The sequence below is a fragment of the Chryseobacterium sp. DZ-32 genome (assembly GCF_059587025.1).
The window spans coordinates 115,344-173,014 of record NZ_JCAIOM010000001.1 but is presented as its reverse complement, the minus strand read 5'-3'; the positions used below and the strand labels follow the sequence as shown (position 1 = coordinate 173,014).

Sequence of the window (57,671 nt, the reverse complement as noted above, 5' to 3'; positions counted from 1 at the left end):
ATGGACTGAATCATTTTAAAGCTGTACTTAATATCATCCAGATCGTACCCGGAATTCAGGTCAATATCATGAATAACCTCAGCAAAATCTTCTAATCTTTCACTTACATTGAATACCTCAATCTCAGCATTGAATTCATTAATAAAGTGGTAAATATCATTCATGGCAGACCAGGTCATGCTTTTGTGCGTATCATAAGCAAAAAGGATTTTTCTGATTCCTGTATATTCTATATGAGCGGGAATAATGAGTATCGGTTTTTTAATTCTGTGGATAGCTCTTGTTACCCTGTTTCCTAAAAGCTTTTGTTCCAGAGTTTTTTCAGCCATTCCCATTACAATAAAATCACAATCGTGAATCTGCATACAGTTTTCAAGCTCTTCAATAAAATTGCCGGAAGCCAGATGATGCTGGGTTTCAACAGTATATAATCTTTTAAGTTCCGCTGCCTTATCCTCCATTTTTTTCTGATTTTTAAGCGTTTGAGTGTAGAAAAAATCAGCTGAAACCTGGGCATTCAGGGCATGGATGGAAACGGATTGAAGATTGAAAAGCACAATCCTGTATTTGTTTTCTTTAGCCATAGATGCTGCATAATGAGTGGCATTTTCAGCTTCGTGGGAAAAATCTGTGCAGACAATTATTGTTTTCATTGTACCGGATTTAATACCACAAAACTATGATAGACAGTTATTCCCTGATTATAAAAATACTGTGATGTTGCATAAAATGATGATGAAATGTCTTTTTCAGGTGATGAACCGTCACATTCATTTTAACTCTGCTATTTTACGTTTCAGGTATTGTTTTGGCGGTCTCGTCCAAAATAGAAGATATTCATATAAAATCTATTTCTATATTTACATTCATAAAGTCCCGGATATGAACAGGATTTCTGCCATCAGGAAAAAAATAGTACGGAATAAGAAGATTCTTTCCACCATGAAAAGAAGGCTGGTGATCTGGGCGTTAGCAGTGGTCACTTTCTGCGTTTTTTCCTACCTTATTGATCCTTTTGATCCCGTTTGGAAAGGCTACCTTGATGCTCCTTTAAAAATGATTCTCGAAGATGCCACATGGATTATCTTTTTTTCAATCATTATTTCTGAGGTAAGTATTTTTATAGACAGGACGCTCAATAAGTGGCTGCCCTGGAGAAACAGGACCGTAAAGCGATTATTCATTCAGTGTTTGCTTCAGATCGTGGGAAGTGTTTTGATTGTGATTATTATCAATGCAATTGTAGATGGTACTTCAGTAACATTACCTGAAATGGATTCCCGCAAAGAATATACACTTCTTGGACAATGGATCGCTACTAATATTGTCATATCGTTGATTATCAGCGCTTTTAATACTGTTGATTATTTATTGGAAAACTGGAAAAAAACAGCAGTAGAAGCTGCCCAACACAAACTGAGGGCATCAAAACACAAGCAGGCTGCAATGGCGGCAGAACTTCAGGCACTTAAGCTTCAGATTGACCCGCATTTTATTTTCAATAACTTAAGTGTGTTGTCAGAACTCATCCTCGAAGATCAGCAGTTGGGGTATGAGTATTCCGAGAAATTTGCGAGAGTATACAGATACTTATTGGTCAATTCCAAAAAAGACATTATCGCCGTAGAAGAGGAACTCAAATTTTTAGAGTCCTATATCTTTCTGATTGAAAAAAGAATAGGGGAAGGCGTTATATTCAAAATAGATATTCAGGAAGAGTACAGATCGAGATTTACCCTTCCGCTGTCTTTACAGTTGCTGGTTGAAAATGCTATTAAGCATAATCAGACATCCAAAGTAAACCCTCTGGAAATTTACGTTTATACAAACCCTGAAGGAGAGCTGGTAGTCTCTAATACATTTCTGCCTTTAATCAATAAGCCGGATTCCTCAGGAGTAGGGCTTACCAATATCATTGCACGATACGAAATCTTAGGATATCCTAAACCTGTGATTGAAAAAACAGAAGATAAATTTATAGTAAAACTCCCATTGATATGAAGATTAATAAAGTTTTAATTGTTGAAGACGAAAGACCCAATGCAGACAGGTTAAAAAGACTGTTGTTGAAGTTAAGACCCCATATCGAAATTCTGTCTGTGGAAGACTCGATTACCTCAACAGTACACTGGCTGGAAAATAATGTGGTTCCCGATGTTATCATGATGGATGTAAGACTTGCAGATGGCCTCAGCTTTGAAATATTTAACAAGCATGAAGTTAAAAGTGCCGTCATATTTACAACAGCATACGATGAATATGCTGTACAGGCATTCAAATACAATAGTGTAGATTACCTCCTGAAACCTATTGAAGAAGAAGAGCTGGATGCTGCTTTAAAACGCTATGAAACCTTTATGGAAGCCGTCCCGGTAGTAGGAACAGCCATTGAAGGATTATTAAATTATATCCAGCCGAAAAACTACAGAAAACGTTTTCTGATCGCCCACAGAGACGGATATAAAACCGTGCTGGCAGAAGATATCCTTTACTTTTATACCGAATTGGGAATCAGCAAAGCCATGCTGAATACGGGAGTGGTAGAAAATGTTCCCCAAACCCTGGAAGAACTTGAAAAACAATTGGATCCTAAATTCTTTTTCCGTGCCAACAGACAATTTATCATTCATATCAATTCCGTAAAACAGATTTTTAATCATTTTAATGGAAAACTAAAGCTGGAGTTGAGGAAACAGCCTGATATGGAAGTGATTGTAAGCCGGGAGAAAGCTTCCGTTTTCAAATCCTGGATGGATTATTAATTCTGGAAAATACAGACAAGGCTGTCTCAAAGTCAAATAATTTGACCTATGTAATTCTGACGAAGGAAGAATCTCATCAATATCCCAATACATGAGATTCTTCACTACATTTATGAACTTCGTTTGCAGACTTTCAGTCCGTGTTCAGAATGACATTTTTGAGACATCCTCTTTTTCGTTTTACTTGTGAAATCCATATGTTTATCCTTAATGGTTTCACTCTTATTTCCCCATAAAAATCTCTTTTTTGTCATAATTACAAAGGAAAATAGCGGTTTTCTTTTCATTTTTCCTATCATACGTTTCATCTGCGATTAATGACACTTCACCCAACTTCTGAATGAATATCACTGTAAGATGAAGTTATTTTGCTCCTGTAAAATTTAAAAACCAATGTTATGAATTACAGAAAAGGATATCTGGTACTTTCACTTACAGCTGCAGCCATATTGTACTCGTGTGGTTCTGGGAGTGGCCAGGAAAATACTCAGCAGATGCAGCAGGCATTGCCTACAGATTTTATTCAGGTAAAGTCCGGAGATGCTGACGTGTCTACAGGATATCCGGGAAGCATAGAAGGACAGGACAATGTGGATATCAAAGCACAGGTAACGGGATATCTGGAGGCAGTATATATCAAAGAAGGGCAGTATGTAAATAAAGGGCAGACCCTTTTCAGAATAAATCCATCTGTGTACAACGAGCAGGTCAATACCAATGAAGCAGCCTTGAAATCAGCGTTGGCGGCACAGGAAACAGCAAGACTTGAAGTGGAAAAACTGAAACCTCTTGTAGAAGGAAAAGTAGTTTCCGATATGCAGCTGAAAACCGCTCAGGCGAGTTATAAAGCGGCATCAGCACAAGTTGCACAGGCACAGTCATCATTGGGATCCTCAAAGATTAACGCCAATTTTACGTATATCAAAGCGCCAGTGAGCGGATACATAGGCAGAATTCCGAACAGAGTAGGAAATCTTATCAGCCCGTCTGATCCATCACCACTAACCACGCTTTCAAGCATCAACAGTGTGAATGTATACTTTTCAATGAACGAAGCTGATTTTATTGCACACAGCAAGGCTGCGGCATCAGGAAATACAGCAGAAAATGTAGAACTTATCCTGGCAGACGGTTCCACTTATTCTCTTAAAGGAAAACTGGAAAATGCCAGCGGAAACTTCGACAGAAATACCGGAAGTATTCAGATGAAAGCTGTTTTCCAGAATCCGGATAAATTATTAAGAGCCGGAGGAACAGCCAGAGTGATGATTCATAATGCCCTTAATGGTGTGATTAAACTTCCGAAAACCTCTGTAAAAGATATTCAGGACAGATTCTTTGTTTATAAACTGAATGGTAAGGATAAAGTGAAAATGACACAGATTACCGTTTCAGGAAGTACATCCCAGGATTACTTTATCAAAGAAGGCGTGAATGCAGGAGATAAGATTGCCATTAACAGAATTGATGCCCTTACAGACGGAGCACAGGTGGTGGCACACACTGTTCCTTTGAAATAGTTGTATAACCTTTCTTAGAAAATTCAAAAATGTTAAAAAAGATAATAGACCGTCCTGTACTGGCGACGGTAATATCCCTTATCATTGTTATTTTAGGGATTATAGGATTAAACCAGCTGGCGGTGACCAGATTCCCGGACATCTCTCCGCCCACGATTACCGTTTCAGGATCATATCCCGGAGGAAACAGTGAAACCGTGATCCGTTCTGTGGTAACACCGCTGGAAGAGCAGATCAATGGAGTGGAAGATATGGAATACATGAAATCCACAGCAAGTAATGATGGTACATTCTCGATATCCATTATATTCAAACAGGGAGTGAATGCTGATCAGGCAGCCGTAAACGTGCAAAACAGAGTACAGCAGGCCACCCCGATACTACCGCAGGAGGTAGTGAGAATGGGATTGACCACCTCCAAGCAGCAGAACAGTATGGTATTGATTTTCAATATTTATACGGAAGATAATAAACAATATGATGAAACTTTCCTTCAAAATTATGCGAATATCAACCTTATTCCCCAGGTTAAAAGAGTAAAAGGAGTAGGGCAGGCCATGGTTTTCGGGCTTAAGGATTATTCCATGAGAATATGGCTTAATCCTCAGAAAATGTCCTCTTACGGACTCGAGCCGGCAGATGTTTCCAGAGCGATCGCAGACCACAGTTTGGAATCAGCTCCGGGAAAACTTGGGGAGGAATCTGATGCAGCCTTAGAATATGTAATCCGCTATAAAGGAAAAAAGAACAAGCCGGAACAATATGAAAATATTATTGTTAAAAATATAGGAAGTCAGATCATCAGGCTTAAAGATGTTGCCCGTGTGGAATTCGGAGCGATTTCAAATACCGGAGATAACCTTTCCAATGGAAAAAATGCGGTTACTGTAGCGATCATGCAGACTACAGGATCCAACGCCAACCAGATTGAAATTGGGGTGAACAAAGCCCTTGACCAATTATCAAAATCATTCCCTCCTGGTATCAAATATACGAAGGTAATGAGTACCAAAGAAAGATTGGATGAAGCTACAGGACAGGTAAAATCAACACTTATAGAAGCTTTTATCCTTGTATTTATCGTGGTATTTATATTCCTGCAGGATTTCAGATCTACCATTATTCCGGCAGTGGCGGTTCCGGTGGCGATTATCGGTACCTTCTTCTTCCTTCTGGTCCTGGGATTTACGATCAACGTACTGACCCTTTTTGCCCTTGTACTGGCCATCGGTATTGTGGTGGATGATGCCATTGTAGTGGTAGAAGCGGTTCACAGCAATATGGAAGGAACAGACCTTTCAGGAAGAGAGGCAACTCATAAGGCGATGAGTGAGATTACAGGAGCGGTTATTTCCATTACTTTGGTGATGTCTGCTGTTTTTATCCCGATCGGATTTATGTCCGGCTCAGCAGGGTTATTCTATAAACAATTTGCGTATACACTGGCCATAGCCATTATTATTTCCGCAGTTAACGCATTGACTTTAACTCCTGCTTTATGTGCCGTGTTTTTGAAAAACAATCACTCGGGAGAAGGTAAAAAACCAAAAGGATTCGGGCAAAGATTTGCTGTGGCATTTAATGCAGGATTTAATAATATGACCAATCGTTATGCGAAAGGCGTTAGATTTTTAATAGGAAGAAAATGGATTGCAGGAGGATTAATCATAGCCGTTATCGGGGTTGCAGGCTGGCTGATGTCAAGTACGCCAAAAAGTTTTGTACCAATGGAAGACGACGGATTCTTTATGTACACTTTAAGTATGCCTCCGGGAACAGCATTGACCAAAACGACAGAGGTTTCCAACAAAATCAATGACATCTTAAAAGGTGTAGAAGCCGTTCAGGAAAATACTTCTATTACAGGTTACAACCTGCTTAGTAACAGCGCAGGGCCTGCTTATGCTATGGGATTTGTTAAGCTGAAACCTAAAAAAGAAAGAGGAGAGGTTCAGGATATTCAGGAAGTGGTAGATATGGCGAATGCAAAACTGGGAGTGATCAAAGAAGGAAGTGTAATGACCTTCAGAATGCCTCCGGTAGAAGGTTACGGAATGACGAATGATGCCGAAATTGTATTTCAGGACCGTATGGGAAGAGATCCTCAGGTTCTTAAGGCCAAAGCAGATGAACTGATCGGTCAGCTGATGCAGGTTCCGGAAGTAGCATTTGCCTACACGATGTTCAGGGCAGATTATCCTCAGATGGAGCTGGAAGTGAATGAAGACAAAGCAAAACAGCTGGGAGTAAGTATTTCCAATCTGTTGGGAACCGTTCAGACCTATTTCTCGGGAGATCAGTCTCAGAATTTTTCAAGATTCGGGAAGTTCTATAGAGTGAATATTAAAGCTGACGGTGTTTTCAGAATGGATGAACAGGCCTTCAATGATATTTTTGTAAAAAATGAAAAAGGGGATATGGTACCGGTGAATACGCTGATTACTTTGAAAAAAGTCTACGGCCCGGAATCCGTACAGCGATACAACCTTTACAATTCATTAAATATCAACGTATCTCCAAAACCAGGCGTAAGTAATGGAGAATTGATGGGTAAACTGGAACAGACTTTAAGCAAACTGCCATCTGACTACAGCTACGAATGGACAGGGTTGAGTTTGGAAGAAAAATCAGCAGGTAACCAGACGATTGCCATCTTCGGACTGTGTTTACTTTTTGTATATCTGCTACTGGCAGCTCAATATGAAAGTTATATTCTTCCTCTGGCGGTAATGCTTTCCATCCCAACAGGAATTGTAGGTGCATTTTTAGGAATAAAAGCCATCGGATTGGATAACAACATCTATGTACAGGTAGGATTGATCATGCTTATCGGGCTTCTCGCCAAAAATGCCATCCTTATTGTAGAATTTGCCATACAAAGGCGAAAAGCAGGTCTTTCCATTCTGGATTCAGCACTGGAAGGGGCAAAAGCGAGGTTACGTCCGATTATCATGACATCATTAGCCTTTATTGTAGGAATGGTTCCGCTGATGGTTTCTTCAGGAGGAATGGCTTCCGGAAACAAATCCATCAGTACAAGTGCTGCCATGGGAATGTTGAGCGGAGTGGTTTTAGGAGTTTTCGTCATTCCTGTACTCTACATGTTCTTTCAGTATCTGGATGAGAAGTTCTCTGCCAAAAAGAAGTACAATACGATAGAAAATCAATTGACAAATGAGACTATTTAATATAAAGAATTTCCTTATTTCAGGCGCAATGGCATCATTGCTGATGTCTTGTGCCGTAGGGAAGAAATATACAAGAACAGACCTTCAGATTCCTGAAACCTACAAAGAATCTGTGCAGGTGACAGGCGATACTGTAGTGTTGCCATGGAAGACTTTTTTCAAAGATCCAAAATTGATTGGTTTAATAGATAAAGCCCTTTCAAGAAACAATGAAGTAAATGTAGCCCTGAAAAATATAGAACAGTTGGATCTGATCTACAAGCAAGCTAAGCTTAGTTTGATGCCAACACTGGATTTCACTGCAGGAGCAAACAGAAGCTGGGCTTCCAAAAATACCCTTAACGGCTCTCTGAACGAACAGTTTGTCGGTACAAAATACATGGATGATTTCAGTGCTGCACTGAGGCTTTCCTGGGAAGTAGACATTTGGGGAAAAGCTAAAATGCAGAAAGAATCTGCAGCAGCAGAATATTTTGGACAAAAGGAAAATTTAAATGCCATCAAAAGCAGGATTGTCGTTCAGGTTGCGCAGGCATATTACAACCTTATCAGTCTTGATGAACAGCTGAAAATTGCTGAACAGAATATTGAGCTGAGCGACAACACGCTCAAGATGATGAATCTTCAGTTTACAGCGGGACAGATCAATTCATTGGCGGTTCAGCAATCGGAAGCTCAGAAGAAAACCGCTGAGCTGCTGATTCCTTTGGCAAAACAGAATATTTCGATTCAGGAAAATGCTTTGAGCATCCTTTGCGGAGAATATCCGGCGAAGATAGAAAGAGAAGGAACCCTTAAAACAATGATTCCCGAAAACAAACTGTCTGAAGGATTACCGGCACAACTGCTGAGCCGTAGACCGGATCTGAAGATGGCAGAGTTCAACGTAATTAACCTCAACTCAAAAACCGGACTGGCAAAAGCAGCCATGTATCCGAGTATCAGTTTAAGCCCGCAAATAGGAGTCAATTCCAATAAATTCAGTTCATGGTTTGATATTCCCGGATCTATTACCAAAGCGATTGCTGCTAATCTTGCTGCGCCTGTTTTTCAGAAAAAAGAATTGAAAACAGCGTATGAAACAGCTTTGATTGAACAGGAAAAAGCAGCCATCAATTTTAAACAATCTGTAATGACTGCTGTGGCAGAGGTTTCCGACGCTATGGCAAAGTCTAAAGGTTCTTCAGAAAGACTACAGCTTTTAGAACAGAGAACAGCAATTCTGGACAAGGGAATCAATGATGCGTTGAAGCTGTATAAAAGTGGTATGGCAACCTATCTGGAAGTCATCACTGCCCAGAACAATAAACTTCAGAATGATCTGGAAACCATCAATGTTACCCTTGAAAAACTAAATGCTGAGGTTGATCTTTACAGAGCACTTGGCGGAGGTGTACAGTAGAATATTTCTTAAAAAAATAATAAAGGAAGCTATATATGTAGTTTCCTTTTTGCTGTTTTGACGCATCAATACAACTCTATTATTATAACAGGTACGGAATTTGCAATGAAGAGATGAAATTTTATGTGCACAAAATCAATTGGTTATAATTTTTTTTATTCTTTTTTCTAAAAAAGGATGCAAGATTTTCAGAAAACAGGATTTATATAGATGAGTACTCGAAAATAATTAATGTTTAACGAAAATGTAATGCAATGAAAAAATTGACAGTACCCCGATTTTTTATGACAGTTTTAATGGTTTTGGCAGGATTGACCCTATTCTCATGTAATGATAATGATGGACCGGACATTCCTCCTGTAAAAATGGAAGAGTTACCAGGAAACTATAAAGGAAAAATGATTATTGTACAAGGAACTACCAAAAGAGAGGGAATAAAAGAATTCAAAGTAAAGAAAGATACGATCTCTTTTGCCGAATTTCCAATAGGTGAAATCGTAAAAACTGTAGTAAAGGATCCTGCAAAAGCTGAAACTGCCATAAAATCACTTGGAAAAGTGAACTATGATATTAAATATGCAGCAGTGATCAATACCGCAAATAATGTGATAGAGCTTACTCTTACTCCAAAAACAATGGAGCTTCAGATTCCGGTAGACGGAGTAAACAAAAAAACGGCTGTGGAATTCGTTTCTAAGCAAAAAGGATATTATGTAGGGATGGATAGAACGCTTAGATATGCGCTCACAGCAGAAAAAATTACAGTAGACGGAACAGTGGTTACTCCTTATGACGTGATCGATTATAATTTCCCGTTCTGTATAAAAAATTAATAAATAGTATCATCAATGGATTGCACTTTATTAAAAAGATGCAATCTATTTTTGCCTGACAGTTTTATAACATCCCGGTGGATACGGAGGCAGTTGCATCATATGGAAGAAAGTAAAGAACAGATTTTGGTAAAGCACCTTCTGAAAAAGGAAGAGGCTGCCTGGAAAGAGCTTTTTGGAGCTTATTCCGGAAATCTGTCCTATGTATGCTCCCGTTATCTGGCAGAAAAAGAAGATGTTCATGATGTGCTTCAAAACAGTTTTATCAAAATGTTCCGTTCGATAGAATCTTTTGAGTACAGAGGTAGTGGTTCTTTAAAAGCCTGGATGACCCGTATCACAGTCAATGAATCTTTAAAGCATATTAAACAGAAAGGTGACTTTAAATCAGCAATTGAAGTAAATGATCTTCCGGATATCCCTAATGAAGAAGACCCGGATTTTGAAGAAATCCCCCGCGATGATATTATGATGATGATCAGAGCTCTTCCTGATGGCTACCGGACTGTTTTTAACCTGTTTGTATTTGAGAAAAAAAGCCATAAAGAAATTGCCGGGCTGCTGGGAATTGCAGAGAATTCTTCTGCATCGCAGTTTCACCGGGCAAAAGGATTGCTTGTCCAGAAAATAAAAGAATTTAAAATGTCAAAAAAAGCACAATATGAATAACGAATGGCTAAATAATCTGCGAAGCAGAATGGATGACCATGAAGAGGACGTTCCGGAAGGGTTGTGGGATGACATCAGAGATGAATTATTTTCAGGAGAAGAAAATAGCAGCATTCCCGCATTTGTTCCTGAAATGCATGAAGGAGAAACGGAAAAGGCAGAAAAGATAGCTGGCAGAGGTCAAAAATCCCTGTTTTATCGTATCGGAGGAATTGCTGCTGCTATTGCATTGCTGCTTTTGCTGACAAAATTATGGCCACAGAATGATACAGAGACAATGCTGTCTCAGAGACAGACAAACGTGCGGAAAGAGAAAAATTCTTTAAAACCTGTACGAGCCGAACATGCTTCAGCAGAAGAAATGACATCGGTGTCAGAAGCTCCATTAGCTGAAAATATAGTGAATACCGGAGCTTTGTTGAAAGAACAGACCCGAAAATATTTTGAAACCGTAGGGAAAAATGAGCTAAAGGATAATATTAAACTGCCAACAGTTTCAGAATTTTTTCAGCAGGAAAGTAAGATCGCTCAGAAAACATCTCCTGTTGATGATACAGCGAAAGAGCAGGTCGTAGAAAATAAAAATGATGAGATTCTTTTTAAACAGGAAAAAATAAAAGAAGTATATGCCGGAAATGCAACCCGTCATACCAAAAAATCCAGAGACAAAAAATCATGGATGCTGGGTATGCTTACAGGCAATATGGCTTCCAATTCTGCAGAACAGCAGTTTCCGGGCTATGCTTCAATCACAGGAAAAGCGATGAACGTTGAGCAGGTATGGACGACTTCCGAATATCATGATGATCCTCTGACTGCCATATTACTGGCCAATCAAAGTCAGCCGGTAGAAGCAAGAATCAGACATAAAGTGCCGGTTACATTTGGACTTTCTGTATACTATAATTTAGGGAAAAGATGGGGAATAGGAACAGGACTGAATTATACCAAGCTGTCTTCTGAACTGCATTCCGGAAGTGACAACAATTATATTAAAGGAGATCAGACGGTTCATTATCTGGGAATTCCGGTACAGGTTAATTATAATGTCATTCAAAAAGGAAGATTCACAGGATACATTACAGGCGGAGCCCTGGTAGAAAAACCGATAGCAGGAAATATTACAACAACGTATGTTGTGAATGATGAAATAAAGGAATCCTCGAAGGAACGTCTGGACCCAAAACCTTTCCAGTTTTCTGTTAATGCGGCAGCAGGCCTGCAGGTGAAGCTCATTGACAAGGTTGGAATTTATGCAGAACCGGGAATAGGATATCATTTTAAAGAAGAGAATGCTCCGAATACCATTTATAAAGAAAAGCCCCTTCATTTTAATATGAAATTCGGAATCAGAGTGCTGCTGGATTAATGCAGCCCATTTTAAAACACCAAACTTAATAATTGATATATGAAAACAAAACTAATCTTTTTAGTGGTTTTATTATTCTCCATTTTGGATATAAAAGCACAATGCACGCCTACAATTACCAGTGCGAGACTCGGACAAAAATATCCGGGAACGATCTTATTCTGTGATACGGAAGATGAAGTTCTTTCCACGACACAGACTTACGCAAGTTATCAGTGGTATAAACAGGAATGGACCTGGCAAACCCCTAATAACAACCCATGGGTGGCTATTCCGGGAGCAACATCACAACAGTTAACCATTAGTGGCAATGACCAGCTGAATTATTTTAAGGTAGTTGTTTCCCAAGGCGACTGTACAGCGGAAAGTCCTACAGCATTTGCAGATGGCTTTGTATATGGGCTGCCGGCAATGATGACTACTTATACTCCAGGCACCTATGAAGAAAATATGGGAACAGTGAAGGTCTGCAACGGAGCTTCTGTACAGTTTGACAATATATTTCCTTTAGTGTATGGCAAGCATACCTGGTTCAAATGTGTGCCAGGGAGCAATCCGCCGGTAGCAGGAGATCCTTGTATCATCGCTGGCGTGGTAGGTGATACTTATGTTGCAACAAGCTCGGGGAAATACGGATTTTATGCATGTACGGAATATTGTCCGGATCAGTGCCAGATGTTAGATCCGTTTGCTTTTGTTGAAGTGACTTTCGGAGATTGGGAATTCTGCAGCAATCTGGGAACTGGAGAGACAAAAATTAAAGATAATAATCTGAGAATTTATCCTAATCCTACCGCGCAGCACCTTTATATCGGGAAAGAATCTGATAAAATCTATAAAGAAGTTATCATTATAGATATGTCCGGGAAACTTGTTCTGAAGAAAAATGACCACAGATATAATCAGCCGATTGATGTAAGCAGTCTGGTACCCGGAAATTATATCATTGTTTCCAGAAGCACAGACGGAACAGAATATAAAAACAGATTTATAAAAAAATAATAGGATTATAAAATCTGAAGATGCTAAAATATTGATTGTGGGAAGGAAGATTGGATGTCTGAGGAGGGATGTTCCTTGTATTGAAGAAGAACTGAAGTGATTTATTTTAATACTTTACGCTCATAGATACATTTTCATCCTTGTTAATCTAATGACGATCATAATTACCCCAAAAAGGAATTTCCTCTTTCCGGCATCCGCTTCCTGACTTACACTTAATGTTCAGTAATTCAGATGGCATAATCTTTTTCGTTAGTTTTTAATAATGGTTGAGTCGGTACAAAGAAATTTGTACCGGTTTTTTTATTATCATCATCGTGCTTCTACAAAAATATCTGAGGATCTGTTTTCTTAAAATCTTTTTTTAAATATCTGTCTGGCTAGAATACTGTTAATATAAAACCCGGATTTTCAAAATAGTATATTCATTACTTTTACTTCAAAAACACACCATGCTGATCAAAATTTATGGAAGTGCCATTCATGGAGTGGCTGCACAGACAATTACTATTGAAGTGAATGTAGATACCGGAGGGGTAGGATACCATCTTGTGGGGCTTCCTGATAATGCTATTAAAGAAAGCAGTTACAGGATTTCTGCAGCATTGAAAAATGTAGGATTTAAAATTCCCGGAAAGAAAATTACCATTAATATGGCTCCTGCAGATCTTAGAAAAGAAGGCTCTGCTTATGATCTCAGTATTGCTATTGGCATCCTAACCGCCTCAGATCAGATATTGGCAGAGAACGTTAAAGACTTTATTATTATGGGAGAACTTTCCCTGGACGGAAGTTTACAGCCGATTAAAGGTGTTTTGCCCATTGCGATCCAGGCCAGGGAAGAAGGGTTTAAAGGAATCATTCTTCCAAAACAAAATGCCAGAGAAGCAGCCATTGTAAATGACCTCGATGTGTACGGAGTAGAAAATATCAGAGAGGTTATCGATTTTTTCAACGAAGGAAAAGCGCTTGAAAAAGTGACATTGGATACCCGAAAAGAATTTCATGAAAAGATCAATAATTTTCCTTTTGATTTCTCTGAAGTTAAAGGCCAGGAAACAGCCAAAAGAGCTATGGAAGTGGCAGCAGCAGGTGGACATAATATTATTCTGATCGGCCCGCCGGGAAGTGGGAAAACAATGCTGGCCAAAAGAGTTCCCAGTATTTTACCTCCTCTGACATTGAAAGAAGCGCTGGAAACAACAAAAATTCACTCTGTAGCCGGGAAAATAGGAACAGAAACATCATTGATGACTGTTCGTCCCTTCAGATCTCCACATCATACTATTTCAGATGTTGCTCTGGTAGGAGGAGGAAGTTATCCACAACCAGGAGAAATCTCTCTTGCTCATAACGGAGTTTTGTTTCTGGACGAAATGCCCGAATTTAAGAGGACTGTGCTGGAAGTCATGAGACAGCCTTTGGAAGATCGTGAAGTAACGATTTCAAGAGCCAGATTTACTGTAAACTATCCGGCAAGTTTTATGCTGGTAGCTTCTATGAACCCCAGTCCAAGCGGGTTTTTCCCCGATGACCCTAATAATACCTCATCCGTTTATGAAATGCAGCGGTATATGAACAAACTTTCAGGGCCTCTTTTAGATAGAATAGACATTCATATTGAAGTTCAGAAAGTAGAATTTGAGCAGCTTTCCGAGAAAAGAAAAGGAGAGAAGAGCAAAGATATCAGAGAGCGGGTTTTGAAAGCAAGAGATATTCAGAATAAAAGATATCAAAACCTCAATATCAGCAGTAATGCTCAAATAGGACCTAAGGAAATTGAGGCCTATTGTGAACTGGATGAAACGTCTTTCGGTCTCATCAAATTAGCTATGGAAAAACTTAATCTTTCGGCAAGAGCTTATGACAGAATTCTTAAAGTTGCCAGAACAATAGCCGACCTTGAAGAATCTGAAAATATCCTGTCACATCATATTTCCGAAGCCATACAATACAGAAGTCTGGATCGTGAATTCTGGAATGGTTGATTTTATTCTATTTCGTTGATTTAAAACTAAATACTAAGTTTTATTTTCATAAGTTTAATTCTTACCTGTGAGTTTAACATAGGAATTATGTAACACATAGGTTGAAATATTATGTTAAGTTTGATTACCAAATTATTTATAATATCATATTATGGAAGTCAAATTCATAAATACTGCATAGAAAGCGTACCTCATTTATAAGGATAGAAGAAATATATTCTTACTTCTTTTTGAATAAATACATAACGTTTGAATGCAGAATGCCGATCCACTCATACAGAGGTCGGTGTATAACCTGTATCATCCAGTTTTGAGAAACGAATAAAGAAAACACATGTAGTAAATAAACGGTGGTTATTCCTCATGTCTTTACTTTTTAAATGCTTTCTATAGTTGAAACTCCACTCACAAATTTTTAAACCAATCCAAATCAAATTATTATGTCAAACACAATTCCCTCATCAGGAACCTTATCGATAGGTTCAGCGGTATTACTGTCTTCTGAAGACAGAGAAAAATTGCTCAACGGATTTAATAAAACCAGTTGGGATTATCATCATGAAGAAACCCTGGAATCTCTTTTCCGGAAACAGGTAATCCTTCATCCTGATAAGACTGCTGCGGTTTATCAGAATCAGAAGATTACGTATGGAGAGTTGGATCAGAGAAGCAATCAGGTAGCCAACTTATTACTGAGCCATGGTATCAAAGAAGGAAAATATGTTCCCATCTGGCTGGACCGCTCTTTAGAATGGATCATTGCTGTACTTGGAGTTATCAAAACAGGTGCAGCCTATGTTCCGATCGACCCTGCTTATCCTGTCAAAAGAGTAGAATATATTCTTTCCGACACCACTGCTGATCTTATCATTACCAATCAAATTCTTGGAGAACTTTTATCAGAAACCGAAAAGGTAAAAGTATTTGGTCTGAGCAATATGGAGAATCTTAATCAGTTATCATCAGAATATCCAGGAATTAATATCCATCAGAATGCCCTTGCATATACCATTTATACTTCAGGCTCGACGGGTAAACCCAAAGGTGTAATGATTAGCCATCAGGCCATACAACATCTGGTAACATGGCACAACCATCATTTTCATGTGGATCACAGTTCAAAACTGACTCTTGTGGCGGGATTGGCATTTGACATTTCTGTGTGGGAAATATGGTCGGCCCTTACTTCAGGTGCAACGGTTTTTATTGCAGACAATGAGGATAGAACAGAAGCTCAGGCGTTGATAGATTACTACAGAAAAAATCATATTACCCATGGTTTTGTGCCTACTGTTCTGGCTCCTTCTGTAGTGGATATTACCCGCAATTATAATGACCTGAAGCTCAAATATCTCTTTACAGCAGGTGAGAAGCTAAAGCCGGTACTTACTTCAGAATTAAGCTATGAGCTGGTGGATTATTATGGTCCCACAGAATGTACCGTATACGCTACTTATAAAAAAGTGAAAGATATTAACGGGAAATATGTTTCATCTATTGGCAGACCCATTGCCAATGCAAAAGCCTATATTTTAGGTGAAAACAAGGAATTGCTGCCCGTAGGAGCTGTTGGAGAACTCTGTATTGGAGGAAATCTTTTAGCAAAAGGGTATCTTAATAATAAAGAACTTACGGATGCTAAATTTATTACCAACCCATTCAATGAAAAAGAAAAACTGTACCGTACGGGAGACCTGGCCAGATGGAAACCGGATGGTGAGATTGAATTCTTAGGAAGAATTGATAATCAGGTAAAAATCCGGGGATTCAGGGTTGAACTTGGGGAGATAGAACGTTCACTGATCCGGCAGGAAAATATTAAAGAAGCTGTGGTTATTGGTAAGGAAACGGAAGGAAGTACCAAATACCTGATTGCTTTTGTTGTATTAAAACCCCACGTGACAACAGATATTTCATCAATCCGGAATGCTCTCAAGGCAGAACTTCCAGGGTATATGGTTCCTGCACAGATTATTTTTATAGATAAAATCCCGTTAACAGCAAATGGTAAAACAGATATTCAGGTATTAAAAAATCTGGCCGATAAAGAAGTAAAAGAATTGGTTTCATCTGAACCGCCAACTAACGAGACAGAGAGAATTATTACAGATGTCTGGTCGTCTGCATTGGAGCGGCCTGTTATTAATATTACAGATAATTTTTTTGATATCGGAGGAAACTCACTGCTGGTTGCAGTTGTTGCAGTAGCTTTACAAAGAAAGCTGGATGTGAAGGTGTATCTGCGGGATATCTATCAGTATCCGGCACTGCAGCAGCTGTCGGAAGTTCTTATTGAGAGATCCGGAGAAACCAGAGAAGCCATCCCCGCGGAAGACGTGGAGCCCTATGTAGAACTTCAGAAAGATGTGTATCTCGCTCCCGGAACTGTTTTTGCCGGCGGATTTGATCCTCAGCAGGTGGAAAATCCTGCCGCTATATTTTTAACGGGAGCTACAGGATTTGTAGGAATTCACCTGCTGCAGGAACTTCTGGATACTACAAATGCTGATATTTACTGCCTTGTAAGAGCTCAGGATGAGTTCTATGCGATGGAAAAGATTGACAAATGCTTTAAACAATACCATATTCCACAGAATCCGGAACAGAAATCACGGATCATTCCTGTTATCGGAGACCTGACCTTGCCATCCTTAGGATTGTCTCAAGAAACATTTACAAAGCTTGCCAGGCAAACCGATCTGATTTATCATTCCGGAAGTTCCGTCAACTTTATCGAACCCTATTCCTATATGAAAGCTCCCAATGTAGAAGGACTAAGGGAAGTCATAAAACTGGCAGGAGCAGAAAGAACAAAATGTCTCGCCTTGCTGTCAACCATTTCCGTATACAGCTGGGGGCATATATTTACAGGAAAAACGGTAATGCTTGAATCGGATGATATTGAGCAGAACCTGATGTCTGTAAGTAAAGATATCGGATACGTAAGAAGTAAATGGGTGATGGAAGCGGTTGCCGATTTAGCAGCAAAAGAAGGACTGCCATTGATTACTTACCGTCTCGGATATGCCATGTGCCACAGCGAAACAGGAGCAAGTGCTTCTTACCAATGGTGGTCCGGATTGGTGAAAAACTGTATAGAGTTCAAATCTTACCCGGCACTTACAGAGCTTAGAGAAGGTCTTATCACCGTAGATTATATGACCAAAGCCATGGCTCATATCACAAAAAATAAAGATGCGATAGGCAAAAAATTCAATCTGATTGCCCGTCCGGAAACCGATCTCACTTTAGAAGAATTCTTCGAACTTTTGAAAAAATATTATCCTTTCACACTCGAAAATCTTCCTTATAAAGAATGGAGAAAGCAGTGGGAAGATGACAGTAAAAACCGATTGTATCCATTAACAAGTCTTTTCAGGGACAATATTCATGAAGGCTTATCCACTGTAGAACTTTACCAGAATACTTATATATGGGATTGTTCCAATGTTATTCAGTATCTGGAGGGATCAGGCATTCAGGAACCGGTATTTGATAAAAAAATGCTGGACTCCTACTTAAAATATCTCGGAATTCCGGTTGAATAGTATTGAATCATTGAAAAAGCCCAGACAGAATATGTTTGGGCTTTTAATTTTTATTCGGCAAATACGTCAGGTTTTGTCGCAGTGGGCCAGGATATTTGTATCAGGGTAATGAAAAAATCTTATTTCATTTTCTTAATTAACTGAAAACCAAACAGGATAGATGAATAACGTTATAGTATTGTCAAAAGATTTCGCTGCCAACGAAAGTGCAGTGGTGGATATTAAATCACGGGGATTGGTAAATCCATTGGGAGTTCTTACAATTCAAAACAAAACAGGACAGTCTGCACAATTTCTCTGGCAGGGAGATACGTTCTATAACAGAGAAAATGCTGGATATTTTAAAGAAATAAATAACGACCTGGGAGTGAAGGTAAGCCATTATGAAGGCTTTATAACCGTTACCAATGGAGGAGGAAAACAATATCTGGAAGGAGCCCTGAAACAATAATAAAACGGATACACTTTTATTTTCCGAACAGCATAATAAAAAAGGTCAAACAGTATTGTCTGACCTTTTCTTATCTGAAGATTAGTTGATGGTTACTTTAATCACATGCTGTACAGCAGGAACAGGATATTGGGTTCCTACTTTGGAAATGCTCATGTTTTCACTTAGTGGAGTTCCGCCAAACAGAGCCTGATGATTTCCGGCTCCCGGATATTGGTCTATGCCCGTCCCGGAATCAAATAGTGAAGTTTTTGAACTAAGGTCACCTTTAGTATTCGCATCAATATTTTGTTCATTGGCATAGAACCAGTCATTGGAAAATCCAAACATTGTTACGTAGGCAATTTTATCGCCCGGCTCAGCATTAAAACTTGTTGTTACTTTGCTTCCCGGTGCTACGGGAGCACTCCCCGCAACATATACACCTTTCACATCAGATAGAGATTTCAGACTATTTTGAAGCTTGGTTACGTTTCCGAACTGTGCAATGTCTTTCAGGCCCATTCCGCTGTCTGATTTTCCTAATTCATAAATTGGATTTTTATCCCCGCGGTAAACAACCACTAGGGCAGGAGAAAGCCCCGTCATAATTCCTGTGTTGGCGTTCAGTTTTGTCATCATTTTACTGATATTTCCCATTTGAGCAATATCTGTAATCTCAGGATTCGATAAAGCGTTAGGAGTAAAAAACGGAGCGCTGTTCAACAGCTGAGAGCCATCATAGTTGGAGACCGCCCATACACCTGGAGAAAAAGGAGTTTCGTTGGCCGTTCCGCCGGATGTATTGGTAATCGTGAGGGTAAATTCCGAACTTACATCATTGTAAGAGAGATTGAGTTTCATAAGCTGGGAAGCATTGACATTAGGAACCTGCATGACAGGCTTGTTTTCAGCTTGTCCGGTGGTATCATTTTTGGTTCCGTTATCCCATAACCGGACGCTTGAAGAAACATCTCCGGTAATAGCATTTCCATTAGCATCAAACAATTTGATACCCGGCTGTTGGGACGCAAAAAACCAGTCTTTTGAAGCTCCGTACATCGTAGCAAACATTAAAGCCTGTGCTTTTCCTGCACTGAATGTAACAGAAACCGATTGTCCGGGCATAATAACAGGAGGAGTTCCCGTTCCCTGAAAACTTCCGCTTTGCACAAAATCTTTGGGAGTTACAATGTTTTCAAAAGTAATAGTTCTTTGAAAAGCCGTATCCGTCATCATGGCATTATCCGAATCACGGCATGAAGAAAGAGTAAATGCAGCTAGAGTAGCTGCTGCTAAAACTGATGTTCTGAAAATAAACCTGTTCATAAAAGTAAATTTTTATAGTTATAATTGATATCTGTAACTATAGTCGGCTACTTTTTGTGATCCTGACAAAAAATATTTTCTTAATTCAGTTTTTTTTCAGGTATAGTTTTTAGAATGAAAAATAAAATCAATTATATTCCCTTTTTTCCGTCCAGAATCATCTGAATCATTTTTATCTTTCGGTTTTCTCTGGTTTCCGGTTTCCTGGCTTCCTCAATCCAACGGATGTATTCCTTTCTGTGGGTGTAGCTCATTGCATCAAATAAGGCTTTTGCTCCCGGGTTTTCTTTAAAAACAAGGGCGATGTCATCTGCAATTTCAATCACTCTTTCCTCCTTATCTTCAATAAGGGAGACGGAAACCTCATCTCCGAAGCTTTTACCCAGTTTCTTCCTGATTTCCTGTGTCAAGCCTAAAATATGGCAATCGGATTTCATTTTGGCAAGGCTTCCACGGTATTCAACTTTATCATCAAACAGGGCTTTTATCTTTACCTGTCCTTTTTTATGAAACAATTCTTCTGTAGAAAATGGAAATTCTACAAACGCAGCATTCATTGCTCCGTTCTGTTGAATAATGGCTGTGAATTGGATAGGTTTTGCATCCATGATGAAATATTTTTTGTTTTTAATAATCAAAAATAAAAAAACCGTGAAAGTAAATTTCACGGTTTTAAAAATATATCGGTTAAGATGATTATTTTTTAGCTTTCTTAGGCATTGTTGTAGTACCTGAGTTTTTAGTTTTTGTATCCGCCGGAGTATTGGCATCTCTTACAAGCTTCAGCTCGTCAACTAATCTTCTTGCCCCCGCAAACTTATCGATTGTCCAAAGAACAAAACGAACGTCTACATTGATGGTTTTCTGCCATTCAGGCTCGAATACGATATCACCACTTAATGCTTCACTGTTTCCGTCAAAAGCGATACCGATAAGGTTACCGTCTCCGTCAATTACCGGAGAACCCGAGTTACCACCTGTAATATCGTTGTTTGAAAGGAAGTTTACAGGCATATAACCTGCAGCATCAGCATACTGACCGAAATCTTTAAGGTTGTAAAGATCAATTACTCTTTGAGGAAGATCAAATTCTTCATCCCCTTTCTTGTATTTTCCAACAAGACCAGTCATATCTGTATAGTAGTTATCAGTAATTCCGAAGTAGTTTCTGTCATTTCTGATAGGTAATTTATCTACAGTACCGTAAGTTAATCTCATGGTAGAGTTAGCATCCGGGTAGAATTTCTTCTCAGGCATAGCTTTCATTAATCCCGCTAAGAACAGACGGTTGTTTTTTGCAAAGTTGTCATCTATTTTTACAAATCTGTCTGTGCTTATCTTTTGATCAGCAACAATTCCGTTAGCTGCTTTCCAAAGTGGGTCAGCATCAAGCTTCAATGCATCCGGGTTTAATAAGAAGTTCGTTGCAGAAGTCTTATTAGCGAAGATTGAAGAATACGCTAAGTTAGAAACGGTCTTAGCATCCAGTCCTAAAATAGTAGCAGAAGCAACGTCCGGGTTTTTAACTCTTGCCTGGTAAAGGCTGGTCATAGCAGCAAGCATTTCTCCTTCCAAAGCTGGATTGAAGTTTTCATAAGCCGCTTTGATGGCAGCTTCAGTTTTAGCTTTCATTGCCAATCTTCCCTGCATATCCTGAGCAGCATAGGCTTTAAGAGCAGATCCGACCTGAGCAGCAAGGGTAATATATTTTGCATTTCTTGTAAACTGAGTTGCATAGTTTCTTTCAACATTTCTATCAGAAACCTGCTTGTAGTATATACCGATATCTTCTAAAACGCCATTATACTGATCGTTGCCTGGCATTGCAGCCCATTTATTGTAAGTTTCCTCAATCTTTTGTTTATCAGAAATGGTTCCGTTTTTCTCTACGGCATCGATAGTACCTTGTCTGTTTTTCCAGTAGTTAGCTACAGAAGCATATTGAGAAGCATAGTTAAGCTGAGTTGCCTTATCCTTGTCCATGTACTTTTTCATAACGTCCATAGCCAATTTGGAAGCTTCAACCCATGCCGGATAATCTTTAGTTACCATCTGCTGAATTCCGTAAGAAGTCAGGTAACGGTTTGTTCTTCCAGGATATCCTAAGATCATTGAGAAGTCACCAGGCTTAATTCCTTTAAGAGAAACCGGAAGGAAATGCTTAGGCTTCAGCGGAGTGTTGCTTGGAGAATATTCAGCAGGATTTCCTGCAGCATCGGCATACACTCTGAAAACGGTGAAGTCTGCAGTGTGTCTTGGCCACTCCCAGTTATCTGTATCTCCTCCGAATTTTCCTAATGATGAAGGCGGAGCACCTACCAATCTGATATCTTTATAATCCTGGTATACAAAATAGTAGAATTCATTTCCGTTGAAGAAATCTTTTACGACTACCGTATATTTTCCGTTTTCAGAGTTTTCTGTCTGAATAGCCTTAGTTTCAGCATCGATAACAGCTTTTCTCTCTGCTCCGGTCATATTGTTGTTTAGCTTAGAATTGATTCTTTGCGTAGCATCATCCATTCTTACTAAAAATCTTACATAAAGATCCTTTGCATTGAATTCGTCTTTCTGTTTCATTGCCCAGAAACCGTTCTTCAAATAATCTTTTTCTGGTGTAGAAGCCGCAGCAACAGCACCGTAACCACAGTGGTGGTTGGTAAATATAAGTCCTTTATCAGAAACAATCTCCCCTGTACAGAAACCACCGAAACTTACGATAGCATCTTTTAAGCTTGAATTGTTCACTGAATAAATTTCTTCAGGCGTAAGATGCAGACCCTCTTTTTGCATATCAACACCGTTAAGTCTTTTGATGAGCATTAGCAGCCACATCCCCTCATCCGCCCTCATCTGAGCAAAGCCCAGTAAGAAAGTGAATAGTAGAAATAGTCTTTTCATTTTATAAAATAATTTTTGTGTCGCTAATTTACTAATTTTTACGAGATTCTGTCCTGGAATGGTATGAAAATGGGATGATAATTCACATGAAAAAGATACTATTACCACTTTTTACAGTTTTACTTTTAGGAGTTGTTTTGAACTGTTCTTCAGTACCCGCCAAAGATCCCTTTCTTCAAAGGCAATGGATGCTGGTTTCTTTTGATGGTTTTTCAAAAGACCAATTAATAGCTAATAAAGCCGAATTCAATCTGACAGCCAATAAGGTAAAGGGTAAAATTCAGGCGAGCTCTTATATGGGATGTAACCGGATGTCTTTTATGACTGAATTTAAAACAGGAGGAAAAGTGAAAATCTCAAAAGGGGTGAGTACAATGAAAGCCTGTCAGGATATGAATCTTGAAATGTCTTTTCAGAAGAAAATAGAAACGATGACTCATTATTCTATTGAAGGGCATTTTCTGACTTTATCCGATGATCTTGGAAATTCAATGAAATTTGTAGCTGCTGATTGGGATTAATGATGCTCCCTTACCATACAAAAGTCCGCCTTGAAGCGGACTTCTTTGTTTGAAAAATCTAGTTTGGTTATCAGCTTTTTGAGGTTATTAGCCTTTAGGGTTATTAGTTTTTGGGAATCGTTTTTTTTATTTCTTCCAGGGTTGCTGTGTTAGGCAGCCCGGTAACGGTCATTTTTGTGTTCCTAGAATTTGTAGTATTGTGATATGCCTGTCTGTTGGGAATTGTTTTTTTGAGGTCTTCAAGACTAGCTGTGTTGGGGAGGAGCTTGCCTGAATTGTCTGCAGCTGCTTTGGTTTTGGATTCCTGTTTTTTTACTTCAAGGCTTTGATCAGAGGCAAGACCTGAGTTTACAGTTTTCTTTTCATTATTTTCCTTAGCTTCCTGCATCAGTTTAGCCTGCTGTTCCTGTGCCTGTTTTACAACCAATGTCTGATCTTCCTCTGTCGGAGCTGCCTTTTTATTTTCCTGCGCATAGATAATAGTGCTTAAAAATAATAACGGGATAATGTATGCTATTTTCATGACGGTTTATTTTATGTTGACTAATACTTGAATTTTTCCAATCTCTTTTTGGTCATAATCCTGAAGTGCTTTTCCGATTACCTGACCAATTTTCACCTTTTTTATATTGGCTTTCATGGCAACACCTGCTTTAGATGAAGTTACCAGGAGATCCCCTCTTTTTATTTTTCCGTTTTCAAGGCATACTTTGGTTGGAATAACACCAATAACACCCATTGGCGCTTTATTGGAAATATCAATGTCGATGTGTTCTTCCGTAAGCAGTACCCCCGGTTTGGTAGCATACACTCCTGCAACAAGAGTAGAATAGGGCGTTGATGATTTTTCAACCGTTCTGTCTGCTTTTGTTGAGATAACAAGAATATCACCAGGTTCATATTCGGAAATGTTTCCTTTAACGTCAAAAGCTTCTGCAACGTCAGCACCACTGTTTTGTGTACCGCCATTGAAAAATCCTTTTCCGGTATTATCGATACGGGCAACATTTACGGTTCCCGGGTTTCCGGATTTGAACAGAGCCAAAGATCCTGCGCTGTGGGTTTCTACAGTAAGTGCAGGGTTCGTATTTGATGTATTAAAATTAACAAATCTGGCTGCCCGGCCATTACTAAAATTAGGAACCCATGCATAGATAGCGTTTCCTGTTCCATCTGCAGTGGTTTCTACACCATCTCCAGTGTTGGATGCATTAGCGGTGATACCATTACCGTTACCATCTGCAATGGCAATCAAGGCAGGACCGTTTCCGGCAGGATTGGAAGCGTGGAATAGACCTGCGTATCCTCCGGTTCCGGAAGATATTCCATAAATTCCTGCTGTGCCAAAGTTGGCAAACTGAGAATTGACTTCTCCTCTTACTGCAGGAGAGGTTCCGGTCACTTTATCTACCTTGAAATTACCTGCAATACCATTTCCAACAGTGGTTACAGTGATGACATCGCTGGTGTTTGATTCATTGAAAATATTAAATCTTCCTGCACGTCCTGTAGCAAAAGTAGGAACCCATGCATAAAGCGCATTTCCGGCACCATCAATATTGGTTTCAACCCCATTGCCGTCTTTACCCGCATTAGCTGTAATGGCGTTACCGTTACCGTCTGTCAAAGCGATCAGTGATGATCCGTTTCCGGCAGGATTGGAAGCGTAGAATAGTCCGGCTCGTCCTCCGGTTCCGGATGAAACACCAAAAATAGCGGCAGCACCAAAATTTCCAAAAATAGTATTGACTTCCCCTCTTACAGCAGCTCCAACACTATTGGTATTATTGAGTACAAAAGAAGCAGCATTGCCTTTGGTATTATCAGGGATGTTTCCATTTCCGTTAGATGCTACTTCAAAAGTATTGGCATCAGTATTTGTATTGTTGAAATTTTCAAATCTTCCCGCACGTCCGGTACTGTTATTTAAACCTACCTGACCGTAAACCCCGATACCCGTTCCGGATGTATTGGTCGCTACAAATCCTCTTACTCCATATCCGCCTCCGTCATTACGGCCTACGACTGCTCCGGCAATATCACTGGTGGTTCTGCCCACTATTGCTTCACCACCACCGTTGTTATCACCTACAACACCGGCGGAAGTCTGTGAGGAAGTTATTCCATGCAGCCCAAATCCGGCTCCTGTAGAACTTCTGACTCCGGCTCCGTTTCCTGAAGTGGTAACATTGATAACCGTGCCGTTTCCTACACTGGATGCACTAAGGGCAACATTATTATTCGCATTATTAAAGATTGAAATACTTGCGGGAATCCCGTTATTACTGGTAGCGGTAAGACCTGTGCCTGTATTACTGTTGGCGTAAACCCCGGTTCCGTTGGCGCTGGCATTACCATATACACCCAGTCCGTTCGGAGTAACACCATATACTCCCCAGCCGCTTCCGGCCTGGCTTCCGTAAACCCCGACTCCAAGTCCTCCTGTACCATTGTTAATACCACGTACAGCACTGGAAAATCCACCGGGAGAAGCACTGTTTACAATTCCTCTTACTGCAGAAATATTGGATGTGGTAGCATTACTTACTCCCTCAAGAGAAGTACCATCTCCATCGTTGATCAATGAAAACAGAGTCGAAGCATTATTAACAGTTGTGCTGTAAGGAATGGCAAAGCTTCCGCCGCCGCCTGCAGATTTGGCATACATTGCATAAGGAACACTTAACAGCTGGCTGGTTCCTACTATGGTATAGCTGGTTCCTCCGGCAGGATCTGTTTCTGTTTTTAGGTAATAGCTTCCTGCAGGCCAGTTGATGGTAGCGAATGTTCCTGTAAGTACAGTTCCGGTTCCTATTTCAAGGCTGATAAGTCCGTTGGCATTCGTATTTCCGGTGAGTCTTTCAGAGTAGACTGCGGCTCCGGCAGGAGATCCCTGTAGTATGCTTACTTTTACAGCAATAGCTTGATTGACTAATAGTTGTCCGGATCCGTTTCTCATGACAGCCTGGTAGCTCATTTTTTCCGGAGCCTGAGAAAGTCCCATAAAGAAACCTATCAGAATCCAAAACAGTGATAATATTTTTTTCATGGCATTTTATTTTTTAATGATTTTAAAAGTTTTGATATTTTCCCCATTTTGGGTAATTCTGATAATGTACATAGCAGAAGGAAGTGAGGAGAAATTAAGCTCAGATTTTGATTGTGAAATCTTATCTTTTTTTACTAGCTTGCCTTGAGCATCAAATAGCTGATATTCTGACCCTTTAAAATTATTTGAAGTAAAATCCAAATACAGATAATCTTTAAAAGGGTTAGGATATAGCAAAATGTCTTTGAGTTCAGAGGAATTTTCCAGAGTGGTAAGTGTGATGATTTCGTAAGGCTGTTGAACACCTTCGAGAACCTGTCCTGTTCCTTTTTCCAGGTAGGTTGTCTGGCCTACACTGTAAGAAACAAAACCATTAGCTGCTGATGCATCCAGCCCGGTTGCCAAAACTACAGATTGTGCGTGCAGTATGGGGATGGAAAAGACAGACAGAATAATACAGTAAATAGATATTCTTTCCATGGATAACAGTTTTGGTGATTAATAGATGTGTTTTGTCGGGGAATTTGGGAAGACTAAATTACCACCTATCTCCATTGAATGACAGGAAAATAGACCAACGGCAGAAATAATCGACCAATGGCACTGGTGAATTGTTATGATGTATTTTTAAGGATTAAAAAAGGAAAGATTGTCCTTGTAAGTTCGGCCAATAGGAAGTTTTATACGATGCGGAAGTTCTATTTCGTGACAGTTTTTTCCGCGGATAAGATGACGTGGGACAGCATAGCTTCTGTGTATTCTGACAAAAGAATTAAAAAAACTTTTTTGCAGAAGATTTCCCAGCGAATTTAAAATACAATGATTTTTTTCAAGTGTGATGATTCTGGTGTAATCTTTCAGAGCTTCCAGGTAAAGAATATCTTTCATTTTAATCTGAAAAATATGTCCACCTTCTTTTATTTTGATGCAGTTTTCTCCCACCATGGCATCATAGCATTCACATTTTTCTTTTACTTCAAAAAAATCAAAAAGCTTTTCCATGGAATAATGAAAGCGTTCTGCGGTAAGAGGTTTGGTAATAAAATCTAAAGTATTAATCTCAAAAGCTCCGGCTGCCAGTTCGGGATGAGAGCTTACGAAAATACAGGCAGGGATCTTATGGGCCAGCTTCCTGAACTCAAGACCGTTCATCCCCCTTAAATTGGTTTCGGTAATCAGGAGATCAACAGGAATGTCAAGATAGGGAACTGCTTTTTCTGCAGTATCGAAAGTGGCAACAATTTCAATGTTTTGATATTGCCTGATATAATGCTGAAGAACCAGCCTGTCCAGTTCATCATCATCAATAATCATACATTTGATATGGGTAACCATGATATTCCGGAGATTAGTTTTTGATTTAAATAATTAAAAATCAGAAATTTATTATATAAAGTTATTGATTTTTTATAAATCATTCATCAGTAAACTTAAATTTATATTAAAATATGTTATTAAATAAAAATTGATTTTGTTTTTTTTCTGAAAAATATTAACTTGTAAAAATCATAAACATAGACAGAACTTAATGTTAGAAAAGAAAGAACATAACTATGAGAAAGCTGTCCTGGTGGGTGTTATTACCCAGAATCAGGATGAAGAAAAACTGACGGAGTATTTGGATGAACTTGAGTTTTTAGCTTTCACAGCAGGAGCAACCGTACAAAAGCGCTTTACCCAAAAATTAACTCAGCCTGATTCCAAAACCTTTATCGGTAGCGGAAAAGCCATCGAGATAAAAGAATATGTAAAAGAAAACGAGATCGGAACCGTAATTTTCGATGATGAACTCTCTCCTTCACAGCTTAAAAACCTGGAAAGGGAAATGGAGGTTAAAATCCTGGACCGTACCAATCTTATCCTTGATATTTTTGCCCAGAGAGCACAGACTTCATATGCGAGAACTCAGGTTGAACTGGCACAATACCAGTATCTTTTACCACGACTGACAAGAATGTGGACCCACCTTGAGCGTCAGAAAGGGGGAATCGGGATGAGAGGTCCCGGAGAAACGGAGATTGAAACTGACCGTCGTATTATCCGTGACAGAATTACATTGCTGAAAGAGAAACTGAAAACGATAGACAAGCAGATGGCTACCCAGCGTAACAACCGTGGGAAAGTGGTTCGTGCAGCTTTGGTAGGATATACCAACGTAGGGAAATCTACCCTGATGAATTCCATTTCAAAATCTGAAGTTTTTGCTGAAAATAAATTATTCGCTACGCTGGATACCACGGTAAGAAAAGTGGTAATTGGAAATTTACCGTTTCTGTTGACAGACACCGTAGGGTTTATCAGAAAACTTCCTACTCAGCTGGTAGAATCTTTTAAATCTACATTGGACGAGGTTCGTGAAGCCGATCTTTTGATCCATGTGGTGGATATTTCTCACGAAAGCTTTGAAGATCATATAGAATCTGTTAATCATATCCTGATGGAAATCAACGCTCATCAGAAGCCAATGATCATGGTTTTCAATAAAATTGACGATTTCAGCTATGAGAAAAAGGATGAAGATGATCTTACGCCTTCAACCCGTAAAAATATTTCTCTTGAGGAATGGAAAAAGACGTGGATGGCAAAGTCAAAATATCCGACGGTTTTCATCTCTGCATTAACGAAAGAAAACTTCCCGGAAATGAAGAAAATGATCTATGATGAGGTCATGAAGATTCATATTTCCAGATTCCCATACAACGATTTTCTTTTCGAATATTTCGACAACGACGAAGAAGAAAGCAACAATTAATGAAGTATCACTTTTTCCTTTTATTCATCATGTTTTCGGTTTTTGGGTTCAGCCAGAAATCAAAAATTGATTTAAAAGCTATTGAGAAAAGTCTCAGGACTTCCGATTCGCCGTACAATTACGAGAAGCTTATTTTCAAATTTAAAGGATACCCAAAGTCTCTGGATAGTATAGAAGCTCAATATCTGTATTACGGAAGAAATTTTAGGAGCGATAAAATAAACACATCGGGAGACAGCTTTAAAAGTCTTGTAGAAGCCTTTAAGCAAAATAATTTTGCAGACTGTATCAAGCAGGGAAAAGCTTTGTATGGTAAAGATCCTACCAATCTGGATATTCTGTTGATCCTTCTTAGGGCTTACGACTCGGTAAAAGATGGAAATAACTTTGTACACCATCTGAATCAGTTCCGTACCCTTACCGAAGGAATAAGAAGTTCCGGAGACGGAAAATCCGAGAAAACAGCCTATATCGTCAATTCGGTAGGAGATGAGTATATTCTGCTCAACATTCTGAATATAGGACAGGATTATACCAGGAGTTCAAAAGCTTCTAAAGATGCGATGTTTGATATATGGGAAAAGGACGCGAAGCAGATTTATATCAAAATACTCTATTTGGAACTCACCAATTAATCTTAAAATAAAAACACTTAGTGGAATTATATTATTCATTTTCAGCATTAATCGTATTAGCATCAATATTTGCCTATCTTAACTATAGGTTTTTAAAACTTCCGAGTACCATCGGAATTATGGTCATTGCCATTGTGGTTTCTATTTTTCTGGTCCTGTTCGGAGAAACGGTTCTTCCCAGAACTTTCGGACATCTTCATAACCTGATGAACGGAATAGATTTTACAGAAGTTCTGATGGGTGCCATGCTTAATTTTCTGCTCTTTGCAGGAGGAATTCATATTAATATTAATGACCTGAAAGAACAGTTCAGACCTGTAGTAATATTTTCCACAGTAGGGGTTGTGATTTCTACTTTTGTAGTAGGATTTGGAATGTTTTATCTGCTTCCTTATGTGGGGGTTAAACTTCCTTTTATCTACTGTCTTGTTTTCGGTGCTTTGATTTCTCCTACCGATCCGGTAGCGGTTCTGAGTGTACTGAAGCAAGCCAATGTATCCAAATCACTGGAAACAAAAGTAGCCGGAGAGTCTCTTTTCAATGACGGTATGGCAGTTGTGGTCTTTACAGTGATTTTGCAGCTGGCGATCGGAAAAGAAGTGGATCTGAGTGTTGAAACGATAGGATTGCTTCTCCTTAAGGAAGCGGGCGGAGGTCTTTTACTCGGGGTGCTTTTAGGATGGGTTACTTCAAGGTTGATGCGTGAAGTGGATGATTATATTATTTCCGTATTAGTAACGCTTTCAGTGGTAATGGGAGGTTATCTTATTGCCCGTCAGATGCATATCTCAGGACCATTGACTATGGTGGCGGCAGGATTATTTATGGGAAATTTCAACAGAAGTTTCAAAATGAAGTCTGTTACCCAGGATTATCTGATCAAATTCTGGGAATTGATTGATGAAATTCTGAACGCGGTACTATTTCTGTTCATCGGATTTGAACTTTTGATGATTAAAGATCTCAGACATTTCATGATTCCGGGCTTAGTGGCCATTGTGGTGGTTTTGCTGGCAAGATTTATTTCGATCTGGGGACCTACAAAATTTACTTCCCTGAGAAGAAGTTTCAGCCCACAAACGGTGAAAGTGCTTGTTTGGGGAGGAATTCGGGGAGGAGTTTCCATTGCATTGGCGATGTCTATCCCTAAAAGTGAATACAGTGAAATTATTTTAAGTATTACCTACTGTGTTGTCGTATTCTCAATCATTGTTCAGGGACTTACCATTGCTAAAGTGGCCAATCCGAATAAGATTGCCAAAGAAGAAGAGGAGCAGGAAAATATTGCTGTAGAAGAAAACGCTTAAAATCATATGAGCATTGTTAAAGAAATACAGGAAGCGCTTGCTGTTTTATCCATTCCTGAAAAGGCTGAATTCTTTCCGAGATTTTTCAAAACAGGAAAAGGAGAATATGGCGAAGGTGATTTGTTTCTGGGCGTAAAAGTTCCGGATCAGCGCTCTGTTGCAAAAGAATATTACTCAAAAATAAGCTTAAAAGAACTCAGCACATTACTTTCTTCAACATATCATGAACATAGGCTGACAGCTCTTTTTATGCTTATTTTAAAATTTGAGAAAACAAAAGATAAGGCAGTAAAAGAAGAAGTGGTCGCTTTTTATCTGGATCATCTTCCTTATGTGAACAACTGGGATCTTGTAGATTCTACCTGCTATAAAATTTTAGGCAGATATGCTTTTGAAAATCAGAAAGAAAGCCTTCTTAAGCAACTCTCGGAATCTGATGAGATGTGGCATAAAAGGATTGCTGTTGTCGGAACAATGCATTATATAAAAAAAGGATCATTTGCTCTGACCAAAGAATTTGTGACCAGAAATCTGAAACATTCCCATGACCTGATGCACAAAGCAAATGGATGGCTGCTAAGAGAAATGGGAAATAAAAATGAAGGAGAACTGATCAGCTATCTGAATCTGTACTACAAAGAAATGCCCAGAACCTGCCTTCGGTATGCTATTGAAAAGCTGGATGAAGATCTTCGCCAGGATTATCTTAAAGGGCGTGTTTAAAAAATAATATACGGAAGCAATACCGTATTTTCCCCTGGAAAAGTACCGGGAAACAGCTATTTATGCCCAAAAAATCAAAGATTATAAGGATGTAAGGCCAGAATTAAGTAATTTTGTGCTTTTAACCTGATCATGAAAAAAATATTAAAACTATTTCTTCTTCTGCTTCCCCTGTTTTTTTTAACAAGCTGCTTCGATATCCTGGATAAGGTGAACTTAAAAGCTGATGGTACAGGAGAATATACCATTATTCTTAACGCAAGCAAGAGCAAAACAAGACTTGCTTCAATTTCTAAAATGGAGACCATCAACGGAAAAAAAGTTCCTAAAAAGTCAGAAATTGAAACTAAAATCAATGAGGCTGCCAGAATTTTTAAAGGAACTCCTGGAATCAGCAATGTGAAAACCTCCATGGATTTTGATAATTACATCATCAAGCTGAGCTGTAATTTCAAAAAGATTGAAAACATTAATGCAGGTCTGGAAAAACTGAAAGCCCAGAAAATATTGGGTAAAATGGTTCCAACCCAGGTTTACAGTCAGAATCTTGAAAAAAAGACCTTGACAAGGAATAAAGTCAATACTTTCAAAGCTGACTATGACAAGATGAGTAAGGCAGACAAAGAGGTTTTTACTGATGCGAAATATACTTCCATCATGCAGTTTGAAACTCCAGTGAAATCACAATCGAATACTACTTATGTGCTTTCTCCCAACAAAAAAGCTCTTAAACTGGAAGCTGATATTCTGGACCTCATCCTTCAAAAAAAGCAAATTCAAAATACCATTCTTTTTCAATAAATTTCTAAACTATAGTCATGAAATCTATCTTATTAAAAACGCAAACCATTATTTTCGTTCTCTTTGGCTTTACATTGGTTTTCGGCCAAAACAGTATGAAAATCCCTTCCGATGCTGTATTTTATATGGAAGTCAACGGAAAGCAGCTTAATAATAAAATCAACTGGAATAAACTAAATCCTTTGCTGCATGAGCTCAGCAAAAAGAGCAAGGAGAACCTTTCCTGGACAGATTATTCCAAAACAGGAATTAAATATGACGCTGTTCAATACCATTACGCAAGTTTTAATGATTCTATTAAGACCTACAATACTCATTTTATCATTGATAATAAAGAAAAGTTTCAGGAGTTCATTAACTCTGTGAAGAAAAAAGGACAGGACGTTTCCAGCAGAAAGAACTATTCTTATGTAGATATCAATGATGATATTTTTGTAGCGTGGAACGGGAGCCGTGCTGTTCTCAGTATGATCAGCTATACAAAACCTTATAAGGACCTTTGGGCAGAGGAAGCAGTTACAGACAGTACTGCTGTTGCAGTGGTAGACTCCGCTTACGCAGAACCGGGAGATACAGTGTATACCGAAGAACCGGAAAAACCTTTCGATTATAAAGAAGAAATTAAAAACCTGAAGGAAGATATCAAATACCTGAAAGAAAGTATTAAAGAAAACAACAACGAGATTGCAAGAATCCAGAAAGATATCAAATACCTGGAAAAACATCATAAATATCCTGCAGAGAAAGAAAGTGCTGAGAATTCTGAAAATGGAGAGGAAATGCCTGATGCGGAATATGATGAGGAAGAAAATAAAGCCTATCAGAAAGAGCAGGACTCTATAAGGAGAGAAAATTTCAAGGTTGTTAAAAAGAACGCTGAAGATCGTTTCGACCAATATTTCAGTTCAAACTTAGAGATTGACGTTCCAAAAGAAATGCTTTCATTCAGAGATGCCAATTCTGATGTTTTTGTGTACACAGACTATGGAAGAATTGTAAATGACGGCATCTATGGAAAAATGACGAAGTATTATGGCTACGGACAGTTTTTCAAAAACATGTACAACTCCAATTATGTATACAATCTGTATTTCGATAAAGATAAAGTAAGACTGGTTAATAATTATCAGCACAAAAATGCTGACATTCAAAAGAATATTTCTGCCATTTATAAAGGGAAGAAAAACAAAAAACTGCTGGAGCTGATCAATGAGAAAAGTGTCGGCTACTATGCCATGAATGTGAATGGGGCAAAATGTTTCGACATGATGTACAGCCTTCTTCAGAATTCCGGAGAAAATGAGTACAAAAAAGAAATGGAACTGATCATGGAAACTATGAAGATAGTGCTGGATGAAGAAGCCATTGCTAAAATTGCACCCGGAAACGGAATCTTTGTTTTGAATGAATTGAAATCCAAAACCGTAGAATATACCGATTATGAATATGATGCAGATTTCAATGAAAAAGAAGTAAAGAAAACCAAAGAAATTGCTGTTCCTAACTTCACTTTTGCTTTTGCAACAGAGAATGAAGGCTATTGGAATCGTATTTTTGATATGCTGACCACCAATAAAAAGTTTTCTGAAAGATTCTCTAAAAAAGGAAATGTATACACCTTTAAGGAAGAAAAAAACGGCGGCTATGTTGATCAGTTATTCTTTACTGTGAAAGATGGAGTAGTGTATCTTATGAGTTCAGCAGATAATAATTTACCGGTAAACCAATCTGATATTTCCAGAAAATGGGCAAAAGACTCCGCTAAATATCCATTGTCCGGCAGACTGGATATCCAGAAGCTTTTAACAGGGTTAGACAAAGAATTCAAAACTCCGAAAGAAAGAAAAACATTAGAGGCGATCAAAAAAAATGTAGGAGAGTTGTATTATAAAACGGAAGTAAAAGGAGAAAGCATCCAGACTGAGATGAATTATAAGATCAAAGATTCTTCAGAAAATAGCTTAATGTATTTCTTTGATATATTCGATCAGGTTTTTAAAACAAAAGAAACAGAAAAGAAGCCTCAAATTTTATAGATGAACAAAAAGAAGATTATTGTCCCGTTATTTTTATTGCTGGCTGTCGCTGTATATTTTCTGGTTTTTTACAAAAATAAAACGCTGAAATATATTCCCGATAATGCAGATGCAGTCGTCTTAATCGACACGAAGAAATTAACGGGACACTACCTCTTCAGTTTAGTAACCCATCCTTCAAAATGGTCCGGAAGCAAAGCAAAGAGTAAAAGCTCCGGTTCACTGAAAGATTTAGGAATCAGAATTCCGGATTTTCTACAGATATTTCATATTAAAGACACTAAATTTTCAGAATGGTACAGTGTTTTAGAGCTTAAAGATTCGCAAAAATTCATTACCTGTTTAAAGAAACAAAACTTTGTGGCCAAAGGAAATAACCTTTTTCAGAAAGATCAGTTTTTCTTTATGATCAACGGGAACCATTGCATTGCAGGAACTTCTGACCTTGCTTTTGGAACCATTCAGAAAAAACTTCTCCACCAATCCGGACATCCTGTTTGGGAGGCAGGCCGTTTTATTCAAAATACAGTGGGAAGCATTTCATTCATTTCAGGGCAGAAAATCCGAAACTTTTCCATTGAGCTAAATGAGGATGAAATTGAAATCAATAATAATTCAAATCCGGAGATTTTTAATACGATTGCTTCAAAATTTGAGAAAGGAAATCATTTTCTGGAACTTGAATTAGACAGAGAAAACATCAGGAATTTTACCCGTTTTTTCAAAAAAAGTATAGCAGATTCTTCACAGATAACATCTTTAAAGGCTGCTGCAGATCTTAGACAGATCAATGATACCATCGTCACGTATGAATATGATGATAATTTTAATGAAGTTGAAAGAAAGACGGTTCAAAAGATCACTCAGCCCAGCTATATGATCGATATTCTGAGTAATGATCCTGAGAAAACCTGGCAATATTTCCAGTCTGAAAAATGGATCAACAACGAAAATCAATTTACTGCAATTCCCTTTCAACCTAACAAAATCACGTCAAATAATAAAGGAGTTACGATAAAATCAACCCGGAATCCGATATCATTATCCAGTCGGTTAAAGCAAAATTATATTATGATCAGAAATAATGCTTTGCTGTATTCTTCTTTGAAAATGCTGAGAGCCAGTGAAAAAAAGATCATATCGGATATAGATTATGTATTCTATGGAAATCAGTCTGGTCATTATTGGCTAAAAATAAAAGCGAAGAAAGGAGAATTACCCTTAATTTTACGGTGGTAAGCATAGAAACCGAATAAAATTTTCTTAAATGGCTCCATCAGATATCGCATTGCTCAAAACTTTTACGCATTATTTTTTGCATCTTATTTTTCCGGTCTTTATTGCATTGATTTTTTATCGAAAAAACTGGAAAAAGGCATATTTTATTCTTCTTGCTACCATGCTGGTAGATCTTGATCATCTTTTTGCCAATCCAATTTTTGATCCTTCAAGAGGAAGCATAGGATTTCATTTCCTACATTCTTATTATGCCATTGCGGTGTATTTTTTGCTGCTGTTCTTTAAAGGAAATATCAGGATCATAGGAATCGGGCTTCTGTTCCATATGTTCACAGATTATCAGGATTTTAACTTCTGGCCTCATTAAAATATTATTAATATTTTCTTTTAATATTGAAATTATTATAGATTTTTTGTATTTTGTAGTCACGATATGAGACTAAGAGAACTTTTACATTATACCTATATTTTTCCTATTCTGGCAGTAGGATACTACTTTTCCGGTTTGATGGGAAGTGGTGTTCTTTATGATGTGCTTGCCGGTGTTTTATTAATTGGAAGTGTTTTATCTGCAGTACATCATGCTGAAGTGGTAGCTCATAAAGTAGGAGAACCTTTCGGAACGATTATCCTGGCTCTTTGTATCACCATTATTGAAGTGGCACTTATCATCTCGCTGATGGTTGCCGGCGGAGATCAGGCGATCACGCTGGCCAGAGATACGGTTTTTGCTGCTGTAATGCTTATTCTTAATGGAATTCTCGGAATATGTATTCTGGTAGGCGGCGTTAAATATCACGAGCAGTTCTTTGCAAGGACTTCAGCAACCACTTATCTGGTGAGTATTGTTTCCATCCTGGTACTTACCCTTGTTCTTCCCAATTTTACATCAAGTGTCAACGGACCATTCTATAACGAAGCACAGCTTATTTTTATATCCATAGCATGTCTTGCCATTTACGGGGTTTTCCTGATGGTGCAGACCGTTCGCCACAGAAGCTATTTTATTGTTCCTGACGAGCATCCTGAGGAACATTATATTCCTTCGATATCAAAAACCCTTATCAGCTTTATTTTTCTGGTAATTTGTCTTGTTATTGTCGTGCTGATGGCGAAAGGGTTATCCGATACCATAGAAGGAATGGTGCAAAGCCTTGGAGCTCCGAAATCTCTGGTGGGAGTCATTATTGCTGCCGTGGTTCTTCTTCCTGAAGGGGTGGCAGCGATCCGTGCTGCAAGAGCCAATCAGATCCAGTCCAGCTTAAATCTGGCATTGGGTTCTGCGCTGGCAAGTATTGGTCTTACTATTCCTGCGGTTTCAGTAGTGTGCATCATGTACAATATTCCACTTGTATTAGGATTGGACAAAAAAGACATTATTCTGCTTTCTTTATCCGTATTTATTGTAATGCTTTCATTGAGCCGGGGTAAGACAAACATCCTTTACGGAACTGTTCTGCTGGTGAATCTGGCAGCCTATATCTTTACAGTGATTGTTCCATAAAAAGAAAAAGTACAAAATTACATATCTGTCTATCTGTGAAATCAGTCCAGGAATTTTACCTCGATATCTATATCCCGTACCCCGAATCCCGTATCACTACAATCTTCTCGCCAGCTCCATTTTGAAAGCCATCAGTTTTGCTATATTCTCTGACTTGTAAATCGCCATGTCAGCATTTTCCCCTACGAAGTTTTCCTCAATAGTGCTGCGCCAAAGTTCCAGCCATCGGTCAAAATGTTTCTGTTCCATAGCCTGTATCTCGTTAATCGGGAAGTGTACACCCATTGGATTTCCTTTATAAGTCATCTGTCCGAAAAGGATAGACTCCCAGAAAGAATACATTTTAGGAAGATGCTGATCCCAGTCTACCTTAGCGATATCATTAAAAAAGAAACCAATAGTTTCATCTTTAACAACTTTGTTGTAAAATGAATTGACAAGGTGTTCAATATCTTCTCTTGATTCAAGCTTTTTCATAGTTCAAAGTTAGTACAATTCGTATTAAAAATTTCAGTCGGGAAATTGATAAATTTCATGTAAACAGTATTTTAGAGCACAACATAAAATAATACAATGAAAAATTATGAAAGATTAAAATTTGATTAATTCGCAAAAAAACGCCTGAAAAGAATTCATTTTTTGTAAATTTAATTATTAAACACTAAAAAATTATTAAAATGATCAAAAAAATCAATTCTATTTGTATTCTCTTACTGATGTTTTCGGTATCATGTTCAAGAGATGAAGTGAGTACTATGAATGATGATTCAGAAAAGGTAAATTATTCTGAAGTAAAGAAATCACAATTGACTGAGGCAGAGATGCTTCAACAAGGCTGGAAAATTGTAGATGAGTTTAAATTGCCAGGTAGCAATAGTTTGGGTGCGAACTCTACTTCGCCTGATGAAGAACGCGAAATCCCTTTCAAGGCAAATCACCTGAAAGATATGGGATATGATGTAAGTTATTCGGGAGAAAGAACAAGGTTGAAAAACGTTTTCGCTTACTCTGGCCAGATTCCGGATGGAATTATATTTAATCCAGACCTTTCTGTAGATGGAGATGCACGGAATATCGCTCCAAACCCAAATGTTTCCATTGTTTTGGGAACTCCTGAGGTAACTATAAAAACAGACGGTGCAGATCTACCGGACAATGCCTATACTACGGAGGCAATTAACAATGGAGACAGAGAAAGTGAAATTACAGTAACCTATTCTTATAAAAAGGGATATTCTACGTCCTGGAAACGTACTGTATCGGGCTCATTTGAAGTGGCAGCTTCAGTATCCGTTGATATTCCACTGGTTGCAAAAGCTTCAGCAAGCACAAAAGTTGTGGTGGGAGGAGATACAACGGAAGGTACGGAAAATTCTGAAGAAATTACCGAAACCAGCAGCTACAAGACCATTGTGCCCGCTCATTCTAAAAAAACAATTTCTGTCCTTACAAAATTGAAGGGATCATCCGTTGAATACTTTGTACCGATGAAATTAAAAGGAAGATTACAGGCGAACTTTCCTTCTCCCGTAGATGGCCATTATTATTGGGCTTTTCCTATCGAAAGCTTTCCAGATTTTCTTACCAATATACATGGAGAGTCAGGAATCGTAAAATCTGTCAGCAATGTAAGTGTTACGGTAATGGAATCACCTGCGCAAAGGATTTAAAAGTACTTTAATATACATTAAAAAAACAGCAGAAATTCTGAATGTCTGCTGTTTTTTGTGTTTTGTTATCTGGACAAAGTTCAATTAAACCACTGAGAAAGCCATCTGCCATCTGAATAGTAAAGTTTAAAAATGATTACTAAAAAGCATTGATATCTTAATGGATTCTATTCTTAACTTTGCTTTTTATATGTTGAAAGAATGAGCAGATTATTAAGGGGCTTATGGGTAGCGGACAATCATAATATAATAAAGTCAAAATGATTACAAAATGACAGGAGGATTCAGAAAGAAAATCCGTCAGAAAAATGCGGAAAACAGTGGTTTCGGAACCAATGCATCCGGAAGATTTATCAATAAAGACGGCCTCCCGAATGTTCAGAGAAGGGGAGTGAATGTTTTTAACAGGCTAAGCTGGTACCACACCATGCTGAATCTCTCCTCATTCCGTTTTATATCTTATCTGGTTATCGCTTATATTATCATTAATCTTTTGTTTGCAATGATTTATTATCTGATTGGTGTAGAGCATCTTACCGGAATTGATAAGAGTGATCCGCTCAATGAATTTATCGATGTCTTTTTCTTCAGTTCCCAGACATTTACTACGGTTGGATATGGCAGAATAGCTCCTGTAGGCTTTTTGGCAAGTCTTGTAGCCACTTTTGAAGCTTTTCTGGGATTGCTTACCTTTGCTATTGCAACAGGGCTTTTCTACGGAAGATTTTCAAGACCCCGGGCATATCTTAGATTTTCGGATATAGCGCTTATCGCTCCTTTTCAGGAATCTTCAGCATTAATGTTCAGGCTTGCTCCCTATAAAAACAATGCATTGACGGATGCAGATGTAATTGTATCAGTGGCTATAGAAGTAATAGAAAACGGAATCGCCAAAAGCAATTTTTACCGGCTTACAACACAGATGAGCAAGATCAATACACTGGCGCTCAACTGGACTGTAGTGCATAAAATTGATGAAAACTCTCCGTTTTATGGCTTTTCCGAAGAGGATTTTAAAAATACGGATATTGAGCTTATTGTGCAGGTTCGCGCATTTGATGAAGTATTTTCAAACACGGTGGTTCAAAGATCTTCATATACAACGGGAGAAATTGTATATGGGGCCAAATTTGTTCCGATGTATTATCCAAATAAGGAAAACCTTTCAACAGTACTGGATCTGGATAAAATCAATGAATATAAGAAAGAAGAGCTTCCGGAATCAGTGAGAAATAAAGAATAATGGATTTAGATTTTTATAAAAAACAAGCGATACAAAAGCAGAAAGAGCACAAGAAATTTCTGGACGGATTGAAGAAAAAACCGCCCAAAAATCTCGACTATGTAGTGCAGGAAACCCACGATGAAGTTTTTGAGGAAATTGATTGCCTGCAGTGTGCCAATTGCTGCAAAACAACAGGCCCGCTTTATACTGAAAAAGATATTGAGCGAATTGCCAAACATCTCAGAATGAAGTCCGCAGACTTTGAAGCAAAGTTTTTAAGAGTGGATGAAGATAATGACAAAGTGCTGCAAAATCTTCCCTGCTTTTTTCTGAACAGTGATAATACATGCTCTATCTACGACGTAAGACCGAAAGCCTGTCGTGAATATCCTCATACAGACCGTAAGAAGATTTATCAGATCAATAACCTGATGCTGAAAAACACGGTAATCTGCCCGGCTGCATTTGAATTCGTAGAAAAGATGATGAAGAATATAGTGAAGTAACTTTGCAGGAAGAGGGAAGATGGGGCTGAGAACTCTTCTCGTTGGTTATTTCTACTCTAAAAAACTTGCAGTTTCAAGCGCTACTCTTCCAGTCAGTTCAACCGGACTCATTTTTGCAAATTCCTCTTAAATAATTATAAAGTACGTTAAATAAGCTTTTTACGCATAATTTTCTAAATGATGCTTCGTTTAAGTTAAACAATCATTTAAATATTACATTATGAAAAAGTTATTTTTAACAGCAGCGTTTACATTAGTCGGAGTAATCGCAGTATCAGCACAGTCAACACCACAAAAGCCAGCCGATACTTCTACTAATAACCCTACGACAACTCAAACCCAACAAACGAATACGCAGACTACAAGTCCTGCGGATCCAAAGAATCAACAGGACAAATCACCTGCCACTACAATGGAAACTGCACCGGCAACTGATCCGTCAGTAAGTACAACACCTACTGATGCAACAAAGCCTGCAGATACTCCTAAAGAGGAAAAGAAAGACAAAAAGAAGAAAAAGTAAGCACTTTAGCAAACACTAGTCGGATCCTGAAATCTTGTATTTCAGGATTTTTTTTGTTCAAATTTCTTGTGCCCTGAACAGGATGATCTTAATGATCAGATCGAGCGGAAGATTTTCATGAATTGGAAATTGCACGGCTCCTTTAGAGAATTTATATTTTCTCTCTTTAAAATCTGTTTCAAAAGTACGGATGCCTTCAGCTCCCGGATAGAATCCGATATGCTTTTTATATCCGGCAAAATAAACCAAAGGTTTTCCTCTGTACCGGAAGGCGGGCATCTGATACCCAATATATTCTTCAATATCCGGAACCTGTAGATGGATTACTTTTCTAAGTTCTTGAAGCTTCTTCTGTACTTCTACCGGAAACAGAAGAATATATTCATCAATATTTGTAAAGGTGTTTTGCATGATATAAAAATAAAAAAAGCACTGCATATAGCAGCGCTTTCTCCTTTCACTTTTTACTTTTTTCCCATTATCCCGGGAACAGGCTATATCAAAAAAGGTCGGGATTTTTTCCCAACCTTTGTTTTTTTTGTTACACCACTCCTTGAGCCAACATTGCTTCTGCTACTTTTACGAAGCCGGCAATATTTGCACCTTTTACATAGTTTACATAACCGTCTTCGTCTTTTCCATAGTCTCTGCAAGCTTTGTGGATACCGATCATGATTTCCTTTAATCTTGCGTCAACTTCTTCAGAAGTCCAGTTCAGACGGATAGAGTTCTGGGTCATTTCTAATCCTGAAGTCGCAACACCTCCAGCATTGGAAGCCTTACCAGGAGAGAATAATACTTTATTGTCTAAGAAATAGTTGATCGCATCTAGTGTAGAAGGCATGTTAGCTGCTTCAGTTACACAGATACATCCGTTTTCAACTAATTTTCTTGCATCATCTAAATCTAATTCGTTTTGAGTTGCAGAAGGGAAGGCAACATCACACTTCACATCCCAAGGACGTTTTCCGGCATGGAACTCAGCAGATGGATATTTTTTAGCATAGTCTTCAGCTCTGTTGTTTCCTGAAGATCTAAGTTCTAATAAATAATCGATCTTTTCTCCGCTGATACCATCTTTATCGTAGATATATCCGTCAGGACCAGAGATTGTTACAACTTTAGCACCTAATTCTGTTGCTTTTTTGATCACTCCCCACGCTACGTTTCCGAAACCTGATACCGTTACGATTTTATCTTTGAAATCCTGTCCGATCGTTTTAAGCATCTGCTCAGCGAAGTATACTACACCGTATCCTGTAGCTTCAGGACGGATTAATGAACCTCCATACGCAAGACCTTTTCCTGTAAGAACACCGGTAAATTCGTTTCTGATTTTCTTGTATTGTCCGAATAAATATCCGATTTCTCTTGCTCCAACACCGATATCTCCTGCAGGTACGTCTGTTTCAGGACCGATGTGCTTGCATAATTCTGTCATGAAAGCCTGGCAGAAACGCATTACTTCCATATCAGATTTTCCTTGTGGATCAAAATCTGAACCTCCTTTACCTCCTCCCATTGGAAGAGTTGTCAAAGAGTTTTTGAATACCTGCTCGAAAGCAAGGAATTTAAGAACGGATAGGTTTACAGTAGGGTGGAAACGGATTCCTCCTTTGTATGGTCCAATAGCAGAGTTCATTTGAATTCTGAAACCTCTGTTAACCTGAATTTCTCCTTTGTCATCAACCCATGGAACTCTGAAAATAATAATTCTTTCAGCTTCAGCCATTCTTTCAAGCAGCTTCATTCCGGTATATTCTTTTTTAGTAGCAATGAATGGAATTACGGTTACGGCAACTTCTTTTACAGCCTGTAAAAATTCCGGTTCGTTAGGATTTTTTGCTTCAATTTTTGCAATAAACTCTTGGATTTTCTGGTCAATATTATATTGTTCCATATATTAAGGTTGAATATTATTGTCAACAAATTTAATTTTTTTTTCAAGATTCACAACACTATATTTTAACATTGTTAAAAATTAAATAATAATGTTTCGTAATATTATTAAATTAATAATTTATGTTCAAATTTTATTAAAAATGAAATGTTATGTGTGAAATAATGCAGTATTAAGAAATCGTTAAATCTTAAATTGCGATGAATTGCCTCCCGGAAAATGATTTTACTTTCCCTAAAAGTTCCAATTCCAAAATTATTGGTAAGATTTTGTGGGTAGGAAGATCAATTTTCTGTGCCAGATCATCTAAAGAAATCTGAGGCTGGTCTTTAACAGATTGATATATTAAATTCTGATTGTCAGATAATTGGAGAATAGTCTCGCTATAAGGAAATAACTCTTCCATTTTTTCTTTGGGTTCATTTAACCCAAGGAGTCCGATAAGGTCTTTCACGGTAGAAATGGCTGTCGCTTTATTATGGAAAATCAGCTGATTACAACCCTGGCTGGAGCTGTCCGTAATTTTGCCGGGCAGGGCAAAAACATCACGGTTATAATCATTAGCAAAGGCTGCTGTGCTTACAGAGCCTCCTCCAAAACCGGTTTCCACTACAATCGTTGCCGGAGATATTCCTGCCACAATTCTGTTTCTCTGGATGAAGTTTTCCCGATCCGGTTTTCTGGATGAACTAAACTCTGTGATTAATGCACCACCTTCCAGTAAAATTTTTTCAGATAGTTTTCTGTTTTTGGCAGGATATAAATATTTAAAACCATGGGCAAGAACAGCCACGGTAGGTTTTTGATGACGAATAGACTGTTCGTGAACCTCTTTGTCGATTCCCAAAGCGAGACCGCTCACCGTTATATATTTTGAAGATTGTGTCGCTTCGAAAAAATCGTCAAGGAATTGTTTCCCATACGCTGTCATATTCCGGGTTCCTACAATACTTACCTTAGGTTGTATATTTTCAATATTCCCTTTTTGATACAGGATGGCCGGTGCATCATTACATTCGTTAAGCAAGGAGGGCGTTTCTTTAAGGTGTTTCAGCCTGATTTGAATATTATTTTTTTCGCAAAAATTTAATTCATCTTCTGCAAATTCCAAATGAGATGTATTTCCAATATCTGAAACTGTTCTCTGTCCTATGCCATCAAGTTTTTTATACTCTTTTTTTGCTCTCTTCCAGGCCTCCTGAGCACTTCCGAAAGTATGGACAAGCTTATGAAAATGGATATCGCCAATCTGGCTGCACTCGCGGAGGGCGATGGCATAAAAGTATTCTTCGGAATTCATGTGTGTTTTTTTTCAAATGTAATGAAATAAGTTTTATCTTTTTCTTAATTCATCCAAATGATCCCAGATGTCATCTTTTTTCTTGTAGGGAAGTTCCATAAAATCTTCAGGATGATTTTCCCTGTATTCCTGCCATAATTTATCATCCTTTTCGCTGTAATAATTCGGAAACTCCCAGATAAATTTTTTCTTCTTTTCTCCCACATTTTTAAAGGCAAAGGCGATAATACTGCCTACTACAGCTCCGGAAAGATGGGCCTGCCATGAAATTTTACTTGGTTCCTGCATGTTGTAGAACAGTTCTTCAGGTAGCATTCCCCATACCAGACTGCCATAATAAAGTACAACAAGCATTGAAATTGTAAGAAGTTTTGTATTCCATTTAAAAACTCCGCTGAAGAAAAGGAAAAAGGCAAGAACATAAACCACACCGCTGGCCCCGATGGTGCAGGTGTACATATATTCACCGGTGAGGATATCAATAGGAGGAAGAAGCCATACCAAAAGGCCTGTTGCCAGCCAGCCGATAATAAAGACTTTATTGGCAACTACTGGATAAAACTGATACAGCAAAAACATAAGTGCTGCTATCGGAATGGAGTTTCCTATAATATGATCGATATTTCCATGTAAAAGGGGAGATGTAACAACACCAAGCAATCCTTCAGGCAGAAGAGGAATAATGGCTCCAAAACAGCTTTGAAAGAAGCCCTGCATTTGTAAAAAGTACCCGAACCACATTGCTGAAAGCATCAGCAATGGATAGATAACCGCTCTTTTGGAAATTACATTTTTGAACATGTGGATTTTACGTCAAATCAAAAGCCAATGATAAATTTCGGAAAATTTGTCGATGAATAAGTTTCTACCGGCCTGATTTTAAGACAAAAGGTATTAAATTTAACTTTTGAACTCATTATTTGGCATTGATTTTATAGAAATATCTTGTTATGAGGTAATTGAACTTTATAGAAATTGGTTCTTTTAAAGCTGAATTTAGCTTTAAAAAAAATTATATTAATATTTTTGCATTGAAAATTATTTAGAGTAATGAAGAAGTTTTTATTGATTCTTTCCTTTTTTATGGGAATGTATGCAAGTGCACAAGAAGAATTGAAAAAAGATTCCGCAGTGGTAGACACCATAAAATACTGGTCGGTTTTAGGAAAAAACACATTAATGATTAATCAGGCTGCCTTTTCAAACTGGGTAGGTGGAGGTGCCAACAACGTAGGTTGGCTTGCTGGCGTTAATTACAACCTGACCTATGAAAAAGATAAAGACCTTTGGGAAAATATCATCATTCTTGGATATGGGCAGAATGATACAAAAGGGCAGGGAATCAGAAAAACACAGGACGTTATCAATGTTTCTACCAATTATGGGCGAAAATTCTCAAAAAGCTGGTATTTCTCTATGGGTGCAGGATTTCAATCACAGTTTGCTGCAGGATATGAAGATGGAAATAATCCTGATGCAAAAAAGATATCCAATTTTATGGCACCGGGCTACCTGAACGTCGGGATGGGTATCACGTACAGACCCAATGATGATCTCACGGTAACATTACGTCCTACCAACGCCAGATGGACATTTGTACTGGACAAAGATCTCCAGACAGCAGGAAATTATGGTTTAAAGAATGATGGTGATACTTCTTTATTACAATTCGGTTTTCTGGGAACGGCAATATATAAATTGAAAATAATGGAAGATATTTATTTAACCAATACAGCGTCTGTCTTCTCGAATTACCTTGACCACCCGGACAGATTAGTTCTTGCCTATGGAGCTTTGCTGAACTTAAAGGTAAATAAATACATCTCCTCCAATGTGACCGTTGATTTGCTATACGATCATAATCAGATAGAGAAAACACAGCTGAAACAAACTCTTGGAATCGGATTTGCCTATACGCTGGCAAATGGTGTAAAACGTTCTGATCGCAAAGACAGCCAGTGGTGGATCAAAAAATAGTCAGAATACTTATATTTTAATTAAAACACTTCAGAAATGAGGTGTTTTTTTGTTTTTTAATTTATTTATTTTCAGTTGATTACGGCTTGTGTTTTAATTATGTTAAATTCATTTTAAAGTGAATTTTATGTCGGCATAAATTATTATTTATACATTTGTAATAAATCAACATTATGAAAAAACTTTTATTGATCAGTTCTATCTCTTTTGGGGCTGCAGCACTCGCTCAGGAGGCTAAGACGGAAGCTCCGGTATCAGACACAGCTAAGGCATGGTCTATTCAGGGACAAAATACATTAATGCTTAATCAGGCTGCCTTTTCAAACTGGGTAGGTGGAGGAGCCAACAACGTAGGTTGGCTTGCTGGCGTTAATTACAACCTGACCTATGAAAAAGGGAAAGATCTTTGGGAAAATATTATCATTCTGGGGTACGGACAAAATAACACACAAGGAACAGGAGTTAGAAAAACGCAGGATGTCATTAATCTTTCTACAAACTATGGTAGAGAATTTGCCAAACATTGGTATTTATCTGCAGGGGCGGGGCTTCAGACTCAGTTTGCTCCGGGTTATGAAGATGGAAATAATCCTGATGCAAAAAAGATTTCCAATTTTATGGCTCCCGGATATCTGAGTGTAGGAGCAGGGGTTACATACCGTCCCAATGATAATCTTACAGTTACTTTACGGCCTGCGAATGCCAGATGGACTTTTGTTTTAGACGAAGATCTTCAGAAAGCAGGAACTTACGGTCTTAAAAACGATGGAGATTCTTCTCTTTTCCAATTCGGTTTCCTGGGAACGGCAATGTACAAACTGAAGATTATGGAGAATATAACCTTACTGAATACGGCTTCTGTATTCTCAAACTACCTTGATCACCCGGACAGGCTTGTCCTTGGATATAGCGGAGTTTTGAGCATGAAAATCAATAAATATATTTCTACCAACGTTACCCTTGACCTTTTGTATGACCATAATCAGATATGGAAGACCCAGCTGAAGCAGACATTGGGCGTAGGATTGGCGTATAATTTTGATAACGGTAAGAAACGTTCAGAAAATAAAGATAACCAAAGCTGGTTGAAAAAATAAAAGACACACAATCTGTAAATACAATAAAAAAGCACTTCATTTGAAGTGCTTTTTTATCAATATATATAAGTTTTAAAATTCTATATCAACTTCTAATTTCTCAGCCAGCAGCTTTGAAATTTTCTCTTTTAGAGGCTCAATATCAATGTTTTGCATTGCATCATTCGCGAAAGCATATAAAAGTAATGCCTGAGCTTCTTTTTTAGAAATTCCTCTTGCTCTAAGGTAGAATAAAGCATCTTCATTCAATTGTCCTACTGTACATCCGTGAGAACATTTTACATCGTCTGCAAAAATTTCTAACTGAGGTTTTGTATCAATACTTGCCCCTTCGCTTAGCAATACATTGTTGTTTTGCTGGTAAGCATTTGTCTTCTGAGCAATTTTGTCCACAAAAACTTTTCCGTTGAAAACTCCATGGGCGTTACCATCAAAAATTCCTTTGTAGTTCTGGTAACTTTCACAATTCGGGAAGTTGTGGTGAACTGCTGTATGGTGGTCTACCAACTGATCTTTCCCGATAATGGTAATTCCGTTCATGAATGAATTGATATTGGATCCGTTATGAATAAAATCAAGGTTGTTTCTTACCAGTTTACCTCCGAAAGAGAATGTGTTTACCGTAGTTAAGCTGTCCTTCTCCTGTTTTGCAAAAGTATTATCGATAAGATAGGTTGTGTTGTTATCGTTCTGAAGTTTGTGCCAGTCAGCTTTCGCATTTGGGTATGTAAAGATCTCTGTTACAGAGTTTGTCAGTACGTAAGTGGTGTCAAAATTATGGTGGCTTTCAATCACTTCTACTTTTGCTCCTTCTTCTACGATCAAAAGGTTTCTGGTATTGTAGAATGTATTTTCTTCCTGATTCTGAGAAATATAAAAAACGTGGATTGGCTTTTCAATCACTACATTTTTAGGAACTTTAAGGAAGAAGCCATATTTGCAGTAAGCAAGGTTCAGGTTCGTAAAAGCCTGTTCTTTAGAAGCAATGGTATTGAAATATTTTTCAAAAACCTCCTTATGTTTCTCATCATTCAATGCATAATTGAATGAAAGGAACTCCACATTTTCAATAGAAACTTTAGAAAGCTCTTTGTGAAGTTTACCGTTTACAAAAACAATCCAATCAAAATTCTCTTCACCAAGATGCAGTTCATCAAACTGCTCTTTAGTGATATTGTGGTGCTCTTTCGGGAAGAAGTTGTAGCTTTTTTCCGTGATCTCCTTTAGATTGGTATATTTATATTCTTCGTCTTTTTTAGTAGGAAAACCAAAGTTTGCAAATTTTTGAAGCGCTGTTTTTCTTTCCTCATCCAGAAATCTGTGACGAAGACTCTCCAAAAATTCACTATGGTTCTCTATAATTTGTTCTTTTAATGCCATTACTGGTATGTCTGTGGTTTGCACCATTTTTTCTTTTTTTTGAACTAAAATATTGTTATTCCGAGGAATAGGAATCCAATTTTTACTTTAGAGATTCATATTTGCTGCACTTCATAAATGGTTGCCATAATTTCAAATCTCAAATAGTAAATTTCAAATTAATTTAAAAGCCAGTCGTAACCTTTTTCTTCAAGTTCTAATGCTAAAGATTTATCACCGGTTTTGATGATTTTCCCGTCTGCTAACACGTGAACGAAGTCAGGCTGAATATAGTTAAGCAATCTTTGATAGTGGGTAATCAGAAGAACTGCATTTCCTTCATTTTTGAAGTAGTTTACTCCATCTGCAACGATTCTTAAAGCATCGATATCCAATCCTGAATCGGTTTCATCAAGAATAGCCAATTTCGGATTAAGCATCATCATCTGGAAGATCTCGTTTCTTTTCTTTTCACCTCCGGAGAATCCTTCGTTCAATGATCTTGAAAGAAAATCTTTTTTGATTCCCAGTTTTTCAGATTTCTCACGGATTAGTGCAAGCATTTCTTTTGCCGGCATCTCTTCCAGTCCGTTTGCTTTTCTTGTTTCGTTTAAAGCGGCTTTGATAAAGTTCGTTACAGAAACTCCTGGAATTTCTACAGGATACTGGAAAGAAAGGAAAATTCCTTTGTGAGCTCTATCTTCAGGAGCATCTTCGCTGATGTCCTGTCCGTCAAAAAGGATCTCTCCACCAGTCACTTCGTAATCTTCTTTTCCTGCGATTACAGAAGAAAGGGTAGACTTACCAGCTCCGTTTGGTCCCATGATAGCGTGAACTTCGCCCGGCTTTATTTCAAGATTAATCCCTTTTAATATTTCTGCGCCATCTTCAATTTTGGCGTGAAGGTCTTTAATTTGTAACATTCTTGCTAACTTTTGCTTTATAATTGTGTGAGCTTCTCATTGTGTATTCACTTTGTCTTTAACTGAAGTATTTCCTCAGCGGACATAGAAGCTTTTTATATTTTATTTTACTAATAATCTCCTGTGAAGATTACAATTTATTTCCCGTTGATAACGGTTGATCATCTGATAAAAACTCTGAAAACCTTGCCTTTAAATCAGTTGGTTTTTATCTGAAAATCCTTTTAAAAGATTAACCTACCGAACCTTCTAGTGAAATTTCAAGTAGTTTCTGTGCTTCAATAGCAAATTCCATTGGAAGTTTATTTAAAACTTCTTTACTGAAACCATTTACAATCAGAGCAATAGCTCTTTCTGTGTCAATACCTCTCTGGTTACAGTAGAAAATCTGGTCTTCCCCGATTTTTGAAGTCGTAGCCTCGTGCTCTAACTGTGCCGTAGGGTCTTTGATTTCAATATAAGGGAAAGTATGAGCTCCACATTCATTACCCATCAATAAAGAGTCACATTGTGAAAAGTTTCTGGCTCCTTTTGCAGAAGGCATTACTTTTACCTGTCCTCTGTATGAGTTTTGTGATTTTCCGGCAGAAATACCTTTTGAAATAATCGTTGATTTGGTATTCTTTCCAATGTGGATCATTTTTGTTCCTGTATCTGCATATTGGTGGTTGTTGGTTACCGCAATAGAGTAGAACTCTCCGATAGAATTGTCTCCTTTTAAGATACAAGAAGGATATTTCCATGTTACAGCTGAACCTGTTTCAACCTGTGTCCAGGAGATTTTTGCATTTCTTTCGCAAAGTCCTCTCTTCGTTACAAAGTTGAATACACCTCCTTTACCTTCTTCATTACCCGGGTACCAGTTCTGTACCGTTGAATATTTAATTTCAGCATTATCTAAAGCGATAAGCTCTACAACCGCTGCGTGAAGCTGGTTTTCATCTCTTGACGGTGCTGTACATCCTTCAAGATAAGATACATAACTTCCTTCATCAGCTACAAGAAGCGTTCTTTCAAACTGTCCTGTTCCTGCCTGATTGATACGGAAATAAGTAGAAAGTTCCATCGGGCATTTTACTCCTTTAGGAATATAACAGAAACTTCCGTCAGAAAATACTGCGGAATTCAATGCTGCATAGAAGTTATCTCCTCTCGGAACTACTTTTCCAAGATATTTTCTTACCAAATCAGGGTGGTTTTTAATAGCCTCAGAGATCGAGCAGAAAATAATTCCTTTTTCTGCCAGTGTATCCTGGAAAGTGGTTTTCACAGAAACTGAGTCCATTACGATATCTACAGCAACTCCTGAAAGTCTTTTTTGCTCTTCGATATTAATCCCTAGCTTTTCGAATGTTTTCAATAGTTCAGGATCTACTTCGTCAAGGCTTGCCAGTTCAGGCTTTACTTTTGGAGCAGCATAGTAACGGATTGCCTGAAAATCCGGTTTTTCATATTTGATATTAGCCCACTCAGGCTCTACCATTTTTTGCCAGATTTTGAAAGATTCCAATCGCCATTCAGTCATCCATTCCGGCTCTTCTTTTTTAGCAGAGATCGCACGGATGATATCCTCGTTTAAACCAGTCGGGAAGTCTTCATAATCAATCTTCGTCTCCCAACCGAATTCATATTTTTTATTTTCTAGATCGACTCTTAGATCGTCTTCTGTATATTTACTCATTATTTTTTTTTAGGTTTCAGATTAGATTTCAGAAGTCAGAATAGCTCTGAGGTCTGAAATCTAGGATCTAATGTCTTTTCTCTAAAGACTAAATGATTCCCCACATCCACATGTTCTGGATGCATTCGGGTTGTTAAAAACAAACCCTTTTCCGTTCAATCCTCCTGAATACTCAAGAGTTGTTCCTGCTAAATAAAGGATGGATTTTTTATCTATAATAATTTTAATGTTATTATCTTCAAAAATCTGATCTGTGTCTGTTTTTTCGTTGTCAAACTTTAAAACATACTCTAAACCAGAGCATCCGCCGCTTTTTACCCCTACTCTTATATAATCTTCAGCAGGGTTAAAACCATCTTCCGTCATTAACTGGATGGCTTTCTCCTTTGCATGGTCTGATACTTTTATCATTGTATTTATTTAGAATGATTTAATGATGCAAAAATACAAACTAATTTCCGCAATCTCAAATCGAAGATGTCTATTTTAATGATTATGATATTAATAGCAATTTATCAGAGGATAAATGATGTTAAAAAAAGATAAACTGAGCCGTTTTCTGTTAAGGTTTTATTCATAATTTTAACCTTGAATCGTATTTTAAATCTATAAGGAAGACATATAATCAAGCAATAAGGGAGAAAACTTGTCAAAAATAAAGTACAATAAATCTTTCTTTTAATAATGCTCAATAAATAAAAATATAAATGAAAAAAATAGGTATTATCGCATTGGCGCTCTTCATACAGAATGTTTCTGCACAAACCAACAGATTCGTATATCAGGTGACGATGAAGCCTGATGCTGAAAATAAAACAGATATCAAGACTGAAAATGCTTATCTGGATATTTCTCCGGAAAAATCTGTGTTTTATTCTGAAAACAGAATCAAAAGAGATTCTATTATGCAAAAAGCATTTCAGAGCGGAGGCGGAAGAGCAAGCATCAACAGAGATCAGATGGAAGGATTGAAAACGAATATCAGCTATTCCATTGAAAAAGATAAAACCAATCAAAAGACCTATTTTAAAGACAGAATCGGGCGTGATCTCTATTCGTATGAAGAAGACAGACCACTGAACTGGAAAATAGAGCCAGAAACGAGAAAAATCGGCGAGTATAAAGTTCAGAAAGCTGAAACTGATTTTGGTGGAAGAAAATGGACGGCATGGTTTACAACAGATCTTCCTTATCAGGATGGACCTTATAAGTTCGGAGGACTTCCGGGGTTGATTGTAAAAGTGGAAGATGATAAAGGAGATTATTCTTTTGATCTTATGAAAAACTATAAAATTGCTGAGTTTCCGGCTTTGAACCAGTTTGGAAATACTTTGAAAGTAAAAAGAACAGATTATATCAAACAGCAGCAAAAATTTAAAGCTGATCCGATGTCGTTTATGAGCCAAAGTGGCAGTGGACAAGGTGGATTTTCTAATACAATAAGAATAGGCGGAGGCGGAAGAGGCTCCGGCGGCGGAAACCAAAATCCTGCTGATATGAGAAAAAGAATGGAAGAAAGGGTGAAAGAAGAGGCTAAGAAAAATTCTAATCCGATCGAATTGCAATAAATAAAAAAGCGGTCTTGACTTAAGACCGCTTTTTTATATCATTATAATTTTTGATAAAAACTATTTTAATAGCTGGTTGAAAGTATCACCCTGTCTGATATCTCCGGTGTTGTACCCTTTCATAAACCATTCTTTACGCTGTGCAGAAGAGCCGTGGGTAAAACTTTCCTGATTCACATATCCCTGTGCTCTTTTCTGAATATTATCATCGCCAACCGCTTCGGCAGCATCTATGGCAGACTCAATATCTCCGGGTTCCAGAATATGTTTGCTGTCATTGGTTCTTTTTGCCCATACTCCGGCATAGAAATCAGCCTGTAATTCTGTCGCAACGGATACTTTGTTCATCTGCTCTTCGGAATATCTTCCGCTTCTTCTTAGCGCATCCACTTTCTGTGTAGTTCCCAAAAGGGTCTGAACATGGTGTCCTACTTCATGCGCAAGAACATAAGCTACCGTAAATTCTGTTACTTTAGCTCCGAATTTTTGCTGAAGTTCACCAAAAAAACTCATATCCATATAGACTTTCTGATCGGCCGGGCAATAGAATGGCCCCATGGCAGATTGAGCCGTACCGCATGCTGAAGATGTTGTATTTTCGAAAAGAACAATTCCTGGATCGGTATAGGTCATGCCATTTTCTGTGAAAATCTGATTCCAGGTCTGGCTATTCCATGCGTCCATCATTTTGACCATTTCTCCGATTTGTTTTTCATCGGCAGTAAGCTCTCTCTGTTCTCCGGAATTTCCTGAAGGCTGCATGCCTCCGGAATTCAAGATACCGGATGGATCACCTCCCAAAAAGAATACGATGGCTGCTATAATTAAAGTTCCGAGTCCGCCTCCTACAATCATACCGCCACTTCCGCCTCCTGAACCACGGCGGTCATCAACGTTTCCGCCTCTGTCGTCTGTCCATTTCATACTAATAAATTTATGGGTTAATTTAAATATTTTACGCCAGATTATAAGCGAAAATATTTAGATATTTATCTGTTGAGTTGTTTCGTTTTTAGCCAGTAAGAGGTAGACTGATAAGCTGATACAGCATCATCCACCAGTTTCTGATCTGGATTTTTTAATAATTTTTCGTCGTAATATAGTTTAAACTCAGGTTTCAGATCACTTTTTTCCAGTTCCAAAGAATATTGTTTTACCTTTTTTACCGGCGAAATAATGGTCAAACGTTCACCTTTGATAAATCCAAGATCCTGATAGGTTGCCACATACGCTTTAGGCTGGAATTCCGGTTTGAACACATCCTGACCCAGGAATTTAGACTGATAGCTGAAGTTTAATAAGCCCAAAACGGTCGGCATTATATCGATCTGCGACATCAGCGCATCAAATTTCTGAGGCTGAATAAATCCTTCAGAAAATACCATAGCAGGAATTCTGTATTTATCCATCGGAAGTTCCGTTTTTCCCGCACTGGATGCACAATGGTCTGCAATGATAACAAAAACCGTATTCTTGTACCAGTCTTGTTTCTTAGCCATATCGAAGAACAACTTAAGAGAGTAGTCTGTATACTTTACACCCCCTTCACGGGATTTTGCCGTTCCCGGAATATCAATTCTTCCGTCAGGATAGGTAAATGGTCTGTGGTTGGAAACTGTCATCCAATGATTGAAAAACGGTTTTCCTGACTTAGCTTCAGCATTCATTATCTGAATAGCTTTTCTGGCCATATCTTCATCAGCAACGCCCCAAACATTGGCAAAAGTAATTTCTTCAGGTTTAAAGTTATTTCTGTCTACGATACCATAGCCGTTTCCTCCGAAGAAATCCTGCATATTATCAAAATAGCTGTATCCGCCATATAAAAATTTAACATCATATCCTTTGGATTTAAAAACACTTCCGGTTGTGAATTTATTTTTATTATCATCTCTCTTGATGACACTTTCCCCTGCTGTAGGAGGAATACATAATGTCAAAGCTTCCAGTCCGCGTACCGTTCTGTTTCCGGTTGCATACAGATTGGTAAACATGAGTGATTTATCAGCAAGACTGTCCAGGAAAGGAGTAATTTTTTGGGTATTGCCATAATGTTCCATGAAATCTGCAGAAAGACTTTCAATGGAGATCAATACTACGTTTTTCTTCACTTCAGGCTGTTCTGCAACAACAGCTCTTGATAAAGTAGGTTGTGGATACTGGCTTAAGAAATTCTTTTCAGCCTGCTGTTGGTTAATCTGTGAATAAAACTGGAAATAATCCAGTTCATTATGGGTAAACGCCCAGTAGAACTTAGGAAGTCCGTTGGCTTCAATTTCGTCTGCGAAAACATTGTCGGATCTGATTTGCATCAAGGATGGTATTGCCAGTGCACTCAACGCACAAAGTACCATAAAACTACCCAGCAGCACCATTTTTTGTTTAAAATCTGGTAGTTCCAGAAGCTCATCTTTTGTTTTCTTATAAATAAACCATGTGATGACCAGGGTAACAATCATGATGGCAGAAAACAGCGGAATAACCGGATAGCTTTCCATGATATTCCCAATCACCTCATTGGTATAGATAAGATAATCTACAGCAATAAAATTATAACGAACTCCAAATTCATTATAGAAAAAATATTCACTTACTCCGTTGAAAATGATCAGAAGAACATATAACAGTAATGTGATGAAATATAATATATTACGGATCTTAATTCTCTGTGCAGGAAGGAACAGCATCAATCCGAAGAAAAGGGTCTTAATTCCTACGAAAATAAGAGCAATCTCCATAATAGAGCCTCCGTACTGCTTGAAAATATTATTGGGAACAAGCCAGATATAGAGGAAGAACAGAACTAATGCTCCCAAAATACTATAACCGTAAGGCTTTTTATATTTTGAATTGGAAAGAAAGAGGAAGTAAAGGGCGAGAATGGAGCTGGCCAATATGAACACAAAAATGTCATTCACCAGACCGATCAACAAAACTTTTACAACTTCGAAAAATCCAAAACTAGCAGTAGTAATAGGATGAAAAAAGAATACGGTTCTTATTATCAACGAAATAATAAGATAGAAAATTCCTAAATACAGGAAGGGTTTTATTTTTTTTAAAAACATGTATTGTCTGTCTTTATTAATTTTCACAAAGATAGTTTTTGTAGGGAACTTTTGACGGAAAAAAAGAAAAACATCCTTTTTATTAATAAGATTTATGAATTATTTATATACTAATAAAAAAGGGACTATTAAAAATAGCCCCTTTATATTGTTAAAGTGAATAAAAAGTTAAGAGTGTCCGAAACCGATATTCCCCTTTTTATCAGATAATTTCTTTTTGAAATCAATCATTCTTAGCGCTGTAACGGCTGCTTCCACCCCTTTGTTCCCAAGATCACCACCACTTCTTGCAATAGATTGTTCTTTGTTATCATCTGTTAATACACAGAAAATAGTAGGGGTGTCCGTCATGATGTTACAGTCTTTGATTCCCTGCGCTACTGCAGAGCATACATAGTCAAAATGAGGAGTTTCCCCACGGATCACACATCCGATAGAAATTACTGCGTCATATTTTCTCTCTTTGCAAAGTTGCATACTAGCATAGCTTAATTCGAAAGCTCCTGGTACAGGGAAAAGTTTGATGTTTTCAGGTTTTACCCCTTCTTTTTCAAGGATTTCCAAAGCTGCATCACGAAGATTGTAAGTTACAAAATCATTCCACTCAGAAAAAACAATGCCGATAGAAAAATCTTCGGCATTCGTTATATGAAGTGGCTTGTAATCGGAAAGATTAACTGTTGCCATTTTTTAATAATATTTAGTCATTTCGATATAAGAATCAGACATTCCGTTGTCGTAGTCCTGATATTTCTCGTCAATTGCAGAGAAGTATTTTTTAGCTTCTGCATTTTTCTTTAATCCTAAAGCAACAATACCTGCTTTTCTTGTAAAATAATACGTTGTATAAGGATCATCAGATGCTGTAGCAGCCTGATCTAATAAGGACAGAGCTTCATCATTTTTGTTAAGACCTGATTTTGCATCAGCCATTGCTCCATACTTCATTGCCATCAAAGTTTTGTTTTTGGAAGAGAATTTATCCAAAAGATCATATGCTTCCTGGAATTTTCCTTCTTTGAATTTTAATAAACCAGCATTGTAAGCAGAAAGTTTACCAATCTCAGTAGAAGAATATTCATTAGCTGTACCTATAAAACCAGGATTAGCAGCAGATTTTCCACCTAAAGCATCTTTATCTTTGCCTTCTGTAAGGTTCTTTTGAGCAGCAAGGAAACTTTTTACAGCCTCAGTGTTCTTTGGAGCAATTACAAATTGCTTATAAGCAAAGAATCCTAAAACTCCTAAAATCAAAGCTCCAAATACAAAACCAAGCGGCTTTGAATATTTTTCAACAAATCTTTCAGTGTTTAAAGCCTCTCTGTCAAGGTCTTTAAAGAACTCAACCGTTTCTTTACCTTCTTGC

At 38.0% G+C, this 57,671-nt stretch carries 50 protein-coding genes (2 of these 50 cut by a window edge); 29 read left to right on the top strand and 21 right to left on the bottom strand.

The features are described 5' to 3' along the window. Positions 1-653: the 5' portion of a universal stress protein gene (locus AC59HC_RS00720; protein ID WP_496557816.1), read on the bottom strand. Its footprint begins 172 nt before the window's first position; the window shows 653 of its 825 coding nt (coding positions 1-653); its start codon is at positions 651-653; its stop codon lies off the left edge, out of view. 229 nt (positions 654-882) lie between these two features. On the opposite strand from AC59HC_RS00720, the gene AC59HC_RS00715 reads away from it, so the two are divergent. The 12 genes from AC59HC_RS00715 to AC59HC_RS00660 all read left to right on the top strand — a co-directional run bounded on the left by AC59HC_RS00715 (position 883) and on the right by AC59HC_RS00660 (position 18,732). Next, positions 883-2,001: a sensor histidine kinase gene (locus AC59HC_RS00715; RefSeq protein ID WP_496557815.1), complete on the top strand. Its 1,119-nt coding sequence runs from the start codon at positions 883-885 to the stop codon at positions 1,999-2,001. Next, positions 1,998-2,762, top strand: coding sequence for a LytR/AlgR family response regulator transcription factor (locus tag AC59HC_RS00710; protein ID WP_496557814.1), 765 nt, complete (start codon positions 1,998-2,000; stop codon positions 2,760-2,762). Before AC59HC_RS00715 ends, AC59HC_RS00710 begins: the two co-directional genes overlap by 4 nt. 398 nt (positions 2,763-3,160) lie before the next feature. Beyond that, positions 3,161-4,282 carry an efflux RND transporter periplasmic adaptor subunit gene (locus AC59HC_RS00705; RefSeq protein ID WP_496557813.1) on the top strand — a complete coding sequence of 374 codons (1,122 nt, stop codon included), beginning with the start codon at positions 3,161-3,163 and terminating at the stop codon, positions 4,280-4,282. A gap of 29 nt (positions 4,283-4,311) precedes the next feature. Further along, positions 4,312-7,470: an efflux RND transporter permease subunit gene (locus tag AC59HC_RS00700; protein WP_496557812.1), complete on the top strand. Its 3,159-nt coding sequence runs from the start codon at positions 4,312-4,314 to the stop codon at positions 7,468-7,470. Then, complete coding sequence (locus tag AC59HC_RS00695) at positions 7,457-8,872, top strand: efflux transporter outer membrane subunit (RefSeq protein WP_496557811.1); 1,416 nt, start codon at positions 7,457-7,459, stop codon at positions 8,870-8,872. The genes AC59HC_RS00700 and AC59HC_RS00695 overlap by 14 nt, the downstream gene beginning before the upstream one ends. A gap of 254 nt (positions 8,873-9,126) precedes the next feature. Continuing rightward, the gene (locus tag AC59HC_RS00690) at positions 9,127-9,705 is read left to right on the top strand and encodes a DUF4840 domain-containing protein (protein WP_496557810.1); all 579 of its coding nucleotides are present in this window, start codon (positions 9,127-9,129) and stop codon (positions 9,703-9,705) included. Positions 9,706-9,807: 102 nt separating this feature from the next. Further along, entirely contained in the window at positions 9,808-10,374 is a 567-nt protein-coding gene (locus tag AC59HC_RS00685; protein ID WP_288444291.1) for an RNA polymerase sigma factor, read from the top strand. Further along, positions 10,367-11,743, top strand: a complete 1,377-nt coding sequence (locus AC59HC_RS00680) for a porin family protein (protein ID WP_496557809.1) — start codon at positions 10,367-10,369, stop codon at positions 11,741-11,743. Before AC59HC_RS00685 ends, AC59HC_RS00680 begins: the two co-directional genes overlap by 8 nt. Before the next feature lie 39 nt (positions 11,744-11,782). Then, on the top strand, positions 11,783-12,745 hold the full coding sequence (locus AC59HC_RS00675) for a T9SS type A sorting domain-containing protein (RefSeq protein ID WP_343640877.1): 963 nt from the start codon (positions 11,783-11,785) through the stop codon (positions 12,743-12,745). Positions 12,746-13,197: 452 nt separating this feature from the next. Continuing rightward, positions 13,198-14,733 carry a YifB family Mg chelatase-like AAA ATPase gene (locus AC59HC_RS00670; protein WP_343640875.1) on the top strand — a complete coding sequence of 512 codons (1,536 nt, stop codon included), beginning with the start codon at positions 13,198-13,200 and terminating at the stop codon, positions 14,731-14,733. A 440-nt stretch (positions 14,734-15,173) separates the two neighbouring features. Beyond that, positions 15,174-18,281: a non-ribosomal peptide synthetase family protein gene (locus AC59HC_RS00665; protein WP_496557808.1), complete on the top strand. Its 3,108-nt coding sequence runs from the start codon at positions 15,174-15,176 to the stop codon at positions 18,279-18,281. 160 nt (positions 18,282-18,441) lie between these two features. Further along, positions 18,442-18,732, top strand: coding sequence for a hypothetical protein (locus AC59HC_RS00660; RefSeq protein ID WP_411414139.1), 291 nt, complete (start codon positions 18,442-18,444; stop codon positions 18,730-18,732). Between the two features lie 81 nt (positions 18,733-18,813). On the opposite strand, the gene AC59HC_RS00655 is transcribed toward AC59HC_RS00660, so the two are convergent. The 3 genes from AC59HC_RS00655 to AC59HC_RS00645 form a co-directional block, all read right to left on the bottom strand. After that, positions 18,814-20,040, bottom strand: a complete 1,227-nt coding sequence (locus tag AC59HC_RS00655) for a spondin domain-containing protein (protein WP_496557807.1) — start codon at positions 20,038-20,040, stop codon at positions 18,814-18,816. A gap of 131 nt (positions 20,041-20,171) precedes the next feature. Continuing rightward, on the bottom strand, positions 20,172-20,648 hold the full coding sequence (locus AC59HC_RS00650) for a YdeI/OmpD-associated family protein (RefSeq protein WP_343640866.1): 477 nt from the start codon (positions 20,646-20,648) through the stop codon (positions 20,172-20,174). Between the two features lie 88 nt (positions 20,649-20,736). Further along, positions 20,737-22,941 carry a S46 family peptidase gene (locus AC59HC_RS00645; protein ID WP_343640976.1) on the bottom strand — a complete coding sequence of 735 codons (2,205 nt, stop codon included), beginning with the start codon at positions 22,939-22,941 and terminating at the stop codon, positions 20,737-20,739. A gap of 86 nt (positions 22,942-23,027) precedes the next feature. Between AC59HC_RS00645 and AC59HC_RS00640 the strand changes: the two genes are divergently transcribed. Next, positions 23,028-23,462, top strand: a complete 435-nt coding sequence (locus AC59HC_RS00640; protein ID WP_496557806.1) for an META domain-containing protein — start codon at positions 23,028-23,030, stop codon at positions 23,460-23,462. A 103-nt stretch (positions 23,463-23,565) separates the two neighbouring features. On the opposite strand, the gene AC59HC_RS00635 is transcribed toward AC59HC_RS00640, so the two are convergent. From AC59HC_RS00635 to AC59HC_RS00620, 4 genes are all read right to left on the bottom strand, one after another. Next, entirely contained in the window at positions 23,566-23,985 is a 420-nt protein-coding gene (locus AC59HC_RS00635) for a hypothetical protein (RefSeq protein ID WP_496557805.1), read from the bottom strand. A 6-nt stretch (positions 23,986-23,991) separates the two neighbouring features. Next, on the bottom strand, positions 23,992-26,511 hold the full coding sequence (locus AC59HC_RS00630; protein WP_496557804.1) for a beta strand repeat-containing protein: 2,520 nt from the start codon (positions 26,509-26,511) through the stop codon (positions 23,992-23,994). 6 nt (positions 26,512-26,517) lie between these two features. Next, the gene (locus AC59HC_RS00625) at positions 26,518-26,991 is read right to left on the bottom strand and encodes a T9SS type A sorting domain-containing protein (protein ID WP_227941226.1); all 474 of its coding nucleotides are present in this window, start codon (positions 26,989-26,991) and stop codon (positions 26,518-26,520) included. Positions 26,992-27,138: 147 nt separating this feature from the next. Then, positions 27,139-27,846 carry a LytR/AlgR family response regulator transcription factor gene (locus AC59HC_RS00620; protein ID WP_227941225.1) on the bottom strand — a complete coding sequence of 236 codons (708 nt, stop codon included), beginning with the start codon at positions 27,844-27,846 and terminating at the stop codon, positions 27,139-27,141. A 193-nt stretch (positions 27,847-28,039) separates the two neighbouring features. Here AC59HC_RS00620 and hflX point away from each other — a divergent pair, with 193 nt between their 5' ends. The 9 genes from hflX to AC59HC_RS00575 all read left to right on the top strand — a co-directional run bounded on the left by hflX (position 28,040) and on the right by AC59HC_RS00575 (position 37,508). Beyond that, the gene (gene hflX, locus AC59HC_RS00615) at positions 28,040-29,263 is read left to right on the top strand and encodes a GTPase HflX (protein ID WP_062673053.1); all 1,224 of its coding nucleotides are present in this window, start codon (positions 28,040-28,042) and stop codon (positions 29,261-29,263) included. Then, a complete protein-coding gene (locus AC59HC_RS00610; protein WP_227941224.1) occupies positions 29,263-29,898 on the top strand; it encodes a DUF4919 domain-containing protein in 636 nt (211 codons plus the stop codon). Before hflX ends, AC59HC_RS00610 begins: the two co-directional genes overlap by 1 nt. 20 nt (positions 29,899-29,918) lie before the next feature. Beyond that, positions 29,919-31,205, top strand: coding sequence for a cation:proton antiporter (locus tag AC59HC_RS00605; RefSeq protein WP_227941223.1), 1,287 nt, complete (start codon positions 29,919-29,921; stop codon positions 31,203-31,205). Between the two features lie 6 nt (positions 31,206-31,211). Continuing rightward, positions 31,212-31,928, top strand: coding sequence for a DNA alkylation repair protein (locus AC59HC_RS00600; RefSeq protein WP_496557803.1), 717 nt, complete (start codon positions 31,212-31,214; stop codon positions 31,926-31,928). A gap of 132 nt (positions 31,929-32,060) precedes the next feature. After that, on the top strand, positions 32,061-32,729 hold the full coding sequence (locus AC59HC_RS00595; protein ID WP_496557802.1) for a hypothetical protein: 669 nt from the start codon (positions 32,061-32,063) through the stop codon (positions 32,727-32,729). 17 nt (positions 32,730-32,746) lie between these two features. Then, positions 32,747-34,765 carry a hypothetical protein gene (locus AC59HC_RS00590; RefSeq protein ID WP_496557801.1) on the top strand — a complete coding sequence of 673 codons (2,019 nt, stop codon included), beginning with the start codon at positions 32,747-32,749 and terminating at the stop codon, positions 34,763-34,765. Next, positions 34,766-36,004: a hypothetical protein gene (locus AC59HC_RS00585; protein ID WP_496557800.1), complete on the top strand. Its 1,239-nt coding sequence runs from the start codon at positions 34,766-34,768 to the stop codon at positions 36,002-36,004. It begins immediately after the preceding gene. Positions 36,005-36,032: 28 nt separating this feature from the next. Continuing rightward, positions 36,033-36,371 (top strand): DUF6122 family protein, encoded by a 339-nt coding sequence (locus tag AC59HC_RS00580; protein WP_202841947.1) that lies wholly within the window; start codon positions 36,033-36,035, stop codon positions 36,369-36,371. Between the two features lie 66 nt (positions 36,372-36,437). Continuing rightward, positions 36,438-37,508: a calcium:cation antiporter gene (locus AC59HC_RS00575; RefSeq protein ID WP_496557799.1), complete on the top strand. Its 1,071-nt coding sequence runs from the start codon at positions 36,438-36,440 to the stop codon at positions 37,506-37,508. A 96-nt stretch (positions 37,509-37,604) separates the two neighbouring features. On the opposite strand, the gene AC59HC_RS00570 is transcribed toward AC59HC_RS00575, so the two are convergent. Beyond that, on the bottom strand, positions 37,605-37,985 hold the full coding sequence (locus AC59HC_RS00570; protein ID WP_202841943.1) for a group III truncated hemoglobin: 381 nt from the start codon (positions 37,983-37,985) through the stop codon (positions 37,605-37,607). Between the two features lie 200 nt (positions 37,986-38,185). Here AC59HC_RS00570 and AC59HC_RS00565 point away from each other — a divergent pair, with 200 nt between their 5' ends. The 4 genes from AC59HC_RS00565 to AC59HC_RS00550 all read left to right on the top strand — a co-directional run bounded on the left by AC59HC_RS00565 (position 38,186) and on the right by AC59HC_RS00550 (position 41,432). Beyond that, on the top strand, positions 38,186-39,178 hold the full coding sequence (locus AC59HC_RS00565; RefSeq protein WP_496557798.1) for a hypothetical protein: 993 nt from the start codon (positions 38,186-38,188) through the stop codon (positions 39,176-39,178). A 271-nt stretch (positions 39,179-39,449) separates the two neighbouring features. Further along, complete coding sequence (locus AC59HC_RS00560; protein ID WP_496557797.1) at positions 39,450-40,421, top strand: ion channel; 972 nt, start codon at positions 39,450-39,452, stop codon at positions 40,419-40,421. Beyond that, positions 40,421-40,909 carry a YkgJ family cysteine cluster protein gene (locus AC59HC_RS00555; protein ID WP_202841937.1) on the top strand — a complete coding sequence of 163 codons (489 nt, stop codon included), beginning with the start codon at positions 40,421-40,423 and terminating at the stop codon, positions 40,907-40,909. Before AC59HC_RS00560 ends, AC59HC_RS00555 begins: the two co-directional genes overlap by 1 nt. A gap of 220 nt (positions 40,910-41,129) precedes the next feature. Further along, positions 41,130-41,432 (top strand): hypothetical protein, encoded by a 303-nt coding sequence (locus AC59HC_RS00550; protein WP_110009093.1) that lies wholly within the window; start codon positions 41,130-41,132, stop codon positions 41,430-41,432. A gap of 57 nt (positions 41,433-41,489) precedes the next feature. Here the strand turns inward: AC59HC_RS00550 and AC59HC_RS00545 are convergent, their stop codons facing one another. The 4 genes from AC59HC_RS00545 to AC59HC_RS00530 all read right to left on the bottom strand — a co-directional run bounded on the left by AC59HC_RS00545 (position 41,490) and on the right by AC59HC_RS00530 (position 45,433). Beyond that, positions 41,490-41,843: an iron chaperone gene (locus tag AC59HC_RS00545; protein WP_202841929.1), complete on the bottom strand. Its 354-nt coding sequence runs from the start codon at positions 41,841-41,843 to the stop codon at positions 41,490-41,492. Between the two features lie 130 nt (positions 41,844-41,973). Next, positions 41,974-43,332 carry an NADP-specific glutamate dehydrogenase gene (gene gdhA / locus AC59HC_RS00540; RefSeq protein ID WP_062673086.1) on the bottom strand — a complete coding sequence of 453 codons (1,359 nt, stop codon included), beginning with the start codon at positions 43,330-43,332 and terminating at the stop codon, positions 41,974-41,976. Between the two features lie 190 nt (positions 43,333-43,522). Further along, entirely contained in the window at positions 43,523-44,632 is a 1,110-nt protein-coding gene (gene dprA, locus AC59HC_RS00535; protein ID WP_496557796.1) for a DNA-processing protein DprA, read from the bottom strand. Positions 44,633-44,665: 33 nt separating this feature from the next. After that, positions 44,666-45,433 (bottom strand): rhomboid family intramembrane serine protease, encoded by a 768-nt coding sequence (locus tag AC59HC_RS00530; RefSeq protein ID WP_110009097.1) that lies wholly within the window; start codon positions 45,431-45,433, stop codon positions 44,666-44,668. 249 nt (positions 45,434-45,682) lie between these two features. Here AC59HC_RS00530 and AC59HC_RS00525 point away from each other — a divergent pair, with 249 nt between their 5' ends. Beyond that, positions 45,683-46,609 (top strand): DUF3078 domain-containing protein, encoded by a 927-nt coding sequence (locus AC59HC_RS00525; RefSeq protein WP_202841915.1) that lies wholly within the window; start codon positions 45,683-45,685, stop codon positions 46,607-46,609. Between the two features lie 173 nt (positions 46,610-46,782). After that, positions 46,783-47,706, top strand: coding sequence for a DUF3078 domain-containing protein (locus tag AC59HC_RS00520; RefSeq protein ID WP_202841914.1), 924 nt, complete (start codon positions 46,783-46,785; stop codon positions 47,704-47,706). Between the two features lie 72 nt (positions 47,707-47,778). Here the strand turns inward: AC59HC_RS00520 and sufD are convergent, their stop codons facing one another. From sufD to AC59HC_RS00500, 4 genes are all read right to left on the bottom strand, one after another. Then, positions 47,779-49,086, bottom strand: a complete 1,308-nt coding sequence (gene sufD / locus AC59HC_RS00515; protein ID WP_202844212.1) for a Fe-S cluster assembly protein SufD — start codon at positions 49,084-49,086, stop codon at positions 47,779-47,781. 158 nt (positions 49,087-49,244) lie between these two features. Beyond that, a complete protein-coding gene (sufC, locus tag AC59HC_RS00510; RefSeq protein ID WP_110009100.1) occupies positions 49,245-49,988 on the bottom strand; it encodes a Fe-S cluster assembly ATPase SufC in 744 nt (247 codons plus the stop codon). Positions 49,989-50,220: 232 nt separating this feature from the next. After that, complete coding sequence (gene sufB, locus AC59HC_RS00505; protein ID WP_062673097.1) at positions 50,221-51,669, bottom strand: Fe-S cluster assembly protein SufB; 1,449 nt, start codon at positions 51,667-51,669, stop codon at positions 50,221-50,223. Between the two features lie 81 nt (positions 51,670-51,750). Then, positions 51,751-52,080, bottom strand: coding sequence for a HesB/IscA family protein (locus AC59HC_RS00500; protein WP_062673099.1), 330 nt, complete (start codon positions 52,078-52,080; stop codon positions 51,751-51,753). A gap of 296 nt (positions 52,081-52,376) precedes the next feature. Between AC59HC_RS00500 and AC59HC_RS00495 the strand changes: the two genes are divergently transcribed. Continuing rightward, positions 52,377-53,237 (top strand): GLPGLI family protein, encoded by an 861-nt coding sequence (locus AC59HC_RS00495; RefSeq protein WP_496557795.1) that lies wholly within the window; start codon positions 52,377-52,379, stop codon positions 53,235-53,237. A gap of 60 nt (positions 53,238-53,297) precedes the next feature. Here AC59HC_RS00495 and ypfJ read toward each other — a convergent pair whose 3' ends face one another. The 4 genes from ypfJ to AC59HC_RS00475 all read right to left on the bottom strand — a co-directional run. Beyond that, positions 53,298-54,161: a KPN_02809 family neutral zinc metallopeptidase gene (gene ypfJ, locus AC59HC_RS00490; RefSeq protein WP_496557794.1), complete on the bottom strand. Its 864-nt coding sequence runs from the start codon at positions 54,159-54,161 to the stop codon at positions 53,298-53,300. A 65-nt stretch (positions 54,162-54,226) separates the two neighbouring features. Continuing rightward, a complete protein-coding gene (locus AC59HC_RS00485) occupies positions 54,227-56,305 on the bottom strand; it encodes an LTA synthase family protein (protein ID WP_482399140.1) in 2,079 nt (692 codons plus the stop codon). A 168-nt stretch (positions 56,306-56,473) separates the two neighbouring features. Beyond that, on the bottom strand, positions 56,474-56,992 hold the full coding sequence (ribH, locus tag AC59HC_RS00480; RefSeq protein ID WP_034691815.1) for a 6,7-dimethyl-8-ribityllumazine synthase: 519 nt from the start codon (positions 56,990-56,992) through the stop codon (positions 56,474-56,476). Between the two features lie 3 nt (positions 56,993-56,995). Next, positions 56,996-57,671: the 3' portion of a YfgM family protein gene (locus AC59HC_RS00475; RefSeq protein ID WP_062673110.1), read on the bottom strand. It continues 32 nt past the right edge of the window; only the last 676 of its 708 coding nucleotides appear in the window; the start codon falls outside the window, past its right edge; it ends in the stop codon at positions 56,996-56,998.

Excerpts from the sequence above, each read along its gene's own strand:
- AC59HC_RS00685 (WP_288444291.1), top strand. The coding sequence starts at position 9,808 with ATGGAAGAAAGTAAAGAACAGATTTTGGTAAAGCACCTTCTGAAAAAG.
- AC59HC_RS00580 (WP_202841947.1), top strand. The coding sequence starts at position 36,033 with ATGGCTCCATCAGATATCGCATTGCTCAAAACTTTTACGCATTATTTT.
- AC59HC_RS00585 (WP_496557800.1), top strand. The coding sequence starts at position 34,766 with ATGAACAAAAAGAAGATTATTGTCCCGTTATTTTTATTGCTGGCTGTC.
- AC59HC_RS00500 (WP_062673099.1), bottom strand. The coding sequence starts at position 52,080 with ATGATAAAAGTATCAGACCATGCAAAGGAGAAAGCCATCCAGTTAATG.
- AC59HC_RS00565 (WP_496557798.1), top strand. The coding sequence starts at position 38,186 with ATGATCAAAAAAATCAATTCTATTTGTATTCTCTTACTGATGTTTTCG.
- AC59HC_RS00525 (WP_202841915.1), top strand. The coding sequence starts at position 45,683 with ATGAAGAAGTTTTTATTGATTCTTTCCTTTTTTATGGGAATGTATGCA.
- AC59HC_RS00625 (WP_227941226.1), bottom strand. The coding sequence starts at position 26,991 with ATGGAAAGAATATCTATTTACTGTATTATTCTGTCTGTCTTTTCCATC.
- AC59HC_RS00650 (WP_343640866.1), bottom strand. The coding sequence starts at position 20,648 with ATGGATGCAAAACCTATCCAATTCACAGCCATTATTCAACAGAACGGA.
- dprA (WP_496557796.1), bottom strand. The coding sequence starts at position 44,632 with ATGAATTCCGAAGAATACTTTTATGCCATCGCCCTCCGCGAGTGCAGC.
- AC59HC_RS00600 (WP_496557803.1), top strand. The coding sequence starts at position 31,212 with ATGAGCATTGTTAAAGAAATACAGGAAGCGCTTGCTGTTTTATCCATT.
- AC59HC_RS00520 (WP_202841914.1), top strand. The coding sequence starts at position 46,783 with ATGAAAAAACTTTTATTGATCAGTTCTATCTCTTTTGGGGCTGCAGCA.
- AC59HC_RS00680 (WP_496557809.1), top strand. The coding sequence starts at position 10,367 with ATGAATAACGAATGGCTAAATAATCTGCGAAGCAGAATGGATGACCAT.
- AC59HC_RS00545 (WP_202841929.1), bottom strand. The coding sequence starts at position 41,843 with ATGCAAAACACCTTTACAAATATTGATGAATATATTCTTCTGTTTCCG.
- sufD (WP_202844212.1), bottom strand. The coding sequence starts at position 49,086 with ATGGCATTAAAAGAACAAATTATAGAGAACCATAGTGAATTTTTGGAG.
- AC59HC_RS00595 (WP_496557802.1), top strand. The coding sequence starts at position 32,061 with ATGAAAAAAATATTAAAACTATTTCTTCTTCTGCTTCCCCTGTTTTTT.
- AC59HC_RS00485 (WP_482399140.1), bottom strand. The coding sequence starts at position 56,305 with ATGTTTTTAAAAAAAATAAAACCCTTCCTGTATTTAGGAATTTTCTAT.
- AC59HC_RS00590 (WP_496557801.1), top strand. The coding sequence starts at position 32,747 with ATGAAATCTATCTTATTAAAAACGCAAACCATTATTTTCGTTCTCTTT.
- ypfJ (WP_496557794.1), bottom strand. The coding sequence starts at position 54,161 with ATGAAATGGACAGACGACAGAGGCGGAAACGTTGATGACCGCCGTGGT.
- AC59HC_RS00675 (WP_343640877.1), top strand. The coding sequence starts at position 11,783 with ATGAAAACAAAACTAATCTTTTTAGTGGTTTTATTATTCTCCATTTTG.
- AC59HC_RS00610 (WP_227941224.1), top strand. The coding sequence starts at position 29,263 with ATGAAGTATCACTTTTTCCTTTTATTCATCATGTTTTCGGTTTTTGGG.
- AC59HC_RS00695 (WP_496557811.1), top strand. The coding sequence starts at position 7,457 with ATGAGACTATTTAATATAAAGAATTTCCTTATTTCAGGCGCAATGGCA.
- AC59HC_RS00550 (WP_110009093.1), top strand. The coding sequence starts at position 41,130 with ATGAAAAAGTTATTTTTAACAGCAGCGTTTACATTAGTCGGAGTAATC.
- AC59HC_RS00705 (WP_496557813.1), top strand. The coding sequence starts at position 3,161 with ATGAATTACAGAAAAGGATATCTGGTACTTTCACTTACAGCTGCAGCC.
- AC59HC_RS00630 (WP_496557804.1), bottom strand. The coding sequence starts at position 26,511 with ATGAAAAAAATATTATCACTGTTTTGGATTCTGATAGGTTTCTTTATG.
- AC59HC_RS00620 (WP_227941225.1), bottom strand. The coding sequence starts at position 27,846 with ATGGTTACCCATATCAAATGTATGATTATTGATGATGATGAACTGGAC.
- AC59HC_RS00700 (WP_496557812.1), top strand. The coding sequence starts at position 4,312 with ATGTTAAAAAAGATAATAGACCGTCCTGTACTGGCGACGGTAATATCC.
- AC59HC_RS00560 (WP_496557797.1), top strand. The coding sequence starts at position 39,450 with ATGACAGGAGGATTCAGAAAGAAAATCCGTCAGAAAAATGCGGAAAAC.
- AC59HC_RS00575 (WP_496557799.1), top strand. The coding sequence starts at position 36,438 with ATGAGACTAAGAGAACTTTTACATTATACCTATATTTTTCCTATTCTG.
- AC59HC_RS00530 (WP_110009097.1), bottom strand. The coding sequence starts at position 45,433 with ATGTTCAAAAATGTAATTTCCAAAAGAGCGGTTATCTATCCATTGCTG.
- AC59HC_RS00670 (WP_343640875.1), top strand. The coding sequence starts at position 13,198 with ATGCTGATCAAAATTTATGGAAGTGCCATTCATGGAGTGGCTGCACAG.
- AC59HC_RS00665 (WP_496557808.1), top strand. The coding sequence starts at position 15,174 with ATGTCAAACACAATTCCCTCATCAGGAACCTTATCGATAGGTTCAGCG.
- hflX (WP_062673053.1), top strand. The coding sequence starts at position 28,040 with ATGTTAGAAAAGAAAGAACATAACTATGAGAAAGCTGTCCTGGTGGGT.
- ribH (WP_034691815.1), bottom strand. The coding sequence starts at position 56,992 with ATGGCAACAGTTAATCTTTCCGATTACAAGCCACTTCATATAACGAAT.
- AC59HC_RS00660 (WP_411414139.1), top strand. The coding sequence starts at position 18,442 with ATGAATAACGTTATAGTATTGTCAAAAGATTTCGCTGCCAACGAAAGT.
- gdhA (WP_062673086.1), bottom strand. The coding sequence starts at position 43,332 with ATGGAACAATATAATATTGACCAGAAAATCCAAGAGTTTATTGCAAAA.
- AC59HC_RS00710 (WP_496557814.1), top strand. The coding sequence starts at position 1,998 with ATGAAGATTAATAAAGTTTTAATTGTTGAAGACGAAAGACCCAATGCA.
- AC59HC_RS00555 (WP_202841937.1), top strand. The coding sequence starts at position 40,421 with ATGGATTTAGATTTTTATAAAAAACAAGCGATACAAAAGCAGAAAGAG.
- AC59HC_RS00690 (WP_496557810.1), top strand. The coding sequence starts at position 9,127 with ATGAAAAAATTGACAGTACCCCGATTTTTTATGACAGTTTTAATGGTT.
- sufC (WP_110009100.1), bottom strand. The coding sequence starts at position 49,988 with ATGTTACAAATTAAAGACCTTCACGCCAAAATTGAAGATGGCGCAGAA.
- AC59HC_RS00635 (WP_496557805.1), bottom strand. The coding sequence starts at position 23,985 with ATGAAAATAGCATACATTATCCCGTTATTATTTTTAAGCACTATTATC.
- sufB (WP_062673097.1), bottom strand. The coding sequence starts at position 51,669 with ATGAGTAAATATACAGAAGACGATCTAAGAGTCGATCTAGAAAATAAA.
- AC59HC_RS00570 (WP_202841943.1), bottom strand. The coding sequence starts at position 37,985 with ATGAAAAAGCTTGAATCAAGAGAAGATATTGAACACCTTGTCAATTCA.
- AC59HC_RS00655 (WP_496557807.1), bottom strand. The coding sequence starts at position 20,040 with ATGAACAGGTTTATTTTCAGAACATCAGTTTTAGCAGCAGCTACTCTA.
- AC59HC_RS00645 (WP_343640976.1), bottom strand. The coding sequence starts at position 22,941 with ATGAAAAGACTATTTCTACTATTCACTTTCTTACTGGGCTTTGCTCAG.
- AC59HC_RS00715 (WP_496557815.1), top strand. The coding sequence starts at position 883 with ATGAACAGGATTTCTGCCATCAGGAAAAAAATAGTACGGAATAAGAAG.
- AC59HC_RS00640 (WP_496557806.1), top strand. The coding sequence starts at position 23,028 with ATGAAAAAGATACTATTACCACTTTTTACAGTTTTACTTTTAGGAGTT.
- AC59HC_RS00495 (WP_496557795.1), top strand. The coding sequence starts at position 52,377 with ATGAAAAAAATAGGTATTATCGCATTGGCGCTCTTCATACAGAATGTT.